We start from the raw sequence: 57,671 nt of genomic DNA on the forward strand, positions 1-57,671 counted from the left end.
CTGAATTATCGATAATTTTGTCAGCTTGAGAGCTTTCTGGGCCCCAGTCCATAATGACTTTGGGAATATCATTATACGCTTCCAGCATTTCTAAAAGTTCGGCGGTCAGATCGGAGCACATGACTAACATCCCATCGACCCGTTTCTCAGCCAGCATCCGGATATAGTCACGTTGTTTTTCATATAAACCACCGGTATTACACAAGATGAGCGTGTAGCCTTGTCGGTAACAATAGCTTTCAACACCGTCAATCACTTCAGAGAAAAAGGGGTTGGTAGACTGCGTCACTAACATCCCGATTGTACGCGTTGAGTTGCATTTCAGACTCCGGGCTACGGCACTTGGTGCATAGTTCAGTGTCTTCACGGCTTCCATGACTTTTTCCTGAGTCGTTTCTGCCACAAATCGAGTTTTATTAATTACATGTGAAACAGTTGTTGTTGAAACTCCCGCCAAGCGGGCAACGTCTTTTATCGTAGCCATAGGTATTGTCCTGTCGCTTATGCTGAAGATCCAGCAATCCGGAGCAAATTACAATTGAAAGTTGAGTTATGAAGATTTTATCTACTGATATAATCGGATAACCCGTACTGAAATTACATTGCGAGGTTATCCGGCAATAAGGACAAAAACCGCTAAATTTAGCGGTTTTTGTCTGGTATAGAATATGCTTTAACCGCGAATTCTAGACTGCCGGTTCCGTAATAGCAATCAAAATGAGGAACTCGGCTGTTTGTTCCGAGCCTGAATCGGACTAACATAGGGAGATAGCATCATATTACAGCTCTTGTTTCACCGGTTCAGAGACGGTCGCTTCCTGATTGGCGACCCAGTTTTTCAAATAGTGCCAAAATTTTCCCAATGTTTCATGCCAATATTTCTCCGTCTGCTCAAGATAAATCGCTTTAGGGGCATATTTTATCCACGGTTGCGCTATATTTTTATAAGACAGGTAGTTGGTCGGTGCCGGGATTGGATTGAGTCCGGCAGATTGAAATTCATGCAATGCGCGATCCATATGACTGGCAGATGTGACGAGTACTAATTTTCTCGGTCCGACAAAACTTGCGGCTAACTGGGCTTCTTCCCAAGTATCTTTCGCACTTTCCAGTAGCACGATATCTGATTTTGCCACACCGAGTGATAAGGCAACTCTTGCCAACATTCGGGCATGACTGAATAGGGTACCGCCGGCATATCCGGAAAGAATCAGGCGAGCCCCCGGGTACATCCGCATAATCCGGATACCTTCTGTGAGTCGCATCAGTGCTGAGCGACTAAGCTGAGATGTCGGTGGGAGCTGATCATCGACGACATGACCACTGCCGAGAACCATGATGTAGTCGATGCTACCTTCAACGGGTAAAAAGGCCGAATACTTGCGTTCCAGTGGTGCGAGAAGGCGATCAGAAACAGGTTGAAATGATGCCAGAAACAGCAATGTGTAAGAGAACAGAACAATCAGGCAACCGGTTTTCCTTTTGGTTGAAAACATAATCATCATCAAGCCGATAAAACCGATGATGAGCAGGGCGGGAAGGGGCATCATTAATGCAGATATGATTTTTTTAAGCTCAAACATATAAGAAATAGTCCGAAAAAACAGCAATTGAGATTAAAAACGAATAATCCTCTTTATTCCTGCCATTCCTATGACAGAATAGCAGCACGATTCGTTATCATAACTCAAGCTACTGTGACTGAAGATCGCAATTTCGACGATATTGCCCACAAATTTGCAAAAAATATATATGGCTCTGACAAAGGTATGATCCGTCAGATCATTGTGTGGGAAGATATTCAAACTATTTTAACATCATTTTCTCCGGAACAGTTCCCACTTTCGGTGCTGGATGCCGGTGGCGGGTTGGCACAGCTATCGCAACGGCTCGCGATGCAGGGACATCAGGTGACGTTATGTGATCTTTCTTCTGAAATGTTGCAGTTGGCGCAGACCGATATTGAAAAAAATGGTCTGCTTGCGCAGTATCGCTTTGTCCATGCGGCAGTGCAGGATATGCAACAATATATCGCCGATCCGGTTGACTTATTGATGTTTCATGCCGTGATGGAGTGGTTGGCTGACCCGAAGGATGCGCTGGAAAAATTACTGGCTCAGGTCCGGAGCGGTGGCGTTGCGTCTATCATGTTTTACAATCATCACGGATTGGTGCTGAAAAATGTCATATGCGGAAATATTCCCCATGTGTTGGATGGTATGCCATATCGCAAACGATTTAAGTTGCAGCCGCAAAAAGGCCTGAATCCAGAGGCGGTCTATCAATGGATAGAAGCTTGTGGATTCAGTATTGAGGGTAAAAGCGGTATTCGTTCATTCAGTGATTACATTGGTAATCGCCAGAATATGGGGGAATACAGTGAAGAAGATGTACTGGCGCTTGAAAGGCAATTATGTCGGCAAGAGCCCTATTTATCTCTGGGCCGTTATATTCATGTATGGGCCAGAAAAAAGTAAAAATGATGGAAACAATGATAGACGAATTGGCGCAACAAGCCGAAGTACAACCAATCGATGAATTGGTTGGATGGGTCAGGCAGCATGACTTGTCTCTCAACCTGGATACTGAGCGGCTCGCTTTTTTGATTGCGATTGCCGTATTGAGTCGGGATCGATTTGATGACGAACTCGGTGAAGGGGAATTACATGATGCATTTGCAATCGTTACTCGATTCTTTGATGAGACCGGGGAAGCGTCCGCTTTTCGGGCCAATAACGCGATCAATGATTTGGTTCACCAACGGCTTATCCGGCGTTTTACCAGTGAAGTGACCGATGGTGCGAGTATCTATCGGTTATCACCATTGGCGATTGGCATCACTGATTATTATCTGCGTCATCGTGAATTTTCTAAACTGAAACTATCGATTCAATTGTCGATTGTTGCTGATGAAATGGCCAAGGCCAAAGATGCTGCTGAAAAAGGTGGCACTGTATCTCACTGGCAAAAGAATGTTTATGGGGTTTTGAAATATTCCGTGGGTGAGATTTTTGATCAAATCGATCTCAACCAGCGGGTAATGGATGAGCAGCAACAAGAAATTAAAGAACAGATTGCCCAGTTGTTGAACAAAGACTGGCGTGATGCGATTCAGAACTGTGAATCACTCTTGTCAGAGACATCATCAACGTTGAAAGAGTTACAAGACACGCTTCAGGCTGCCGGTGATGAAATGCAGACGCAGATTCTTGATATTCAGGAATGTGTTTATGGTGAATCCGAGCTGGATTTTATTGAGGAAATATTATTTCAGCTACAAATTAAACTAGACCGAATTATTAGTTGGGGCCAACAGGCCATTGACTTATGGATCGGTTATGACCGTCATGTCCATAAATTTATCCGAACCGCAATTGACATGGACCAAAACCGTGCGTTTAGTCAGCGTTTGCGTCAATCAATGAATGACTACTTCGCGGCACCTTGGTTCCTGACCTTTGCCGATGCGGAGCGCTTTATGGACATGCGGGATGAAGCCTTGGTTCTCCGGGACGATGAAGTCACAGGGCAGGTTCCCGAAGATGTTGAATATGAAGAATTTCAACAGGTCAACGATGTGTTGGCAGAACAGATTGGTGAAATGCTCACCGTGCATAAAGATCAAGGTACACCGATTGATCTTGGCATCATTTTAAAGAATTACCTCACAGAACATCCAAGAACGCATCATTTTGATTTAGCCAGAATTGTGGTCGATCAGGCAGTTCGGCTGGGATATTCAGCGTCTGATTATCAGGCGATTCAGCCAGATTGGCAGGCAATCAATGAATTTGGTGCAAAGGTACAAGCAAATGTCATCGACAGATATGAATGAATATATGCCAGAGAAACTGGTCAAAGCACTTTCCAATCCGCTATTTCCGGCATTGGATAGTTTATTACGTGCCGGCAGGCATGTTTCCGGTGAAGATATGGATAATCACACATTTTTGTCCGATTTTGAGCCTGAGCTGGCCCAGTTCTATCAGCGTTATAATACCGAGCTGGTTCGGGCCCCTGAAGGTTTCTTTTATTTAAGGCCGCGTTCCACATCATTGCTCAATCGGAGCGTGTTATCTGAACTCGACATGTTGGTTGGCAAGGTGCTTTGCTTTTTGTATCTCAGCCCTGAGAGACTGGCCCATGAAGGGATTTTTACCCATCAGGAATTATATGAAGAGTTGCTTACGCTGGTCGATGAGAAAAAGTTGATGCGCTTGGTGACTTTCCGGGCCGGCGGGTCGGATCTGGATCGGGAAAAGCTGTTTGAAAAAGTCAGGACGTCGTTACGAAGACTGCGCCGAATGGGAATGCTAGTCGTTCTGGGAGAGAGTGAAAAGTTTCGGATTACCGAAGCAGTGTTCCGCTTTGGTGCAGATGTCCGTGTCGGTGATGACATGCAAGAAGCGCAATTGAGATTGATTCGTGATGGTGAAGCGGTTGTCCCTAGCCGGGATAGTCATGAAGTGGTGGAAGATACCGATGAGGAGACAGCAGAAATCTCATCAGGAGCATTAACAGGATTTGAAGGTGAAGCATGATTGAAAGAGGTAAATATCAATCGCTGACCATGATCAACTGGAACGGTTTTTTTGCCCGTACGTTTGATATTGATAATTTGGTCACCACACTTTCCGGTGGGAATGGTGCAGGGAAATCAACCACGATGGCGGCCTTCATTACCGCGCTGATCCCTGATCAAAGTCTGCTGCATTTTCGTAATACCACCGAAGCGGGCAGTTCCCAGTCGTCGAGAGATAAGGGGTTACACGGCAAACTTCAACCCGGTACTTGTTATGCAGCGTTAGACGTTGTCAACTCCCGTAAGCAGAGAGTGTTGTTCGCTGTCCGGCTACAACAGGTTGCCGGTCGGGATAAAAAAGTCGATATTAAGCCGTTTCTGGTTCAGGGTCTGCCCAGCCATGTTCGCCCCACTGATATTTTGATTGAAACTCTTTCAGATCAACAGGCACGGGTTCGGACCGTCAATGAAGTCAAAGATGCTGTTGCAGGCTTGGAAGGGACGCAGTTCAAAACATTTAGCTCAGTGGTGGATTACCATACCCAGATGTTTGAATTTGGGGTCATACCGAAAAAAATGCGTTCGAGTAGTGACCGCTCCAAATTTTATCGTTTGATTGAAGCCTCTTTGTACGGCGGTATTTCCAGTGCGATAACGCGTTCGCTGCGGGATTATCTGTTGCCGCAGAATGGCGGGGTGAAAAAAGCGTTTCAGGATATGGAAGCAGCACTGCGTGAAAACCGGATGACGCTTGAAGCGATTAAAACCACGCAAGCGGATCGGGATCTGTTCAAACATCTGATTACCGAATCGACCAACTATGTTGCGTCTGATTACATGCGTCATGCCAATGAGCGGCGCAGCAAAGTCGAACAGGCACTGTCATTCCGCCAGACACTGTTTGGGGCTCAGCAAACCTTAGTGACGCAAAGCGAGCTGCTGACTCGCGTTAAAGATGAACTCGATGAACTGACGGAGCAGGAATCCGCACTGGAGCAAGATCACCAGAGTGCATCTGATTACCTACAACTGGTGCATAACGCATTACGTCAGAAAGAAAAAATCGAGCGCTATCGGGAAGATCTGGAAGAGCTGAATGAGCGGCTGGAAGAACAACTGATGGTGGTTGAAGAGGCTCAGGAACAGACGTATGAAGCTGAGCAGCATGCCACGATTCTAGAAGATGAAGTCGATAGTCTGAAGTCGCAACTGGCCGATTATCAGCAAGCACTGGATGTGCAGCAAACCCGAGCTCTTCAATACCAGCAAGCCGTTCAGGCTCTCGAAAAAGCGAAAGCTGCGCTGGATGATGACAGTCTCACGGCTGAAAATGCATCGCAGAAAATTCAGACCTTGAATCAATCACAGCACGAGATGACCGAGCGAGTTTTGCAACTGAAACATCGTCTGGATATGTCAGCCGCTGTCGCCACTCAGTTTGAACAGGCATTTCAGTTAGTCCAATCTGTGCTCGGTGATGTGGCGCGTCATACCGCCTATGAACACGGTGTAACCCTGATTGAGAAATCACGACAATGCAAACAACTGATTGCGCAGGAAAAACAGTGGTACACCCGTCAGAGTGAAGTTTCCCGTCAGTTGGAGCGCCAGAATAATATTGCGGCACTGGCCGATGCCTACCATCAGGAACATCAGGAAACGCTTGATGATGAATCGACGATCAATGAAGCGCGTGAGAAACATCAAGAAGTCCTGGATGTTGTCGAAGAAGAACTGATTGCACTTCGAGAATCACGTAGTGATTTGCGCCGGAATCAGGAAGATGTTCGGGCGCAAATTCAGCGATTAGAGAAGATTGCCCCACAGTGGATTGTCGCGCGTAATGCATTGGATGATCTGCGTGAACAGAGCGGTGAAGCGCTGGAAAACTCACAAGCTGTGTTTTCTCATATGCAGCACACGCTGGAACGGGAAAAACAGCAGACATCAGAGAAAGAAAAATTAGCATTACAGCGTCACAATCTTGATCAAGACATTGAACGTCTGGCTTCTCCCGGCGGAGCCAATGATGCACGGTTAAAATCGCTGGCTGATACATTAGGCGGCATGCTGTTATCTGAAATTTATGATGATATTACGCTGGAAGACGCCCCTTATTTCAGTGCGATGTACGGGCCGGCCAGACATGCCATTGTTGTCTCTGATTTGTCAGAAATTCAGGCGCGCTTGGCGGAGTTGGATGATTGTCCGGAAGATGTCTATATCATTGAAGGCGATGTTGATGCGTTTGATGACAGTTCGTTTGATGCCGATGAACTTGAAGGTGCGGTGTGTGTCCGTCTGAATGATCGTCAGATCCGCTACTCTCGTTTCCCGGAGATTCCTTTATTCGGCCGGGCAGCAAGAGAGCAGCGACTGGAGCAACTGAGGGCGCAGCGAGACGATATTGTTGAGTTGTATGCCAAAGCTTCATTTGATGCGCAAAAGCTGCAACGTCTGTATCAGGCATATCAGATGTTTGTGGCGTCTCATATGACGACAGCGTTTGAAGCGGATCCGGAACAGGCACTGCAGACGTGTCGTGAGCAGTTGAATCAGTTTGGTCGCTCACTGACTGAACTGAGCCATCAGGAACAGCAGCTACAAACCCGGCAACAACAGAGTAAAAACGCGTTATCTCTGCTTGAGAAGGTTGCGCCTTTTGTTCATCTGTTGGCCGATGATACATTGCAGGATCAAGCCAGTGAGATTGAAGACAGCCTTGCGGAGCTGGATGAGGCCAAACGGTTTTTAACGCAACATGGTCCGGCAATCGAACAATTGAGTCGCTGTATCAATGCTCTCGAAAACGATCCGGAACAGTTTGACGCGCTGGAAAGTGAGTATCACGACGCTGACCAACAGTTGCAGCAAGTGAAAACCCAGATTTTTGCCATTTCGGATTTGATCGAGCGCCGTCATCATTTGCGTTATTCCGATGCGGTGGCGTTAGTCAACCAGAGTGATGTATTGAGTGAGCAGTTGAAAGAGAAATTACAGCTTGCGGAATCACAGCGCGGTGAAGCCAGAGAAGTCTTGAAGTCGCGTCAGGGGCAGGCCAGTCAGTATCACCAAGTTCTGGCATCTCTCAAGAGTGCACATCAGTCAAAACTCGAAACCGTGCAGGAGTTTGAGCAAGAGTTACAAGAGTTGGGCGTGCATACCGATACGAGTGCTTTGGAACGCGCAGAACACCGTAAAAATGAGCTGTACGAGCGTTTGCATGTTTCCCGGCAACGGCAGAGTGAGCTGGAGAGAACCCGGACATCGACTGAAATGGAGATGACCGCGTTGAGCCGGCAACTGAAGAAGGTTGAGAAAGAGTATCGTGATCTCAGAACGTTTATCGTCAACGCCAAAGCCGGATGGTGCTCGGTATTGAGATTAGCTCGAGCGCATGATGTTGAGCGACGTTTACATAAACGCGAGCTGGCCTACCTGTCGGCAGGAGAGCTTCGTTCGATGTCAGATAAGGCATTAGGCTCTCTACGGCTGGCCGTTGCCGATAATGATACGCTGAGGGACGCTTTACGTCAGTCTGAGGATAATGCCAGACCGGAGCGTAAAGTCCTGTTTTATATTGAAGTGTATCAGCATCTACGTGAACGGATTCGTCAGGATATCATTCGTACCGATGATCCGGTTGAAGCAATTGAAGAAATGGAAGTTGAGCTTGCCCGCTTGACGGAAGAGCTGACCCAGCGAGAATCACGTTTGGCAATCAGTTCTGAGTCGGTCGCGAGTATTATTCTCAAGACCATTCAGCGCGAGCAGAACCGAATCCGGATGCTCAACCAAGGTTTGTCCAATATTCATTTTGGTCAGGTGAGTGGGGTTCGTTTGAATGTCAAAGTGCGTGAAAGTCATGAAATGTTACTGACCGGCTTGTCAGAACAACAGGCACAGCATCAAGACTTGTTCAACAGCCCGCGCTATACCTTCTCTGAATCAATGGCGAAACTATTCCAGCGGGTCAATCCACATATTGATATGGGACAGCGTTCACCTCAGGTATTAGGGGAAGAATTACTCGACTACCGGAATTATCTGGAACTGAATGTTGAAGTCAACCGGGGTGCCGATGGATGGTTACAGGCCGAATCTGGTGCGCTCTCGACCGGGGAAGCGATCGGGACCGGCCAGTCGATTCTGTTGATGGTCGTGCAGAGCTGGGAGGAAGAATCTCGTCGTCTGCGCAGTAAAGATATCGTTCCGTGTCGTCTTTTGTTCCTCGATGAAGCAGCACGTCTCGATGCCAAGTCGATTTCAACACTATTTGAGTTGTGTGATCGATTAGATATGCAATTGTTGATCGCAGCACCGGAAAATATCAGCCCGGAAAAAGGTACCACCTATAAATTAGTGCGTAAGATTCACAAAAATCATGAACACGTTCATGTGGTTGGTCTGCGGGGGTTCGGCCACAATCAAACGTCTGAATCCGAAGACCTGACGGCGGAAGCTTCCTAAGGTTAGCCGGATTGATTGCCGGTTGAATCATAAAAAAACCACCTGAAAAACAGGTGGTTTTTTGTTATGTATTATTCAGTTGTTCACAAGAGTTGGGCGGTGAATACCGCCCTTATGTCCGGGTGGAGGAGGATACTCATTTAATCAATAGAGACGAAGAGTTTATCAGCTTGTTTTTCCACGGTAGCCTCCCCGCGAACCTGTGCCCTCGGAACATCTTTGACAACGATGTCGCTATCATGCCAGCCATATTGATACAGATAAGGCTTGATATAGTGCAGTCTCAGGTTAGAGAGATTCTTAAATGCATCGGAACCGGTGAGTTTGTAGAAATAAGCACTGGTCTTGGTTTCATCCACACTGATAATAATTTGTTTGAACTGCTGCGGTTGTTGCAGATAATCGTGGGAATCATGCTCGGTTATCATTTCCGCAAAGAGAATGCGTTTCTCGTTGTAGCCATAGTTATATTGATGCATCTGCCACGCAAACGGGATAAACAGGGTCACCAACAGCAGGGCGCGCCACCAGAACCGGGGAGCTAACAACACCAGCATCGCCATTCCCAATGGAAGGGTGATACCAGAGCGTAGCGGTACTTTCACGCCCAGCGGAATGACACTGGCGTAAATGGAGAAGACTACCAGCAATGCGACGAGGGTGTATTTCAGATGATTTTTTAATGCCCAGCCGAGCGTCACTGCAACCGGGATATAGAACAGAGGACTTAATTCTGCCAGATAGCGGGCATTGCGTTCAAAGTTCCCCGCACTCTTGGCGATATTGGCAATAATCCCACTGATATCCGTCGATGGGGTTGATTTCCGCCATGAGACAAATTCAATAAACTGACCCGTTCCGTTCTGGATCAGGGTATAAGCGTAAACACTCAAATTCGCGACGGCATATCCGAGCACATAACCGGCAATCCAGAAACAGAGAAATTGCAGCAGGTTCCGGAAATTTTCTTCGTTCAACTGGCGGATAAAGAGCAAAGGCATCAGAAAATAGAATGCAGGGTAGGTCGCAAACAATAGGATACCGGACGTGAGTAAGATCACCGGGCGTGAATAGCGATCTTTCATGCAACTGAACAATGCCAGCATCAATGTACCGGGAATCAATGTCATCGGCCATTTGAACAACATGGTAAAATAAGGAACATTGATCACCAGTAGTGCGAAGCAGCAAGCCAGCCAGCGATCTTTTCTTACGCCCATCGCCACCTGATAACCAAAAATAAAGATAAATACATTGCATAGGGTGCCGGCGACAACAGCAGGAGTCAGCCGCAATAGGTCGAATAAAGCAAAATTAACCCAGCGCCCTTCAGAGACAAATTTAGACACATAATCGTCCATATAAGGTAAAGCATCATGTGCCACATTTTCCAACATGGATTCGTGTAAATTGAATAGTGTCCATATCAGAGTAAACGCCAGAATACCCCATTTGAGCAGGGAAACGGTATCGAATGGATTGTATAGCATCGAGGGGGATGAAACATGATTATTGATCATTTGTCCTCCGAGAAGAAAACACGGTGCGATAACCCAGATAGTTGATGGTCATCGAAACACCGATAGCGATAACCTGTGCAAAATAAACGAACATCGCGAGATGTTCGACCAACAGATACAACACGCCGCTACTACAGGCGAGTGACGATAGATTGACCAGACAAAACGGCAGCAACTGACCGCGCCGGGTGGAGCTTTTGAAGACAAAGCCTCGGTTGAGGATAAAACTGATCAGCATCCCGATCATATAAGACAGGATGGATGCCACGAGATAATAACCGAGAAGCTGATACAGAATGACGAATAGAATATAGCTCGTCCCGGTATTGATCATACCCACCAGCGCAAAACGGAGGGTTTGTTTGAGTTCGGGACGAATTCGGTTATCTGGCCACGGAATGTTTCTTGGTAGATTCAAGCGCTCTTCCTTTTTTCAGAATATAAAGCGGACGACCTTTCGATTCATTGTAGATCCGGGCGATATATTCACCGAGTATGCCAATTGAGATCAACTGTACGCCACCAACAAACAAAATAGCGACGAATAGCGAAGTCCAGCCGGAAACCCAGTGGTCGGTCATCAGACGAACATAAATCGAGTACATAAGCATCGCAAAGGCAACACCGGAACACAGGAATCCCATCATGATGGATAATTTCAGTGGTTTTACGGAAAACGACAGGATGCCATCTAATGCGAATTTAAGCATTTTACTCAGAGGATATTTAGATTCTCCGGCAAAGCGAGGTGAACGTTCATAAAGAATTGAAGTTTGGTTGAAGCCTATCCAGCTTACCATACCGCGAATAAAGCGCGCTTTTTCCGGCATGGCAGTCAGTTGATCAACCACTTGTCTGTCCATCAGCCGAAAATCTCCGGTATCTAATGGGATTGGGACTTCTGATAAGCGGTTGAGCATCCGGTAGAACAGTTTGGCTGAAGCAAGTTTAAAAGCTGATTCTCCTTCTCGATGATCCCGTGTACCATAGACCACATCATAACCATCTTCCCATTTGGCGATCATTTGCTCAATGAGCTTCGGTGGATCCTGCAAATCGGCATCAATCAATACCACGGCATCCCCGGTGCTGGCATCCAGTCCGGCCGTTACGGCTTGCTGATGACCAAAATTCCGGGAAAGAGAGAGCACGATAACCTGATGATGTCGACGGCTGTGTGCCAGTAGCTGTTGTTCAGTGTCATCCGAACTACCATCATTGACAAAAATTAACTCAAAACGGTAGCCGGGAATTGCATTCGTGACGGAAATTAGCTCTTTGACCGTAAAATCAATCACTTCACTTTCATTGAAACAAGGAACGATCACGGATATTTTCTTTTTCATATTCATAGTCTGCCACTTAGCTCCATCATGGATAACGACATAAATTCAGACTAGCAATCGAATGTAAGAATCATGACAAAACGAGGTGAAAAGATCAGCAACCTTGGGAGATAGTCGTAGTATGCCCCCCTGATACTATCTCTGGTGAGTTGCCTGTGCAGATAGGAATAGGATTGGGGGGCGGTGGTGTTCCGGGGTTATTGTGTTAAATGCTGTGATGTTGCTGCAAAATGATACATGGCATATTCAACACGCTCTTGGGGCGTTAACGGTAATTCAGGTGAACCCATATGTTCAATATGTCTGAGTCTGGGTAACAAACCCGCCCCATTGGCGATCTGGATGGCAAGACCGGGGCGAGCATTGAGTTCCAGTACCATCGGGCCTTTATTTTTATCCAGCACCATGTCGGTTCCGATATAGCCTAAGCCAGTCATTTCCCATGCTTGTGCAGCAAGTTCAAGCAGGCGTTGCCAGTGAGGTACTTCCAGCTCAATTAATGCTCGACCGGTATCCGGATGATGTGTCACAGGTTGTCCGAACTGCACCGCTCGTACCGCCTGACCGGTTGCAATATCAATTCCAACGCCAACAGCTCCCTGGTGTAAGTTTGCTTTTCCGTCCGATGCCCGGGTGGAAAGGCGCATCATGCACATCACTGGATAGCCTTTGAAAACAATGACCCGAACATCCGGTACGCCTTCGTAGCTGAAGCCGTCGAAACAGTCATCAAACTGAATCAGGTTTTCGATGACTGCCACATCATTTTTACCACCCAGAGAAAAGAGTCCGGCAAGCGCATTACTGACATGTCTTTCCACATCTTCAGCACTTAATGTGGCACCGGATGGTTTGACATACACACCGTTTTGATGGGAAGTCACCACCAAAATTCCTTTTCCGCCACTGCCGCGAGCGGGCTTAATGACAAAACTTGGCCATTGCTGAACCAGTTGATGAATTTGTTTGACTTCATACTGGTTCCGAATCACACCGATGAGCTGGGGGACGGTACATCCGGCTTTTTCGGCGAGGATTTTCGTCTGAAGCTTGTCATCAACTAAGGGATATTTAGAGCGATCATTGTAACGACCAATATAGCTATGGTTGCGTTTATTCATCCCCAGAATCCCCTTATGCCTTAAGCGAAAAGGGGAGGTATATTTTTCGAAAATCATAGTTCATCTACCAGAGGCTTAAAACGCTTTAATTCACTGACACGATAACCGGTATAAGTTCCCAGCAATAGAATGAGCGCCAACACAATCAACTGTAATCCGATAAAATTAAACGTGAGATGCTGAACATATGGATTCGTCATCCCCAGATAAACAAGAATTGCTGTAAACAGCGACCCTCCGCCTTGCAGAAAGACCTCTTTCGCACCGTCTTCTTCCCAGAGAATCGACATCCGCTCAATGGTCCATGAGAGAATAATCATGGGGAAGAAAGTAATGGTGAGCCCTTCAGTAATCCCAAGTCGGAAAGAGAGGACTGTAAAGAGCGAAATCATCAGAATAACAGCGATGATCACTGCTGATATTCGGGCCACAAGTAACAGATTCAGTTTGGACAGGTAACTTCGGATAAATAGCCCTGTACCAACAATCAATAGAAAACCGATGATACCCGTGAGCAGTTGCGTCTGGACAAACGCCACTGCGATAAGAACCGGCATGAATGTCCCGGATGTCTTGAGTCCGATAATGACGCGGAGAAACACCACGATCAGGGCACCGATAGGAATTAACATGATGGTTTTAAACATCGCTTGTTCTTCCAACGGTAGGCTATGAATCGATAGATTGAGCAATCCGTCCGCATTGACTTTACTGTTGGTGGCTTCCTGTGGCGAAACCTCGTGGGAAATCATGCTGAACTGTACCCGGCTATTTTTACCGCCGACAACATCAAGCAAGGAAACATTGGATTCGTCCCACACCAACAAATTCGGATGGTTCGCCTGTTTACCGGTGTCCGGATTAAAGACAATCCAACGTTCTCCGTCCCAGACTTCATTCATTGGCTCGATACTTTGACGACGACGACCGTCTTCCAGTTCCAGTACCCCGACAAGCTTATTGGGAATACCTGAGTATGAAAGCATCTTCTGAGTCGCTTCATATTTGGTCATCTGGTTCAGCAGGAGTTGTGCGTTCTGACTTTCCTCGTCATTCAGCGCTTTGATGAGCTCTCTGGTAAACGTAACATCATCGGCTGAACGTTCACTTGCCTGCGTAATCAGGGAGACCGCAGCGGCTTCTTCCGGGCTATCGAATGTTGGGCGATCAACCGGACCATGCGGTGGCTCAGGACGTGATTTGGCCTCAGGGTCGACAAGGAATTGTGTTTTATAATAGATAGTTTGTGGGCCACTGGCTCGGCGAATGGACCATTCGGCACGTCTGTTTCCCGGGGTCGATTCAAGATAAGAGACCCCATACCCCGGTGAGGAGGCGGATTCACTAATCAGCGTGAATCCGTCTTGTGTGTATGGCGCAGCAAGGGAAACTTTGGCCTCTTTACCCAGCGCATTAAACTGAATACGTGCTTCAATTTCCCAGACTTGTCTCGTCTCACCGGGGGTCCAGGGAACACCATAAACCTGATGGCGAAAAACGCTTAAATAAATGCCGATCGCAATCAGCAGTACGATAGAGATATAAAATGGAATTCGGGAGGTCATGATCAATACTCACCAGATAATTATTTGGCCGTGGATTGAACGAATTTTTTACTCACATCCACTAGCGCGATATCGCGGAGAAATTCACGTCCCAATAAGATTGGGTGTGACATTTGGGAGCGATCGGCAAGAGTAAATTCTGTCCGTTCACGAATATTCCCGACACTTATCCACAATTCAACAACAGCTCGTCGTTCGGTTTCCGACGTTGAGGCTTGTCGAATTTTGACATAGCGTAATACGGGTGCTTCGATCCAGTTGTCTTTGGCTTCTTTTTTAGCGGCTTTATCGCTGGCATTTTTTCTGTCTGCTGCTTTGTCCGCATCCTGTTCATTCCGGCCCGATAAATGGAATCGAACCCAGTCTTTCCCATTTCTTTCAAATTCTTCAATATCTGTAGCGTCCAGAGACGACGTTGCAGCCCCTGTATCTACCCGGGCATCGAATTTTTGTTTGATCGATTCGATACTGATTCGTTCAACCTGCCCGAGGATGACCTTATTCGCCGGCGCCGGATCAGATGAAACGAGATGTTGCAGTGATTGGGTCGGGTTAATCTCCTGCAGTGATGAATGCTGATAGTGATTCTGATTGAGTTTATGTATTTGCTGTTTTAAGGAAGAAACTTCATTTTCCAGACTATCGATGTAATCGACTTGATTACTCGACTGCAATTCTAGATTGGTCAGGCGCTGATTAATGTTGCTTTCTGTCCCATGAATTGCTGCGATTGTCTCTTGATGTAAGTTTCTTTCCTCTGTTGTGACGCATCCCGCTAGTGTGGATATTGCGGCCACAAGTGCAAGTCGTTTAAACATGAGTAACCTAATTCTTTAGTTGTTATGATTGATATAAAGCATTCAGTGGTGATTTCCACGGTCTAGCGTACTCTGATTTTTTATATTGCGCGTTAGATGTATGTCAATTATGGTTTACGGGCAACCAGAATCGCTCTTCTCGGTGCCGGATAGCCTTCAACTGTTTGCTTCGGATCCGCCGGGTCTAAATAGTCGGGCAATGAGTTATGTGTCATCCATGTGGTTGTTCGTTGCTCTTCTGTCGATGTTTCGTTTTCATCGGCAATGACAACATCAATAAATCCACATTTCTCCAGCCACACTTTTAATGCAAGTGCCGAAGGAAAGAAGTACACATTTCGCATTTGCGCGTAGCGATCCTTCGGAACCAACACCGCGCTTTCATCGCCTTCAATAACCAGCGTTTCCAGAATCAGTTCTCCGCCCGCAACAAGTTGATCTTTTAGCTGTAACAAATGGTCTAACGGTGAACGACGATGGTACAGAACACCCATACTAAATACCGTATCAAATGCTTCTAGTTTGGGAAGTGCCTCGATACCTAATGGTAATAAATGAGCCCTCTGATCATTTCCCATTAACCGGCGTATTGCTTCGAACTGAATCAAAAACAAGTGAGATGGGTCAACGCCGATACAAAGACGAGCACCTTCTCCCAGCATCCGCCACATATGGTAGCCATTACCACAGCCGACATCGAGTACATTTCGGTTTTTCAACGGAGAAATATGCGGTAAAACACGGTCCCATTTCCAATCTGAACGCCATTCAGTATCAATATGGATGCCATGAATGTGATAAGGCCCTTTTCGCCACGGATGAAATGTTTTCAGCAGGTTTTCCAGCTTTTTCTGTTCTCCCGCTGCTAAGGGGATTTGATTCCGGATGGCAACTTCAGTATGCAGTTCAACCTGATCCGGAGTGAATGTCGGGAGTTTATTCAATGACCTCAGCCAGCGCTCAAAATCTCCGTGCGAATCGTTTTGCCAATCCGTCAGTTGCTGAGGTAAAACATTCAGCCATGGCTGGAGGCGTTGATCTTGCGCGATGAGCTGATAAAAATTAGCAAAGTTAAACATTGAATCGAGTATCCTGCGAACGAAAAATAAAACTGGGAATAACCTCAGCAGAGTAAGGCGTTGTTTCGCCTGATGTTGGGCGAAACATGCTTATCCACTTTATATGAGCCGTCAACATCATTTGATAGCAAACATCGAACCGAAGTTAAAACACTGAAACCAAACGTCAAAACTACTGAAACCAATTCGGGCAAAACGATTTTTGTGCGTTTCAATGGTATCCGGTTGGAGGACGTTTTCAATGGCGCTGCGTTTCTGACTGATTTCCAGCTCACTGTAGCCGTTGGCCCGTTTGAATTCGTGATGTAAGTCGATGAGTAGATCATTGGTTGTTGTGTCCGCAAAGCGGTATTTTTCAGACAGAATCAGAATACCGCCCGGGCGTAATCCACGGTAGATATTTTCCAACAACTGGCTGCGATCATCCGGAGACAGAAACTGGAGGGTAAAATTCAGCACTACAATGGAGGCATTGGTGATCTCAATATCCCGGATATCTGCTTCAATCACCTTGACCGGTGTATCGGAGCGATAGGCTTCAATATGCATTCGACAACGTTCAACCATCGCGGATGAATTATCGACCGCGATAATGTGACAACCTTCGTGATGAATATGGCGACGCATCGAAAGGGTTGCCGCCCCCAGAGAACAGCCGAGATCATAAATATTGGTATTTGGCTTGGCAAAGCGTTCTGCCAGCATCCCGATGGTCGAAATAATATTATTGTAACCGGGAACGGAACGCTGAATCATATCAGGAAAGACCTCAACAACCCGCTCATCGAATGTAAAGTCTCCGATCTGTTGAATCGGTGCTGAATAGATGGTGTCTTTATGACTCATGTAAGCCTCGTGATATCTCTATGACAAACCGCCAATCAAGGGACGGAACCAAGAAAAGGGGCGTATTTTATGCAATAACCGTGTGATTGTCATCATGGGTAGATTAGAACATGCTGATCTGGTGATCGGCAGCGGCTCCGGGAAAAGGAGCAAGATCAGGTAGTTCGATCTGCTGTTGTAGCTGCTGATAAAGATGTTGCGCCAATTCGGGAGCCTGCTGGTTATCCGGAGTATGAATCATCAGATAGGGTTGTTTCCCTTGAGCGACCCACGTCGGGAGTTTCTGTATCCAAGGCGCGAAAAAGGCATCATTTTCCGCAATCTCCGGGTGGCCGATAAAACGAATCATCGGTCGATTCGCTGTAGCAATCGCATGAACGGGAACCTGGGGTTTTTTCTTTTGCGCATCGATGATCGCATCGCTGTCCGGCTGCGCGGCAAATACAGGGCGACTATCCATAATAATGCGATCCGCCTGAGTTTCGATCAGCCATTGATTGAATTGTTTTTCTTCGGGGCCTTTATGAAAAAAGGCCGGATGACGGACTTCGACGGCCAAGGGATAATCAGCCGGAAAGTAACGGCAGAAACGTTTCAACGCAGGAAGATGTGCCGGACTGAAAGCCGCAGGGAGCTGAATTGTCCACAGACCAACCCGCTCGTGAAGGGGCGCCATTAATTGCATGAAATGGTTCAGTAAATCTTCACAACCATTCAGCATCAACTCATGGGTGATTTGTTTGGGTAATTTAAAGGTAAACCTAAAGTCCGGGCCAGTCGCTGCTTTCCAATTGGCAACCGTAGTGGGGGAAGGGGATGCATAGAATGTTGTATTCCCTTCGACAGTGTGAAAAACTTGCGCGTATTTTTCGAGCCTCTCGGAAACGGAAGTTCCTCGCCCATATAGGGTTTGCTGCCATTGTGGGTGTGACCAGAGCGTCAGTCCGAGTCGAATAGGAAGTGTGTTTGTCATTTTTTCAATTTAAATTGTGTCAAATGCGCGATATCGTTTTGAAGAAGCCAGTCTTTTAGCGCTATAATCAGCGCTTATTTCTTTACACCGTCATGCACGGTGAGCACTGCGACTGAGTCATGAGCGCAGCGATGAACTTCAGGGTTACCGAGTCATCGAATACAGCGTGAACCAATGTAACGTGATCATCAAATATTGAATCGGTATTGTATGTCGGAATCACGTGGTTGAACAGTCGCACGGTTATTTAGGATATTTTGTTGTTGTCCGCTGGTTTGGAAATTCAAGCGGGCAGTGAAGATTTGAATCAGTTATTGGAAATTGGGAAACTCATTATGCGTAGCCATTATTGTGGTCACCTAAACAAGTCCCTTGTCGGGCAGAATGTAGAACTTTGTGGTTGGGTGAATCGTCGTCGGGATCTGGGCGGACTGATCTTTATTGATATGCGGGATCGTGAAGGACTGGTTCAGGTTGTGGTCGACCCTGATATGGCAGATGTCTTTGAGGTTGCGAACCAACTGCGTAGTGAGTTTTGTATTCGTTTGACCGGTGAAGTCAGAGCGCGTCCGGATTCTCAGATTAATCGCGATATGGCGACCGGAGAAGTTGAAATCCTTGCCACTGAGCTGGAAATTATCAACCGCTCTGACGTGTTGCCATTGGACTTTAATCAGAAAAACTCTGAAGAGCAGCGTTTGAAATATCGCTATCTGGACTTACGTCGTCCGGAAATGAGTGATCGCATCAAATTACGTGCGCGTGCGTCAAGCTTTGTGCGCCGTTTCCTCGATGGGCAAGGGTTCCTCGATATTGAAACACCGGTTTTGACCAAAGCAACACCTGAAGGGGCGCGGGATTATCTTGTACCGAGTCGGGTTCATAAAGGCAAGTTCTATGCATTGCCTCAGTCACCCCAGTTGTTTAAGCAATTGCTGATGATGTCCGGTTTTGACCGTTATTATCAGATTGTGAAGTGCTTCCGTGATGAAGACTTACGGGCCGATCGTCAGCCCGAATTTACGCAGATCGATATTGAAACGTCATTTATGACGGCTGACGAAGTCCGTGCTGTGACCGAAAAAATGGTTCGCGAAATGTGGCAAGAGCTGCTTGATGTCGATTTGGGCGCATTTCCGGTGATGAAATATAGTGAAGCAATGCGTCGTTTCGGCAGTGATAAGCCTGACCTGCGTAATCCGCTGGAACTGGTCGATGTTGCTGATTTAGTCAAAGATGTTGAGTTTAAAGTCTTCGCTGGCCCTGCCAATGATGCCAAAGGCCGGGTTGCCGTGATTCGTGTTCCCGGTGGTGCAAGTCTGACGCGTAAACAGATTGACGGATACGGTGAGTTTGTATCGATCTACGGTGCGAAAGGATTAGCATGGTTGAAAGTCAACGATCGTGACGCTGGTCTGGAGGGGATTCAGTCACCGGTGGCTAAATTCTTGTCTGAGTCGGTGATTGAAGCGATTCTGGAACGAACGCAGGCGCAAAGCGGCGATATCATTCTCTTTGGTGCCGATAAAGCCAACGTTGTGTCAGAAGCGTTGGGTGCGCTGCGGTTAAAACTGGGGACTGACTTGTCACTGACTGATGAGTCTGCCTGGGCGCCACTTTGGGTGGTTGATTTCCCAATGTTTGAAGAAGATGACGAAGGTCAGCTTCATGCGATGCACCATCCGTTCACTTCACCATTAGGTGTCACAGCCGATGAGCTGAGAGCTAATCCGGCAAATGTGAATTCAAATGCTTATGACATAGTCTTGAATGGCTATGAAGTCGGTGGTGGTTCGGTTCGTATCCATGATTCTGCGATGCAAACTGCTGTGTTTGATATTTTAGGTATCGAAGAAGATGAACAACGCCGGAAATTCGGCTTCCTGCTGGATGCTCTGAAATTCGGTACACCGCCTCATGCCGGTTTAGCTTTCGGTTTTGACCGTCTGGTGATGTTGCTTTGCGGCACAGAAAATATCCGCGACGTGATTGCATTTCCGAAGACAACCGCGGCAGCTTGCCCGATGACTGAAGCGCCAAGCGAGGCAAATCCCGCAGCACTTGAAGAGCTGGCGATTGCTGTGCGTGCCAAATTTGAAAATGTTTGATTAAGCGAAATGATGTAACAAAGGTGGCTGATTGCCACCTTTTTCGTATTTGGTATTGAGAAAAGAAATAAGTTGTACAGGCAATTTGGTTCATATTGAGATTGCCCGATTATGAACACAGGTAAATACTTTGGCCCAGATGTATTTTTATTACTCTGCAATGAATGCAGGGAAATCGACCACACTCCTTCAATCTTCTTTTAACTATCGGGAGCGGGGTATGAATCCCGTGATTTATACCGCAGCGATTGATGATCGATTCGGGGTCGGTAAAGTCAGCTCCCGAATCGGGTTAGAAGAAGAGGCTTATCTTTTTGGTGAGACTTCCAATCTGTTTGAGGAAATCGACCAATTACATCAGCAGATGAAAGTAGACTGTATTTTGGTTGACGAATGCCAGTTTTTGTCGAAAGAGCAGGTGTATCAGTTGACGGATGTGGTGGATCGACTTGGTATCCCGGTGCTGTGCTATGGATTGCGATCTGATTTTAAAGGTGAGCTTTTCCCGGGAAGTCAGTATCTGTTAGCTTGGGCAGATAAGCTGGTTGAGCTGAAAACCATTTGCCATTGTGGTAAAAAAGCCAACATGGTGGTACGTGTCGATGCACAAGGACGACCGATTGCCGAAGGGGCTCAGGTTGATATCGGTGGCAATGACCGTTATGTATCGGTATGTAGGAAACACTATAAAGAGGCGTTGGGGCGTCTGTGATTGGCCCCTTTTTGTTTACAAATAACGAATTATTATAAATAACAGATAATTATAGGTAACGAAGTGCATCCAGCGTGTGTTGATAATGGAATTGATAACCGCAACGGCAAAGTTTATCGCTGCTGACTTGTTTATCTTCTTGCGCGACAATCGGTGGCAGATTCGCTTCTGATGATACGGTGTCTAGTGCCGCTTGATAAAACTCCGCTTTGCTGACGGTTTCCGGGGTTGTGACATTAAAAATCCCCGAGAGCCCATTCTCAAGAATATAACGGATACTGCCAATGGCATCATCAAGATGCAGCATATTGGCCGGTGCCAGCGAGCTGACTTGTTTGAGTTTAGGGACAAAGCGAGCAGGATGGCGTTTAGGGCCGATTAATCCGCTAAAGCGCAGGATGGCATAATCTAACCCGCTATCGATCACATGCTGTTCGGCCGTGAGTAAAACCCGGGCTGATTCACTGAAATCAGCATTTTCCCGCGCGAGTGTCAGGCTCGCATCTTGTTCTGTCATGATACCGGGATGGTTGGGATAAACACCCGTCGTACTGATCATCACTAACTTTTTCACCTGCGCGATTTTGCATTGTTCAGTCAGATAGCCCCAATAATGCGCATATTCATCCTGTTTATTCTGCCTGAATCCGGGAGGAAAGCAGCCAATCACAACTTCTGCATTCTGGGCTGCAAGCGTTTCAGATAAAGGATTTTCGGACTGTTCGAAATGAAAGCAGAAACTGCGAATGCCCTCAAGTTTCAGGGCATCAGCGCCAGCTGGTGTGGTTTTACTGGCGAAAACACGGCAAAAATCAGATAAATGATGTGTCAGTGGTAAACCAAGCCAGCCGGCACCAATGATTGTGATATGTTTCGTCATGTTGGGTATTTATTCCGATTCTTGAGCCAGAACTCGAAGAATGCGGTCGGCATCCTGAGCGATTTCAATGCCTTCATCGGTTAAATAACCACCGTCCGGATGGGTACATAGATTTTTCCGATAGAGGGCTTCAACAGCATCTTGTACTTTCTTTTCAGCAGTTTTGTGGACTTTGATACCAGTATCACGACTATTCAGATCAAACTGAAGCAGTAAATTGAGCTCATTGAGTTGCTGCGCAGTAAATTTCATAGTGCTTTCACCTATTCACAAATGGATGGCATTACCATAGAAATAACCGCTGTATATCGCAACAGTTGAATGTTGAAATTGTTATGTCAGGAGGAGAATCTGACAGATTTTATTCGGCCAATTGGCGAGATTTGCATCGTTTGAGTGTAAAATAGGCAAATAATTCAAAAAGCCAAAAATTTTGTTGACTGGATTGGGTGAATCCGTAGAATGCGAACCCGTATCAGAGATGGTGATTTTATCTTTTCGATATGTTCAGGTCGGCGCGTTGGCAGAGTGGCTATGCAGCGGATTGCAAATCCGTGGACCTCGGTTCGACTCCGGGACGCGCCTCCATTCTCTTCTGAGATTTCAATGCGACACTAGCTCAGTTGGTAGAGCGCAACCTTGCCAAGGTTGAGGTCACGGGTTCGAACCCCGTGTGTCGCTCCAGATTTTCTTTCCTCAATATCACTTTCTGATAAGAACATATTATGGTCGTCAGTTTGTCTTTATATTCTTTATTCACGTTGCGATTTTCTCATTCTCGTTCAATCACATTGCGTCAATCAGAATGTGAACTTGAGCCTATATTGTGATGATAAACAACGAAATGGGCTAGACGTAAACGCCTCTTCATAGTATTTTGAACACTGTTTTTTATTTTGGTGTGATGAAAATTTATGGCATTCGATATTGTTTCCAGTGGTATCTATTTACCTAAAAATCGTTGGTCTTCGGAGCAAATGGACGCTTTTCTGGCGCTGCCAGTCGGGACGTCCAAAAAAAGATTTGGTGTTGAGTATCGGCATGTTGCCGGAGAGACGGAAAGCGCGATCGAAATGGGGCGTAGGGCGGTCGAAGATTGCTTAAGCCAGACAGAATTAAACCTCTCTGATATCGACTTGGTGATTTATGCCAGCGGAACGCATCATCAGTCATTACCTTATGATGCTTCCGCATTGCTGGCTGCTCTTGATGCACCATTCGGTGTCGAAAGTTTTGATTTAAACAGCACCTGTTTGTCATTTTTAACGGCACTGGATTTATCTCACAGCCTTTTTTTAGCCAAGCGTTATCAGCGTATTCTGATCGTTACCAGTGAGGTGGCAACAGGTGTGACGCTAAACCGCTCTTTTCCACCGCAGAAAGAAACGGTCACATTGTTTGCTGACGGTGCTGCAGCATTTTTACTTGCAGCCAATGAGCAGAGTCCCGGACTCATCGCTCGCCGCTTTGAAACCCATCATTCAGGATATCAGTATTGTCAGATTCCGGGGGGTGGCAGTTTTCTCAATCCTCACCGAATATCTCACGATGAAAATCTCAATGTTTGTCGCTTTTTTATGGATGGTAAAAATTTATTTCGCAAGGTGGCTCAGATATTACCGGAGTTTTTGAAGCATGGGCTGGCTCAGGCTCAAGTGAATCAAAACGATATTGACTATTTGCTGCCTCATCAGGCGAGCTTCCGGGCATTAGAAAAAATGCCCAAAATCACCGGATTTTCAGCCTCACAGGTCATCAACCGTTTTTCAACGTTGGGCAATCAGGTCGCCGCTTCCATTCCGATTAATCTCCACCTGCTGAGAAATGAACCGGATACGAAGGGCAAACGTGTGTTACTGATTGGTTCTGCTGCCGGGCTATCACTTGGCATGGGTTTGATTTGTCTATGAAAATTCTCATTACCGGCGGCAGCGGCATGTTGGGTAGCGCGCTGATACGGTTATTTCATCAGCAACACCAACTCCGTTTTATCGCCAGAAATGCGGATATTGCACGTCAGCTTGAACGTGACTATACCGCCGTTGCGTATGTACTGGATTTAAATGACCGGACAGCATTGATCGATGCTTGTAAGGGTGTGGATGCTATTATTCACTGTGCGGCACTATCCAGCCCTTGGGGAACTTACGCGCAGTTTTTTCAAGCGAATGTGGCGGCTACCCAGAATCTGGTTGAAGCGGCCCGCATTCAGAATGTGCCGCATTTGGTGCATATCTCCACTACCAGTGTCTACTTTGACTATGCTGACCGATGGGCTATCACCGAGACTGATGCACTGGCGCGTCAATGGTGTAATGACTATGCAAAAACTAAATATCTCGCGGAACGTGTTGTCGCGAATAGTCCGATCAAAAGCATTATTTTACGTCCGCGGGGGATTTTTGGTCCCAATGACCGAGCGATTGTCCCGCGTGTCATGAGTAGCGTATTCCGCGGACAACTGTTGCTCCCATCGGCACGTAATCCGGTGGTCGATTTAACCTGTGTCGATAACGTTGCCCATGCTGCCATGCTGGCTTGTACGCAAATTGAAAACCTGTCACACGGGGAGGTTTTCAATATCAGTAATGGCGAACCAATGCCGGTTGAAACACTGTTACAACAGTTATTGACGGCACTGAATCATCCGGTGACCATCCGACGGCTTCCTTATCCTGTTTTGCGCCCACTCTTGACACTGAATGAATGGATTCGGCAGCGGCTTCCGGCCCATCCTGAACCGCGTTTGACTTGCTACAGCGCCGGACTTCTCCATCACCATCAGACGTTGGATATCACCAAAGCCAGAGAAATATTAGGTTATCAGCCACATGTCACAATTAAACAAGGAATCGAGCAATATGTCAGATGGTTTGCAACTCAAAATCTTTGAAGGTGGCTATTGTGTTCATCCGGGATTTGTCGTCAAACCCGGCAGCGGTCTCAAACCAAGAGCTTTCCCTGCGGCTGTCGCTTTGATCAAACATCCTAAGCAGGGCTATGTGCTATTTGATACCGGCTATCACCAACATTTCTTTAATGCCACACGCACCTTTCCGGAAAGGTTTTATGCATGGACAACCCCGTGTCATTTGCAGCATGGGGAAGATATTACCGCGCAGTTGGGCCGTGTCGGGATTGAGATATCACAGGTTGGTCATCTGGTGTTATCTCATTTCCATGCCGATCATATTGCTGCGGTGAGTGAATTTGGTCAGGCAAAGATTCATTGTTCAAAAATGGGTTTTGATGCCATCAAGTATAGAGGTCGTTTCAGTGGGGTCAGAAGGGGTTATTTACGTCAACTGATTCCGGATGATATTCACCAACAGTTGCATTTTCATGATCAATTTGATCTCCCGATCGACGCTCTGTTACCGCAGTTACACGGCGTTGAACTGTATTGTAAAGACCTGTTTGATGATGGCTCGCTTTATTTGGTTAGCCTGCCCGGACATGCTGCCGGGCAGATAGGAATGTTAGTCAGATTGCAGGCGCAATGGATATTTTTGTTAGCGGATGCCTGTTGGTTGATCGAGAGCCTCAGTGAAAATCTGGATCAGCACTGGCTGGCAAATATTATCTGTGAGGACACCAAAGCTTATCGCCAGACATTGGCGCAACTGAGGTTATGCTATCGACTCGGCAAGGCGGAAATTCAGTTTGTGCCTTCTCACTGTCTGACCAGTATTCGCTCACTCTGCGAACAAGGGTGGATACAATGATGACTTTGTTACGCCAGTTTGCATTTGCGCGTTACCACCGATTTGCTTCTCGTGCTCAGGTGCTGTCTTGGCAAGGTAAACAATTAGAACAGCATCTCAAGTGGGTCTGTGAACATTCACCTTTTTATCAGTCGTTACGTCATCAGCCGCTTGAAGCATTTCCGATCATGAATAAATCGCTGATGATGGCTAATCTGGATACGATCAACACCCGAGGGCTGAAAACCGATCAATTAATGTCTGTTGCGCTCAAAGCGGAACAATCCCGACGGTTTGAACAATCAGTGGTTAATGGTGTGACCGTCGGATTATCCTCGGGAACCTCCGGACAGCGAGGGCTTTTTCTGGCCGATCATCACGAGAAACAGCTTTGGGCCGGTAATATTCTGGGCAAGCTTTTACCTAATTTATGGCAAAAACATCGTATTGCTTTGGCGCTCCGGGCGAACAGCCCGTTATATAAAATTGTTGCCAGAGGGCCGATTCAATTCTTTTACGCCGATTTAAATCAACCTTATGACGTTTGGATTCGGGCGTTGGATCACTTTCAGCCGACCTTATTGATTGGTAGTGCGCAGGCGCTACAGTTTTGTGCCATGTACAGCGGTACATTCGGTGAACGGAAGATGTCTCCTGCACGAATCATATCCGGGGCAGAAGTACTAACACCGGTAGACCGGGCTCTGATAGAACAGACCTTCGCCGGTGAACTGCACGAAGTCTATCAGTGTACGGAAGGATTTCTCGCCTGTACGGATACGCAAGGGCAGATGCGCTGGAATCAGGATATCGTGCATATTGAGAAACATTGGTTAAATCCGGAAAAGACCCATTACAGTCCAATCATTACCGATTTCCGCCGTCGAACCCAGCCGATCATCCGTTATCAGCTAGATGATGTGATTGCAGCGAAACAAGACGAAGCGCCATTTGAACCGCTTGGCGCCATTGCCGGGCGCTGTGGTGATTGTCTGGTGTTAGAGCAGGGCGGGGCACAAACCGTAGTATTGCCGGATCTTATCTATCGCGCGGTAACACTTGCGATAGAAGAACGCGTGGATTATCGCATTACTCAAACCGGAGCCAGTCACTTAAAAATTGAAGTGGCTCCTCAGTTTCATGGTGTGATTCGGGAGGCGTTATTTGGGTTATTTCAGCGATTGGGGCGGGTATCTGTTACGTGTGAATATGCACCGCCACCCGACTGGCACCCGATGAATAAACAGCGACGTGTGGTGAATCTATGCAAGTTTTGATTACCGGAGCCCGTGCGCCGGTGGCGCTTGAATGGGCGACTCTTTTTTGCCGTCAGGGACATCGGGTGATCATGACCGATGCGTTAAAACAGCCGCTGGGATCATTTCTGAAACAGATTGAAGGTTATGTTCAAACCAGCTCTCCGCGCTTTTCCTTTGCAGATTATCAGACGCAAATCCTCGATATTATTGATCGGTTTGACATTGATATGGTCGTGCCGACCTGCGAAGAAGTGTTTTTTCTTGCGGACATTGCCAAGCAAAGGCCCGAGGTTGACTGGCTGATGCCGGATGCTGCGTTACTATTCACGCTACACAACAAATATACGGTGTTTGAGGCTCTATCCGGCTTGCCCCAAGTTTCTCTGCCGTCGACCCGGTTGATCATGGATCGTTGTGATGTGGTCTGTGGGCAGGAGACGGTGTTGAAGCCGGTTTATTCCCGTTTTGGCGCGCAAGTGATCAGTGATGTGACTCCTCAGGCGATTGCAAAGCTCAACATCACGGCTGATATGCCTTGGGTACAACAACAGAAAATTGAAGGGCAGCCGATCTGCAACTATGCCTTATTTGAACACGGACAGATGCGGGTTCATCAGGCCTATCGGCCGAAACTCTGCGTGAATCAGTCTGCGGCCAGTGCATTTCAGCCGATAGACGACCCCGCGATTACAGAATTCATGGGTGCATTTGGCCAAAGGTTTAATTACCACGGTCAGGTTTCGTTTGACTTTATTCGTGATCAGCAGGGGTTATATGTGATTGAGTGTAACCCGCGGGCCACGAGTGGATTGCATTTGGTTGCGCCATTTTGTCAGTCGGCTGAGCCTCATTTTGTCTTCGCTCAACCAGAACTGGCATCGCTGTATCATCTCGGGGCCATGATATTTCTGGCAGGTGGCGTCTCATCGTTATTCAGTTATCGACGGTGGCAGGGGTATTTTTCCGGTAAAAATATTATGCAGCGTTACCAACAAGATCTGCCCCCCTTAGCGCCGTTATTGAGTTTTTCAGAACTCTACCGACAAGCAAGAAAACAGCGGATTTCCCTCAGTCAGGCATCAACTTATAATATCGAGTGGAATGGACAGATTTATCATGCCTGACATGTCAGTATGAGACCTGTGGTGGTGGTTTTGCGTATTTTATTCTGTATTCGGGAGAGTGCCTGTTCACTGTGGGTAAAGCATAAATCTGTTTAAGAAAGTCACCAAAAATGCGGCAATAGACCGATTTTTAGCCATACAGTTCATCATGTTGTATTTTCTTGTTGACGAAAATTTTGAATCCAGTAAAGTACGTTTCGTTCCTCAGCGGTGATTGCCTTTCAGGAATCATTCAAGTGAGGTAATGCTTTGATATGCTCCGCCCTGGTGGTGGAATTGGTAGACACAAGGGATTTAAAATCCCTCGGCGTTCGCGCTGTGCCGGTTCAAGTCCGGCCCGGGGCACCATCAAAGAAATGCGACATTAGCTCAGTTGGTAGAGCGCAACCTTGCCAAGGTTGAGGTCACGAGTTCGAACCTCGTATGTCGCTCCAGTCTGTATTCTCATTTCTTACATATTGTTTTCTTCCCGTTCAGCTCATTATCTCAATCCCATCTTGGTACAAGTGATTATCTTCTATCGTATTTTTGTGATTCAATCTTGATTCTTGTCATTATATTCTATCCGGCCAAGTACTAATCCCATCCGATTCTTCCTGTGTGATGCTTCAATGGAATCATGACCGTAAATTTGTGTCATCAAATCCTGTTGAATTATTGTTCAATAACCACATGAAAAACGATTACAATTTGGCTTTGCAAGCGGCTTTGGGTACTATGTATAGCTATTTTTATTAGACCTAAGAATTGTTCGGGAAACCGAAAGAACCTTTGTGGGAACTGCCAAGCAAGGCAGATGAGGAAACGATGCAACATCTACAAGAGATTATTGCCAGTGCAAGTGCGGCAATTCAGGCTGCTGACACGCTGAATGCATTGGATGAAGTTCGTGTTCAGTATCTGGGTAAAAAGGGTGAGCTGACTGCTCAGTTGCAAAATCTGGGTAAATTACCACCAGAAGAGCGTCGAACGGCCGGTCAGGAAATTAATGCTGCCAAGAATACGGTTCAGCAAGCTATTTTTGCCAGAAAAGAAGCGCTGCAGCGTGCAGAATTAGAACAAAAACTGACTGCCGAAACCATCGATGTAACCCTGCCGGGACATCGGATTGAAAATGGCGGTATTCATCCGATCACTCGGACTATCGAACGCATTGAAAGCTTCTTTGGTGAACTTGGATTTACCGTTGAGTCCGGCCCGGAAATTGAAGATGACTTCCACAACTTTGATGCACTGAATATTGCAGAAGATCATCCGGCCAGAACCGATCACGATACTTTTTTCTTTAATCCTAAATTAATGCTCCGAACTCATACGTCTGGTGTACAGATCAGAACGATGGAAGCCAGCCAACCCCCGCTACGCTTTATTGCACCCGGCCGTGTTTATCGGAACGATTATGATCAGACACATACACCGATGTTCCATCAGGTGGAAGGAATGCTGATTGATGAGAATGTAAACTTTGCGCATTTGAAAGGCATCTTGCATGACTTTTTGTGTAACTTTTTTGAAGAAGAGTTGGAAATTCGTTTTCGTCCCTCTTACTTCCCGTTTACTGAGCCGTCGGCAGAAGTTGATGTGAAACGGAAAAACGGAAAATGGCTTGAAATATTAGGGTGTGGCATGGTTCACCCGAATGTCTTGCGTAGTGTTGGTATTGACCCTGAAAAATATTCCGGATTTGCTTTCGGGATCGGAATCGAGCGTCTGACGATGCTGCGTTACGGAGTCAATGATCTGCGGGCATTTTTCGAAAATGATCTGCGTTTCCTCAAACAGTTCAAGTAATTCAGGGGTGAAATTAGAATGAAATTCAGCGAATCATGGCTGCGCGAGTGGGTGAATCCTTCTGTTACGACAGACGAACTGGCGCATCAAATTACAATGGCAGGTCTTGAAGTTGATGATGTGACTGCTGTTGCCGGGACATTCACCGGTGTCAAAGTTGGCCATGTGGTCGAATGTGGTCAACACCCTGATGCAGATAAACTCCGTGTGACGAAAGTTGACGTCGGTGAAGAGGCTCTGCTCGATATTGTTTGTGGTGCACCAAACTGTCGTCAAGGTTTGAAAGTCGCTGTCGCAACGGTCGGTGCTGTTTTACCGGGTGATTTTAAAATCAAGAAAGCGAAACTGCGCGGGCAACCTTCTCACGGTATGTTGTGCTCATTTTCAGAACTCGGTATCGATGTTGAATCAGACGGCATTATGGAACTTGCTGCCAACGCACCGATCGGTATGGATTTTCGTACGTTCCTTCAATTAGATGATGTCACTATCGATGTGGATTTAACGTCCAATCGTGCCGATTGTTTCAGTTTACGAGGTTTGGCTCGTGAAGTCGGTGCTTTGAACCGAATGGACGTTTCTTCTCCTGATCTTCAAGTTGTCGCGCCTTCAATCGATGCGCAGATTGCAATTGATGTGAAAGCGCCGAATGCATGTCCTCGCTATTTGGGCCGCATTGTGAAAAATGTCGATCTTAATGCCAAAACACCATTATGGATGCAGGAAAAGCTGCGTCGCAGCGGATTGCGTTCGATTGACCCGATTGTTGATGTGACCAATTATGTCATGTTAGAGCAAGGCCAGCCGATGCACGCTTTTGATTTGACTAAGATTGAAGGTGGTATAGTTGTACGGATGGCAGAGCAGAATGAAAAACTGACGCTGTTAGACGGTGCTGAAGTCTCCCTGAACAATGATACATTGGTTATTGCTGATCATCAGAAAGCCCTTGCGATCGCTGGTGTATTCGGTGGTGAAGAGTCTGGCGTTAATGAACAGACTCAAGATATTTTACTGGAATGCGCCTTTTTTACACCGGATAGTATTCGTGGGCGTGCGAGAAGTTATGGCTTGCATACGGATTCTTCGATGCGTTATGAACGCGGTGTTGATTATGCTTTACAAACCAATGCGATGGAGCGAGCAACTGCGTTACTACTCAGTATCTGTGGTGGCGAAGCCGCACCAATTGTGGTCGTTGAATCTGAATCACATCTGCCACAACCAAATCAAGTGACACTTCGCCGTGAAAAGCTTGATCGTCTATTAGGGCATGTTATCTCTGATGAAGATGTGGTTGAAATTCTGACTCGTTTGGGGATGGATGTAACCACGATTGAAAGCGGTTGGCATGCTGTCGCACCGACATGGCGTTTCGATATTGCGATTGAACAGGATCTGATTGAAGAAATTGGCCGTCTGTACGGTTATGACAATATTCCGCTTCAAGCACCACAAGCTGCGTTGACTATGAACCGGCACAAAGAAGCTGATTTGCCACTGAAGCGCGTTCGGGATCTGTTAGTTGATCGTGGTTATTATGAAGCGATTACCTATAGTTTCGTTGAACCGGAACAACAAAAACTGATTGTCCCTGATGTCGAGCCACTGGTACTACCCAATCCGATTTCAGTGGATATGTCGGCGATGCGATTAGGCTTAATTCAAGGGCTGTTAAATACAGTGGCTCATAATCAGAAGCGTCAGCAACCCCGTGTACGTTTATTTGAGCAGGGGTTACGCTTTATTCCTGATCAAAACGCTGATCAAGGCATCCGTCAAGAAGCGATGCTTGCCGGTGTGATTGCTGGCACTCAGACAGAAGAACACTGGAATATGGAGAGTCGGACAGTTGATTTCTTCGATGCCAAAGGTGATGTGGAAGCGATTCTGGAGCTGACCGCAAATTCAAGCGCTTATTCATTCGCTGCAACTCAACATCCGGCACTGCACCCGGGGCAGGCTGCGGCAATCTACTATGAAGGACGGCAGATCGGTGTGATTGGCGCTGTGCACCCTGAAGTTGAACGTAAGTTTGGCTTAAATGGCAGAACTATTGTGTTTGAGATTGAATGGAGTGGGTTGAACCAACGATTGATTCCAGAAATTGCATCTGTTTCAAAATTCCCGGCGAACCGTCGTGACATCGCTTTAGTGGTTGACCAAACGGTGACATCTGGTGAAGTGGTTGCAGCTTGTGCAAATGCCGGCGGGCAACTTCTGAAAGAAGCAAAACTCTTTGATGTTTATGTCGGCAAAGGGGTTGAAGATGGCAAGAAGAGTCTGGCGATTGCGTTGACACTGCAATCTGCAGAACGGACACTCGAAGAAGCTGAAATTTCTGCGGTAGTGAGTGAAATTGTTGCTGCGGTTTATAAGCAATATGGTGCATTACTGCGCGATTAATCTTTGTTATCACTATATAAACAGGCTGGTGAATGTATCACACCAGCCTGTTTTTTTATGGGAAAGAGAAATTATTCAGATACGATGAGTTCACATATTTGAAATTTTGATATGAATTTGACACTATTATGATAATAATCAATCAGTTATATTGTATAGTTTTCGTAGAATACGCTATTTTTTCTCGATTGAATCATCAATTTTTGCTGATTTAAATGTGACATGCTCCCACAATAGTTGCGAATAGCATGTTTCTTTTGCGAGCGATTTAATAAAAAAGTTGGCGTAAATCAGAAGGTTGGCATACACTATTTACAATAAAGCCGATATGTTGTTGATTGGCTGAGTAAAAATGCTTTGGTGCTGTCACATCGACAGTAAGGTTCAATATAGCTTTGAGGGAAGTTTTATGGCGCTCACAAAGGCCGATTTGGCTGAAAACCTGTTTGAAAAGCTTGAGTTTAGTAAACGGGATGCCAAGGAAACGGTTGAAGCATTTTTTGAGGAAATCCGTAAATCTCTGGAAAATGGCGAACAGGTCAAGTTGTCTGGTTTTGGTAATTTTGACCTGAGAGACAAGAACGAGCGTCCGGGGCGGAATCCGAAAACCGGAGAGGATATTCCGATTACCGCGAGACGTGTTGTGACATTCCGTCCAGGACAAAAATTGAAAGCTCGTGTCGAAAATATCGATCCGAATGAAAGGTAGAATACTCTGAAAGGGTGTTAATCTGCCGCTTTCATAAGAGTGAATCTATTTTTCGATCTCTAGTTTTTTGCCACTGATAAACAGTTCTGCTTCAGCACTGGTCAGTGGCTGTTGTTTTTATATTAGAGAAGCTTTCATGGATAAAGAATTTTGGCATAGGAAGTGGGCTTCCAATCGTATCGGTTTTCATTTGACAGATGTGAACCCATTGCTGGTGGAATACTGGCCTGCATTGTCACCACAGAAAGAGGAGCAAGTTTTCGTCCCTTTGTGTGGTAAAAGCGAAGATCTCGTTTGGTTAGCATCAGAACATGACAAAGTCATGGGTGTTGAACTCAGTGAGATTGCTGTGAGATCGTTTTTCTCTGAACATTTTTATACACCGTTAGTTACACAGATCGATTCATTTCATCACTGTTATGAGTTTGATGAACTCCAAATTTATCAGGGTGATGTTTTTACCGCACCACTTGATGGTGTTGAACTGATCTATGATCGGGCTGCATTGGTGTCGATGATGCCATCCCAGAGAGATGCATATGTACAACGACTACGTGAACTATTAAAGCCCGGCGGGCGGATGCTTTTAATCACGGTTGACTATGAGCAGACTGAACTTGCCGGACCACCGTTTAGTGTTGATAGTCACCAGATCCAGCAATTGTTTCAGGGCATGAAAACGACATTGCTCTGTCGTAAAGATGCGGATGCGGAACATCCGAAAATTGCGCAACAAGAGCTGAGTCGATTTGCCGATGAAGTGTGGTTGATTGAAGCTTAGTTGTTTCGTTATGCAACCGAAAAGATATCAGGCCGGAACGTAAACCACATTCCGGGCTGTTTTTTGTTCTGTTGCTATTTTATTGGGATAGTCTTACGTGGCTGGTGTAACTATCGCGATTCAGAACATCTTTTTATCGGGGGATTAGCTCTAATAATGCAGGACGATATGACTCGCACATGCCAGTGCCGCTTCTTTCGCCTGTTGGGTATCATCTCCTGTCGCGAGTGTTACGCCAAGTCTTCTTCTGCCGTCAATATCGGGTTTCGCAAACAGACGAACCTGTGTATTGGGAACCATCAACGCATTCGCCAGTCCATCAAAACGGACATTATCTGATGTGCCTTGACCGAGCAAAGCGACCGATGCTGCAGGTTGATACGATACAATCTGTTGAATCGGCAAACCGGTAAATGCACGGACATGTAAGGCGAATTCGGATAAGTTCTGCGAGATTAAAGTGACTAGCCCCGTATCGTGAGGGCGAGGGGAAACTTCGTTAAAAATGACTTGATCACCTTTGATGAATAACTCGACGCCAAAGATACCATGCCCACCGAGTGCCGTGACAATTTTCCCCGCAACTGCTTGTGCATTTTCCCGGGCAGTATCAGACATCGCCTGGGGTTGCCAAGACTCACGATAGTCACCATCTTCCTGCCGATGACCGATTGGCGCACAGAAATGGATACCATCTACCGCACTGACGGTGAGTTGGGTGATTTCATAATCAAAGTCAATAAAGCCTTCGACAATCACTCTCCCGGCACCGGAGCGACCACCTTCCTGAGCGTAGTGCCAGGCTTTATCAATATCTTGTTCTGATTTGAGAACGCTTTGTCCTTTACCAGAAGAGCTCATGACGGGTTTGACGACACAGGGAAGCCCGATTTCAGTAATTGCTTGGCGGAAATCATGATAGTTATCCGCAAAGCGGTAGGGAGAGGTCTCGAGAGATAATGTTTCGGCAGCCAGACGACGAATCCCTTCACGGTTCATTGTCAGTTGAGTTGCTTTAGCCGACGGTACGATATGAACCCCTTCACTCTCTAGTTCGACAAGTGTCGCCGTGGCAATCGCTTCGACTTCAGGGACCACATAATCTGGTTTTTCGAGTTCAATCACTTGACGCAGCGCATCACCATCCAACATATTGAAGACATGACAACGATGCGCAACTTGCATGGCCGGTGCATTGGCATATCGATCACAAGCGATAACTTCCAACCCTAGCCGCTGACACTCAATTGCGACTTCTTTTCCTAACTCTCCGGAGCCAAGTAACAGAACCCGCGTTGCACTTTCTCTTGTCGCTGTCCCTAACATTATCTGATTACCTCTTCTCATTTTGAAAACTGCGGCAATCATACTGAAAAAAGCCGAAAAAGCAAACGTTTGCTTTTTCGGCTTTTCATATGAGAAATTTATTTTTATAATTAATAATCAAATAGTTATGTCGTTTTTACACTAGATTTCAAGTTGTTCCAGCTGGATATGTGGTGCGATTTTTTGTAGTACCGAACGGGTTGTATCCAGATGGCTCACCACTGCATTTTTTGTTTCAGCAAGCACCACGCGCTTAATATCGTCAAATGAATAGCCATTCATTCTGAGCAGTATTACTGCAACTTGCAGTGGCGGAAGACTCGGATTGAAGGCTGCATTTTCGGCATAAGAGCCCAGATAAATATGCTGATTGATGAGTTCAATAGCAACACCGCCGGGCGCATGGCTATAGGGCGCATAACTTTTGTTCAGTGCGTTAAGCGCCTGTTGTTGCAGTGGATCCGTATGATCAGCATGGATTTGATGGGGTTGTGGATCCATGAATCGAGTCTTCATCCCCATTGTTACGGGCCCAAAAGAGTCCGGAAGGTAATCGAGCAGCTTTTTAGTTGCCTGACTGGGGAGGGTAATTCGCAGCCCCTCGACACCGGAGAGTTCATTCATAAACTGACGACAGTGGCCACATGGCGGTGTATCAACAATAATGTCGCTGAGTTTGCTTTCACCACACATCCATGCATGAGCAATGGCGGCCTGTTCTGCATGTATGGTTTGTCCGAGTGATACACCGGAAAATTCAATATTGGCGCCCAAATACAGCGCACCGGATTCACCGCGAACGATTGCACCAACTTGAAAGTCGGAAACGGGTGTATAAGCATAAATCGCAGCCAATGGGAGCAAATGCTGGGCAAGGGTGATGGCATCGAACCCAGTGGTATGCATTAAATGCTCAACTTGTTGTGAGGTGAAAGTGGCCGAGAATTTCGGATTGATGACAATCTCTTCGAGCGGTTTGGCCAGTGTTTCAGGCAATTGACTGAGAACAGTGAATCGGTCTTGGGTCATATGTTCATCTCTTTCATCACATCAGGCATTTTATACTAACGCAGTTTGGTGAATTTGTTGTGACCAAAATCCTATTATTATGATAAATGTAATTTTTATTTCATTGATTATGTGACAAACATCAAAAATAAAAGCAACAATAATTCATTAAATCGTCAGCAATGGACTGAGCCATAGCACCAATGTGTAAGCCAGTGGTGCCAGTACAGAAGTGATAATACCACAGAGTACTAGCGCAAGTGAGCTAAATGCCGCATCCCGGGGATCATTTTCGACGCAGCTGGCAGTGCCTAGTGCGTGGGAGATGCTGCCCATAGTTAACCCTTTTGCGATTGGATGAGTGATATGGAGCAAACGATAAATCGGATAGGCGAAAATCGCACCGAATAGCCCGACAATCAGTACCAGAATCGCAGCAATTGATGGCTCACCGCCGAGTTTACTGGTGATTTCCATCGCGATTGGCGTGGTGACCGATTTGGCCAGCAGCGCTGCGATGAGCGGTGTGTCTGCATGAAATAACACCGCAATTAATGCCGTGCTCAGCATTGACATGACACTCCCAAAGACACTGGCAAATAGGATAATTCGCCATTTGGCACGAATTTGCGGCAATTGCTCATAGAGTGGATAGGCAAGGGCGACAACTGCGGGTTGGAGTAAAAAATTCACCCACTGATTATCTGCTGCGTAGGTTTCATAAGGGACATTAAAATAGAGCAGAATGCCGATAATAATGATGACACAAATGAGTAGTGGGTTGGCTAAAGGAGTTCGACATTTTTGACATAACCAGCGAACGGCAAAGAAAATAACAATGGTAATCAAAAGCCACATGCGTGATATTCCTCAGTGATGTTCTTTTTTCAGCATACGATCGAGTAACAAACCCATACAGACCAACACAATGATGGTTCCACCGATAGCACTGGCAAATATTGGCAGTGCATTCTCAATCAGCGTGTCGAAATGAGTCATCAGACCGACACTGATCGGCACAAAAAGAAAAACCATATAACGGATAAACAGTGACGCCCCCGGTTTTACCCATGAGACTGGCAGCAGTCCGCTGGCTAGTGCGATAAATAGGATCAGCATCCCCAGAACACTTCCGGGAATAGATAGGTGTAACCAAACCTGAATGAGTGTACCGAGCCATAGGGAAGCCATAATTGCTCCCAAAGAAACCACAAATTTAAGTAGTGAGATGAACATATCGATTTCCGAAATTGAGTGACGATTTATCCTTGGTTCATGCAAGTCATATTCATGTGTCGAGATTGCATGAAGCTGATATTCAGCAAATCAGCCCGCTATGATGTCAGGTTGAGTACATAATGGTAGATTGATTTCAGTATCTGCATTTTGTGGGGATCCTGCTCATGCTCATGAGCCAAATTTTCCAGACGAAGAATATAATTATCCAGATGCTGGGAGAAATAATCCTGACAATGTGATTGCCATTGTTGTTGTTCATGCATGGTGAGAGTTTCGGGATAGTTTCTGGCTCGGTAACGAAACAACAGAGGTTTGATTCGTGCGTCTTGAAAAGAGATCGATAAATCTGATAAAGCCTCAGGCGGTGTTTGGCGGATAATCTCCATCGCAGCTTTGTCAGCAGGATTGAAAAAGTCACGGTATAACATCGTATCGACGTCACTATCCGTTGGATACTCTTGCTCTTCACTAAATACTTGTACTAGTTTCTCTCTGATATCCTGAGATTGTTTCATGAGTGACAAATGAGACAAACACTGGTCTCTATCGATGCCGATTGCATGCGCATTTTCTGCCGTCAGAGTCTTCGCTGGGGCGAGAATCGGACATTTATTAAGATGGACCAGCTTCACCGGAATCGGTAACTCATCTTCTTGTAAATCTTCATGTTTTGTATAAAGACGCGCTCGGATCTCATCAGCATTCAGATCAAACAACGGTTGGGGATTTTTCGCCAAATCAACCATGATGACTGCATTTTTGTTATGCGGATGCCAAGCCAGTGGCACAACCCAACTGGTATATTGGCATTGGCTGCCGAGCATACCGGAAACGTGCATCAGTGGCGTCATACTGACAATATCGATGAGCGCATTCAGTTTGCGTTTGTGGCGCATGGAGTAGAAGTAATCGAATAATTTCGGCTGGGCATTTTTGATCACTTTTGCCAATTCAATGGTTGCATAGACATCGGCCATCGCATCGTGGGCATTGGTATGTTCGATACCATTGGCAACGGAAAGATGCTCGAGCTTAAAGCTGGTATTGCCGTCTTCATTTTCAGGCCATACAACCCCTTCCGGGCGTAATGCATGACAGGCTCGCGCGACGTCGAGCAGATCCCAACGCGAATTGCCGTTTTGCCAGCTCCATGCATAAGGATCAATAAAATTGCGATAACAGGTATAACGGGTCACTTCATCGTCAAAACGAATGTTGTTATAGCCCAGACAAGTTGTATTGGGATGAGACAATTCCTGATGGATACGATCAATAAACTCGGGCTCCGACAAACCTTTGCTATTCGCTTGCTGTGGCGTAATACCAGTGATGAGTGCCGCTTCCGGTGCAGGCAGATAATCGACCGGCGGTTTACAAAAGATGACCAGTGGTTCACCGATGATATTGAAGTCCGTATCAGTTCTGACTCCGGCAAACTGACAGGGACGATCTTTCGCGGGGCTTGTGCCCCATGTTTCATAATCGAAAAAGAAGAATGTCGGTTGTTCGTTGTTTTTCATATGCTTTATGTGTTGATTAAATCAGCTAAATCAACCAATTGAATGAATACGACAGACCGTTGGAGCAACGGCAGAATGGGCTTCACAACTGGTAGAGATGATCATCTCGTTGGCAGTGATTCTATTTCAATAAGTATCCGGTAATCAGTCATCGAAAAGCAAGACAATTCATCAATGTATGTTGACGTTGATTGTCATTGCCGATAAAGCGAATACTATCATTTTGGCGTTGAAGAGAAAACAGAATGTCTTAGAGTGTCATGATAATTTGTTTACCGTAGCGCTGTGATTGTGCATATAAAACCTTTTGTTATCAAATGAGTTGTTCGCATTGTCCTCTTGAAAACAGATCAATAGTTGTATTTAATTTTTGTAAATATTGGTTCTTATTGCAATGAAGTGGCATCGGAATGACGACACGTTGGACTCTGTTGTTCCTGATGAAATTGAATCATATGAGATCGAAAATATTTCAAATATGCGACCATTTGGTTTTGAGATAAGGAAACAACATGAGACCGGAAACACTATTGGCAAAATTCAATCTGAAAGGGATGAATTATCAAGCGATACATCAGGGCGGGCGAAGTAAATTCAGTGTTGAAGAACAGCTTGCGATGGTTGGGGTGAGCTGGAAGTCATCACCAATTGGCTTTCTTGTTCTATTTGTCGAAACTCAAGACTGCCGTCATTCTCGTCAGGCCTTGGAAAAAGAGATCCAGTCGGAGATTGCCACGCTGACCCAAAACTGGCGCGGTCAGCGTAGTGAATCTGCATTCGCTGCAATGGTTGATGCGACAATTGAAGAGGCAACCCATCCTCAGGGAACGATCTGTTCATCTTGCGGAGGCTCCGGTTTTTACAAAACGTCACACCGGCAAATGAGAAAATGTACTCATTGTGAAGAGGGACGAGTATTGTGGCGTCCAGAATCCCGTTATGTTGCGATGTGTTCTCGTGGTTTTATTTGTTCGTATCCGATATTTAAACGATACAATGCGATCTTGGAAGAACTCAGTCAATGGCTTGCAGCAAAACGTAATGCAGCAATGTTGACGCTCATGGAGCGAATAGAGCGAGAAGAAGAAACTTATGCTTTGATGAATTAAAGTTAGTATTATAAGAAATAGTATTCCCTAATATATCCATTTTAATCGCCAATTATTTATAATATAAGACAATATCATTTTTATATGATGTCGATGTTTAAATTTATCCTGATTTTGAATTTTTTATAATTCATAGTTTAGCTTATCTATTCAATAAATAGTTCGCAAAGTGATGAACGCAGACATTGAAATATATTTTTGAATGGCGCATGATATCCACACTGCAAAGCTCTGCCTGACTGGCGGGGCTTTTTTATTTTGAACTGTGATTGGTTTTGGTATTCAATAAATAGTTCGCAAAGTGATGAACACAGATATTGAAATATATTTTTGAATGGCGCATGATATCCACACTGCAAAGCTCTGCCTGATTGGTGGAGCTTTTTTATTTCCTTTTTATTATTGATGATTTTTATTTTATTTGAATCGTTCGGTACAAATAGTTAAACACTTATTCATCCTGTGCTCTTGTTCGGCTATGAGATATAAAACACAACGAAATATGTGATACCCATTATCACATAGGAGATATATTTTGAACTCAGAAATATTACAGCTTGAATCACCTAGTCAGCTTTATGAACGGATTGAAGCTTCTCTCATACAATTATTGGGAAACGATATCGTCGTGAAAAATTATGATGAATATCGCACGATGACAATCGAATCTCTGACACTCCTGATTGAATTTCGCTATGGAAGAGCAGGGAGCCGAAGTGAGCGAGGACAATATTGTCATGGCTTCCATATTCGGATTCATTGTCTCTTACCGCGTTCAGCTGAGCGAGCTTTTCTCCGGATCTTGGATAGCATTGCTATGATTGAACGCTTTATCGATAGAAACTGTTGGGGTGTTGATATCCGCCAAATAGACATGCCTGAATTTTTACGTACAGAACCAAGCGGACTTCAGTATCAGCTGGATCAGGTGATTGGTCGAGTCGTCAGTTGGCGACAGAATTTGTACCTTGGTGAGTCTCTCATTCAACCAGATGAAGTTCGGGAAGGGATTGCCTGGGCTGTGAATCCGGAACACTTGGATGATGCGGATGAATATCAGCCGTTGGAGGTCAAGTATGCGTCAGGCAATTGAGTTACTCGTCCGAGAAATGCTGACCCCTTATTTGGAACGAATCGAGATGCTTTCCAGTGAACTGGAAGATTTACGACGTCGCAACCGCAGTTTGATTCGATTAGGGCGGGTTGAGGCCATCCATGAAAATGGCTGGTTGATAAAAGTGCAGCACGGTGATTTAACGACCCCGTTTATTCGCTGGTTCGCTTCCTCTGCCGGGGAGACCAGAGACTATCGCTGCCCGTCGGTTGGTGAACAAGCTTTGCTTCTCAACTATGGCGCCGGTGATAACGGTAGCCAGACAGTCGCTCTGACAGGATTATTCAGTGATAACTTCCCGTCTCCGAGTGGCGATCCCAATGAAATCTTGCGGGTTTATCCGGATGGCAGCCGTACCTCCTATCATGCAAAAAATCATGTGTTGACCGTCGATATTAAAGGGGATGTTCATATCAATGTCGAAAAAAGTGCGCAGATTGTCGCTGGTGATGTGGCAACCGTGAATGCCAAAAGTATTGCTTTGAACGGTGGGTCAGCTTGCGTCACGACGGCACACATTTGTCATTTTACCGGCAAGCCACATGCCGATGGTTCCAGTACAGTCACAGCGGGGAAATAATATGGCTATCAATGCAGATATTCTAGAAGGGGAGATCATCAATAAATTAGAGCATGCAGGCTTTAGGACCGATGTCAAACATGCTTATGCCCAAGTCATGGTGAAAGCGATTGCTCAAGCCGTTGTTGAACATATCCAAGGCCAAGCGGAAGTGAACGTCACAGGCGGTTCGTCGGCCGGAGTCTATAAGGTGAACTAATGATTGGTATTGATCGGATGACCGGCAGACAAATTGAAGGTTATGAACAGTTAGTCAGTCGGATTACTCAAGTCATGACCACCCCGTTAGGAGGCCGCGTGAAACGCTCGGGTTTCGGTAGCCGAGTACGGGAAAATTTAGCGGCGAATATGACTGACAGTATGTTAGTTCGTACCCAGTCTGCTGCACTTGAGGCGTTTTATAACCCAGAAAACGGACTGTCTGATTTTATCCCGGACAGTTGTATTGCAACACGTCACGCGACTGGCCTAAGCCTTTTCTTTTCAGGCAATTGGAAAGGGCGGACAGTTAAGTTTGAGGTACCCCTGAATGTTTCCACATCAGAATCCATTACCTAAACCAGAAATCATCAAGACCCCATCGTTTGAAGTTCTGCTCCAACAAGTAAAGCGCGATATTTTGGCATACTTTGCACAGCACTCTCCAGATGATGCAACTGCGGTGAATGAAACACTCGGCAATGAAGCTGAATTACTGACTAAATTTGTCGAAGCATTTACGGTTATTTTACAAAACCATATTCGGCAATTGAATGGTCAAGCACAACAGATGTTTGGCATGTATGCGACGGATAACGACATGATCGACTTAATTGTGAGCCAGTTAGGTGTGACTCGTCAGATTATTGATCCCGGAGATCCCGGTGCATTTCCTCCGATTCCACCAGTTATGGAGAGTAATGATTCACTACTCTCCCGATATTATCTGGCGGCTTATGCCTTAGCGAGTACCGGCACACGATCAGGATACCGTTTTCATGCCATGACTTTAGGGGGCCGGCCTGAAGTTCAGATCAACAGTCATGAGAAAAATCGAGTTGTCGTGACCTATGAGTATCAGGCGCATGACATGGCTGGCTTGACGAAAGATGCACAAGCCCGGCAAGTATCTCCCGGTGTCGTCGATTGTTTTATTCTGACACATGAAGGCAGTGGTCTGCCAACTCCGTCGTTGATTGAGGCGACTCAGTCTTATCTGGAGCGGGATGACATCGCTCAGGAAACCGATTTGATTACCGTAAAAGCGCCTGATATTCGCCCATGGCAGTGTGAAGCGAAGCTTTATATCCGCCCCGGTCCCGATGCCGATGTTGTGCGGACAGCCGCAGAAAAAGCAGTGAAAGCTTATGCCCTGAAACAACATCGACTTGGTGCCAGCATCGAGTCATCCATGCTCTACAGTGTGCTACTGGAGTCAACCGGAGCACACCGCGGAGACGTTATTCAACCTGAGCAGCCATTGCGTTGTGCTTACAGTGAGGCGCCTTATCTTGAGTCAGTCAAAATTACCGTTGACACTGAAAACATATAGTGTCCTCCCGGACAACCGGAGTCCGCTCGAACGTTCAATGGAGTTGTCATTTAGTCAGCAAATTTATGGCATTGATAATCCATACCCCCATCTACTGGATGCCCAAAAAACAGCAATAGAAATCGTTCCTTATCTCGCTGCTGAATTTCAACTGGCGGTGTGGGATACAGCCGATACAGAGTCCGTTAAACGCAACCTTGCCGGACATGCATGGCAGGTGCGGAAAATGAGCGGTACCCGTGCCGGACTCAAGTTAGCACTGGAGTCATTTGATTTTCAAAGTCAAATCAAACCATGGTATCAGCAAGAGCCACAAGGTCAGCCATACAGCTTAGAGATCGTGGCTTGGGAAAATGGTAACAAGCCAGTCAACGTTACCAATGTCAAAAAGCTACTCGCTTATATTGAAGATACCCAGTCAGAACGGGATCGAATCGAGCTTTCTTTGATGTTTGGGGTTGAAACGAGCATGGGTATCACCGGTGCAATCGCTCCGGTGATTAATACACAGGAAACCTCGGGTAATGCGCAATTATGGCCAATGCCAGAGGCTTACGTTGCTCTTTCTGTCTGTGGTGCGACCGTGCCCGGGATGAATATTAATGCTGTTGAGGCAAGTGCTGTTATTCCAGTCATTGCTGGATATAGTCAAATCAAGGTGACGGGTTATGCAGCGCATTACAACCTCACCGTTTTAACCATTAGTGCGAGAGCTACGTTATGAGTGAAGACACAATTAAGTTAGTGATCACCCGCAAAGGCCTGGAGGAATGTATCAGCGCCAAAGCAAAGGGAATCCAATTATCATTAAAGTGGGTATCAGCCGGTGATCGGGCCTATACCCCGAATCCTGACCAGACGGCTTTGCAGAATGAATTGCAGCGGGTTGAATTTGGTGAATATAAAGACATGGGTCTTGGTCAGATTCAAGCCATTGCTAAGTTTAGCGGTGAGCAGGAATACCCGATTCGAGAGTTAGGGTTCTGGCTTGGGTCAGGGACACTGTTAGGGGTGATCTCTGCCCCTGATACAACATTGAACTACAAAACTAAAAATGGCCATTGTATTCAGCCGTTTACACTGGACTTGAGTGTTCTTCCAAGTGATACGGTTACAGTGGTGGTCGGTATGGAGAATTTCAATATCCTTATCGATGATGAATTTGCTCAGATGGCGAAAGCTCAGATAGATACCATGCACCGGCAAATCCTCCAAGAGTTTCGGATATTGGCGTTGGAAAACAAATAACAAAAGGCGGCCTTATCAGGCGTTTTTTATCCTCAAATAGAATTAAGGAGTTGTTTATGCTCGCGCAAGAACTTGCAGCATTAACGGAATCAGTAAATGCAGTGACAGAAGCCGTCACAGGAAAAATAGGGCAGATTGACCAGCGGGTAGCGTTGGCTGAAGCAGAGTTCAAGCAGTTTTTAACAGACGCTGATGAACGTTACACAACACGGGAAGGTACATTTGTTGATGTTTCTGGAGAGGAAGATAAATTCTATCCGGTTTACATTCCAGCGGCACAACGCAGTATCACCGAACTACAAATTAGTCGAAGTTTGCACGATGACCGTGAAGGGGCTGGCGGACTCACTGCTCGATACTTATTACAGAATAACGGTTGGGGTGTGTTATCTGATGTCTTACTGGTAGATATATTTGGACATAAATTTAATGAAATGACGCCTGATGCAGTTAAAACAGATGGGTTTATTGCTGATTTTATCAATGGTAGTGCTTATGTGCTGGGGGCGATATTTTGGTTACGTGGGGGGCACCGTTATTTAATTTCATCGACCAAAAAAGAATTTCAGCAAGTGATTACGCATAATGAACTTATTACAACAAATGTTTTTGACCATCATAATATTCGGATTTTCAAGTCTGGATTCGACATTGATATCGGCGAATCTCATATCGTGACTGAAGTGAAGACGTCGCGTAATCTGGAGCATGTGCCGACGTTGGAATATATCCGAGGACAATGATTCATCTCAGCCCACTTCGCAACTCACAATGATGAATACCTTCATTCAGCAGCCATTCAGACTGCTGTCATTGGAACAATAACCCGTTAGGTAACAAATATGAGCACAGAAACCACAGCAGAAATGCTGAATAGCGTGAACCGATTGACTGAAACAGTCATTCATAAGATTGCTGAAATCGATACAGCCGTAGTTAAGGCAACGACAGAGGTAAAAGAAACAATTACAAATCAGACGAGAGTGAATGTTTATGTTGATGCTGAACATGGAGATGACAGTCATGATGGCATCTCCGCTCCGTATAAGACCCTTAAAGCGGCATTAACGCGATCAATGCCATATGGGTCTTATTTAAATGTTCGACTATTATCAAACGTTGAGATTACGTCACAAATATGGTTCAGTGGGCGTCATATCATTATGGATTTACGAGGATACACACTGAACTTCCCGTCGGTTAATATATTTGATGGTTCTGGTGTATTGGTCGGGACAGGTTTAGCGCCATTGAGAGGGGCTCGAGACGCCACCCTTGTGATTCATAATGGTGCAATCACGACAGGGGACGCAATCTCCAACAATCTGGGTGATCAATGGTTCTTTCACCGTAATCGTGTAATGATCCAGATGGGGGGCATCGCTATTAACCCAGGTCTTTATACGGTGACGCTCAACCGATTGAACATCACTCTTGGTCAACGTATTGTCGGACTGAGTGGTGGCAGTGATGGTGCCAATCTTTATCGTGGACAGGGAATGATTCAGTCAACCATGTTTGAAACAACGATTGATGTCACAGCGACAAATGCATCGATGTTCGGATATGGGGTGAATATTCGCAACGACACATTTATTGATAATGCAGGTAATACGATTACAGGAACAGCAGCATGAGTAAGATGATAAAAAACTGGATCTATAACGGTGTTCACTTGATGAACTTCCCCGTGTCAAATACGGATGACAACGGTCAGAGAATGAATAAATCGTTATCCTCCGAGTTTCTGACCACTGCCTATCAGCAAGAGCGTTGGTCAGAAGTTCGCGCTGAGCGTGATATGCTCATTGCGGCAACGGACAGCATTTATATGCGTCACAGCCGAGAACTACGGACCGGAAAAATTGTCGATGATGCCGATAACCGGACAACACTGTCATCAAGCGATTTAACCAAACTGGATAGTTATGTTCAGACGCTTGCTGATATTCCGCAGCAATTCAGCGATCCCGATGCTGTGGTCTGGCCGCCATTCCCTGAATTCTGACCGATAACATTCATTCGAACACAAAGCGCCGCGAAAGCGGTTTTTTTGTCCCTGAATTACCCCGGCGTTTAGCCGGTTTTTTTATGTCCGGAGTTTTTATGGCGCAACACAAACTCAAAGTTGCACCTCAATCCTATGAGGTGCTTGCACCGTACCAATGCCCGAATCAGCGGCACTGGTATCAGAAAGGCGACATCGTCGATTTGCTTCCTTGTGAAGCTGAATTTTTAAAACTGGGCGGTAAGGTCAAAATTAAGACCTCACTGCCTACTCAACAGAAGGAGAAGGCGAATGCCTGAAATTGCATCATTTGTGCATAACGGTATCAGTGTTATCAATCATCCCGCACCACCCCCGATGGGGCCGCTGGGAAGCATCGTTTTGGGCGTCGTCGGGACTGCACCAGATGCTGATACATCACTGACCAAAAATACGCCGATTCGTATTGCGAATATGGCTGATACCGCAAAGCTTGATACTACCGGGGAAGAAAAAGGGACTTTGTGGCGCACTTGTTATGAAACTTTCCGTTTGGTTTCCGTTCCGATTTACGTGGTGATTGTTGAGGAAGGCACAGAGCAGTCAGATACGGTCAACAATGTGATTGGTCAGGTTGACGCAACAACGGGTCAACGAACCGGTATTCAAGCCTTGGCTGATTGTATGGAAACGCCAACTCATATCAGCGCGCCGGGATTTAACACCAAGCCGGTAGCCGATGCTCTGGCCGCAATGGGAAAACGCTTATTTGCCATCCCTGTCGGTGACGGCCCGAATACCAATGATAAAGATGCAGTTGCCTATTCACAAAATCTTGGTGGTGAAGGCACAGGATATGAATCTTTCTATCTGGTTGATCCACAGGTTTCTGTTTACAGTCAGGCAGCAAAAGGCAATGTGTCGTTCTCCGGTGCAGCGGTTGCGCTCTCCTGTTTTGCTCGCGTCAAAGCATGGGAAAGCCCGGCGAAGGGCGGTATGGGCGCATTGATCAGCGGCACAGCCCGTACAATTGACTATAACATTATGGATAAATCCACCAATGGTGATTTGTTAAATCGTCACGGTGTTTCCTATTTTGCGCGGACATCATTAGGGGGATTCTCTCTGATTGGTAACCGCTGTGTGATGGGGCGCTTTGTCTCTCAGGTCGGTCTGGAGTATGCCATTGTCCGTAAGTTGGCGAAGACGGCTCAGAGCGCGATGGCCAGAAATATGAGTAAGTCTTTTATGGAGCAAGAAATCAACAAACTGAATGTTTGGCTGAAATCACTGCAAGCGGATGAAACCGTGATGGGCGCTGAAGTCTACCTCCATCCGACACTCAATAACGTTGAAAACTACCGTAATGGCGAATGGCATATTGCGATCAAATACTACGGCTACGCGCCAAACGAACATATGGTGTACCACCTGATTGAGGACACCGGTATTGTTGAATCATTTCTTGAGGAGGTCCTTTAATGGCAGGTCAACGTTCACGAATTACTCGTTATGCCATGATTAACTCTCATCCGTTAATCAAAGAGCTAGACGAGTTTACGCCACCAGAAATCAAAAAGGCTATGCAGGAAACCCGTGGCGGTTCTTTCATTCCGGGCGAGATTATGGTCGGGCTTGAAAAAATGAATAGTAAGTGGAAAGTCAAAGGGGCCGATCAAGCGCTTTTATCTGCTTATGGATTAGCGACCGGAACATTGTGTCAGGTTGATATCAAAGAGTCCCATCAGGATGAAGACGGTAACAATTTTGCCATTATTTATAGTTTAACCGGTGAAATAACGTCGGTGACCGAATCAGCCAGTAAAATGGGGGAATTGCCGGATCACGACATGGAAATGGCAGTCAGCGCGTACAAGAAAACCGAAGATGGCAAAGTGATTTATGACATTGATCGTCATGCCCAAATACTCAATCTGGGTAATGGTGACCTGATGGAAGCCCATCGCCGTAATATCGGTATGGCGTAAGTTCAGTCATTTATTTTTCTGGTATCGCTACAAATCAGGCCCCTTGCGGGGCCTTTTTTATACGTAACGTTGATGAGGGAGGAGTTACCCCTATGTTGCACACACATAACCTAGTCTGGCCGATTGAAGATGATAAAGGTCAACCACTAAATCAGGTAAACATTCACACGATCACTGTCGGGCAACAGCGAGAACTGACCCGTCACCATCAACACGATGACAATCAATTGCTTTGGGAATGTATTTGTCTGAGTACCGGACTGACATCCTCTGAATTGAAGAGGTTGGTCACTCCGGATTTCAACTCGATTCGAGAGCAAGTTCTGGAATTGATGCAATCCAATGCGGCCACATTACTGGACGGTGAGTTTGACCTTAATGAACCGACATTACTGCTCCCGATTCAGGGTGATGATGGTCAGGAAAAAACAGGTTATAAACTTCGTCCGCCGACGGTTGCGACTACAGAACTGATGGAGACTCATCAGGATGAGTGGGAAAGAACACTCTTTATCAGTGCCAGCTGTTGTGGGTTTACCCATCAAGAACTAACCCGTTTGAGTCTGCCGGACTGGAATCAGCTTCAGGAGCGCCTGATCGATTTTTTGCAACAACCGGCGGACTTCTTTCGCCAAGAGATGTTGAAGTCCTGACAGACGTGATCCCGCTGGCCTACCACGTATCCCCAAAGGAGATCATGGAGTGGCGTATTGATGATGCTTTGCGCCGTTACTATTTAGCTGCGGCAAAACTGGGGATAGAGAAGAGATAAGTCATGGCTGATTCGACAATAACAACCCAAGTGACGGTGATTCCCCGTCAGAAAACAATGGAACTCCATGTTGATAAATTACCGTCGGTCGGGGAAGTGAAGGCGGAGATAATGCGTGCTGCCACACCGATCTTGAAAACGGTCAAACAAGCAATTACCTATGAACGTTCATTTGCTGATGTTAAAAAATCAGTGCATTTTGCCAATGACCAAGAAGCCAGTCAGTATCAGGGCCAAATGCGGGACTTGGCTAGTCAACTGGGAATAAAACAGGCAGATGTTACCCAGATTGTCAGTGATGGGGCCCAATCTGGCATTGGAAAAGATCAACTGTTGTTATTTGCTGAGTCAGTCTCAAAAGTGGCTGTCGTATGGAATGTATCGGCAAAAGAAGCGACAGAGACACTGGCCCGTTGGCGCACTTCGATGCAGCTTTCTCAGCAGCAAGCTGTCGGTTTGGCAAATGCAACGAATGCCTTGAGTCATAGCATGGGCGTTAAGGCAAAATCGGTCGCTGCAGTTGTGTCTGAACAGGGAGATACCGGTATCAATGCCGGTTTGAATGTTCAGCAAACAGCGGCATTATCCGCCAGCCTGCTGGCTGGTGGCGCCAGTGAAAAACAGGCCGGTGAGGCTATCCACAGTATTCTTGGGACACTCACCGCTGGAAAAGCTGACAAAGTGCAACAGCAAGCCGCGATGAAGACGCTGGATATTGATCCCGCTGATTTGGCTCACCGAATGCAAGCGGATGCTCAGGGAACATTGATTGATGTTTTCCAGCGTTTAAAAAATGTTTCGGCAGAAAAACGCCAAGGGGTTGTTTCTGACCTGTTTGGTGATAAATCTACAGCCGCGATTTTAAAGCTCGTCGATAATTTAGAGCAGAATAATAAAGGTTTTATTGCCGCATCGAAGCTCACGGCTGAGAAGAGCAACTATTCGAATAGTATCGGCAGTGACTACAAGACGGTGTCCAATACCTCTGCTTATAAGTTGGCGCAACTCAGTGCGCGTTTCGAACAGATAAGCATCACGCTGGGTGAGGGGTTATTACCGGTTGTGGAGACGATGCTGCCACCGTTGCTCAGTGTGGTCGATAGTATGAGTGCATTTGCCCAAACGAATCCTAAACTTGCCACGGGTTTATTGGCTGTGACAGCGGCTGCGATTCCGTTACTCAAAGTCGGAGCGACGGCTGTCAATTTTTTCCGCGCGATAAAGGGCGGGGGTAAAGATCGTCTCACCCCCGAGCGTAATTTGTTTGCCGGTGGATTGGACCGAACTCGCCAAGCAGCCCGGCGGGCCACGCGTCAGCTAGCCCGATTGAATCGGGAGTTGAATGCGCTAGGATCGCAACAGGGCGGTGATTCCGGATATGGTGATGATCGTAAATCACGCCGCAAGCGTAAAAAACGGCCTCTGAAGCGTTCACGGTTCCGGCGTCGTTTGGCCGGCAGCTTCCGTCGTAAATCTGCGCGATTCGGTCAGCTGTTTACTCGCTTTCCCCGTGTTGTCGGCAATGTATTTAAGGGTGCAAAACTAAAGTCGGGTATTTCAAGTTTGATGCCTAAAGCCGGTGCTGTATTTAAAGGTCTTGGGAGGAAGTTATTCCGCCCCCTGGATATGGCTCTCAACGGGGTCGAGCTGGTTTCTGCGATCGCCAAGGGCAATCCTAAAAAGATAGCAGGGAAGGCCGGTGATCTGCTCGGGGGAATGGGCGGTGCGGCTTCCGGTGCGATGGCCGGGGCTGCAATTGGCTCTGTGGTTCCCATTCTTGGTACGGCTGTCGGTGGCCTCATTGGTTCTGTCGTGGGCGGGTTAGGTGGCAGTGAAGTAGGGCGTTGGCTTGGCGATACGGTCGGTTCACTGTTTGGTGCGAGTGATGAGAGCAACGACAAACAGGATCCGTCCCAGCCAAATTCTTCGAAACCGCATTCTTCGAAGAAACACTCTTCGAAGCAAGATCCGCTCAAAAAACAGCGCGGTATTTCGCTGAAATCACTCGGTGGTTTCGCGATGAAAGGGGCGTCTTTTCTATCTCTTGGCAGCATGTTTGGCGGAATGTTGAGCGATCAGGTCGTCTCTTGGTTTGGTGAAGATAAAACTGATAAAGCAGCGCCTGCAACGGTTGCTGAGCAGAGTAAACAGCTCGAAAAATCTACCCAACAACAAATTAACTTTGCCCCCGTTATTCATATCACTCCGTCCGGTAATCCGACCTACGATCAAGGGCTTAGTCAGCAGCTATTAGAGCGGATGAAAGCTGAGCTGAGCCCGATCCTGATGGGGAATAATGATGTCGCAACACGGGCAGATGCCAGTCTTTTAGACAGGAGCAATACATGAGACAAATGATGTCATTAGGTGATTTTGTGTTCTCATTGAGTGAACAGACACCGTATGAAGGTTTACAGCGCACCAGCGATGGGGGATGGGTTTCTGTCCCCCGTTATGGTCAGAAACCGATCAGTCAGAATATGGGCCAGAATTTGGAAAAAATCAGCATCAATGGCACCTGGTTTCGTGGTGAAGGCATGGACAATATGAAGGCGCTGAGACAGTTACAAGCGCAGCGAAAACCTTTAGTTCTGTCAGACGGATACGGGCAAAGCATGGGGAGATGGGTCATCAAACAACTGCAAGAAAAACAAGACCGCATCATTGATGATGGGACTGCCTTTGTGGTGGGTTTTTCCATTGAATTAGAGGAATATGCAGAATGAGAACCGTGCTTAGTCGTGACGGAGACTTAGTGCCGCAATTATTATGGCTATCATTGGGGCGGGATGATGATGAAGCGGAAGAAGCGCTTTATATGATCAATCCCGGTTTGGCGCTTTATGGGCCTGTGCTGCCGGCAGGTGTCGAAATCAAGTTACCGATACTCTCCGAGCCAGTACCAACAAGGGTGACGAACATATGGGATTAGGGATTATGCCTCAAGTCCGAATTAGTGGGCCCGGGGAGCAAATTATCAATTCACGGTTGATCTCATGGGAACGGATTGATGTTTCTGCGGCCCAGTCGGATCAGATTACATTACATATTGATACGGCTGGGCAGACCGGACTCCCTAAAGAAGGCGCCGAATTGATATTTTCTGAAGGATATGATGATCGGTTTGTGCATAAGGGGAAGTATGTGATTACGCGTATTTCGCCAAAATTATTTCCACCGACAGTCACCATTGTGGCGACCGCTGCCCCGTTTCAAATTCAGGATAAAACCGGATTTAAGGAGCGCCACACACGGACGTTTACTGCAATATCGCTGGCTGAGATCTTCCGTCAACTTGTGACATCACATGGTTTTAGTCCGCGAGTGGCCTCTAAATTTGAAACGGTGTGGTTTAAACATATCGATCAGATGAACGAAACGGATAGCGCCTTCTTAGTTCGCTTGGCAAAGCGTCATGATGCAATTGCTAAACCCGTCGATGGATTATACGTTCTGGCGGAAAAGGGACAGACTAAAACCATCACGGGGCAAGATGTACCCTCAGTGACTGTCGATGTCTCCGGTAATAATGATCCATCGGATTTCAGAAAATTTATCAATTGTCAGCTTGAATTAGCGAGCCGGAGAAATTTTTTTGGCGTCAAAGCCAAATGGATTGAGAGCTATACCGGACTTGAATATGAAGTCTCTTCAGGAGAAGCCCCTTTTGTGATATTGCAACAGGTCTATGAAGATTCATCCGCGGCTCAGCAGGCATGTGATGAGGAACTGCAGAAAATCAAGCGTGAAAAAGACTGTATTAGGATCGATTTGCCCGGTGACCCGTATTTAGTCGCAGAAGGGATTCTTGAACTCAATAAATCGTTTCCTCCGGAAATGGTGGGTCGGTGGTCGATTGATCAAGTGACGGCTCGCGGGGATAGTTCCGGTGGTTACCGTTGCTCTGTGACTGCGACGCGACCAGCAAGAAAAGACTAAATAACCATTTTCTTATTCCCATCCGTTAGCTCGAGTGTTCATATTCCTGTGCGTCTGTCACATCTTCCGTTCATTAAAACAGTAACATAGCCGAAACCTTAGATTCCGGTTAGACTTGGACTCATTGAGGTATGATGAAAATTTGCTGCTGTTGAGTTGTATAAGAGGATAAGAAATGTTGGATACAAATCTGAGTGATGTGATTCAAAACCGAATTGACCAGAAAACCAAACCGCTCGGTGCTTTAGGTAAATTAGAGACTGTGGCACATCAATTAGCATTGATCCAGAGTCAGGGATTGGCTCAGCCTGTTGCGCAAATCCGGATTCATCAACCGACCGTGCTGGTGTTTGCCGGTGATCACGGCATTGCTGATGAAGGGGTGAGCATCGCACCCAGTGCAGTCACTCAGCAGATGGTTCTCAATTTTCTTGCCGGAGGCGCCGGAGTGAACTGCTTTTGTCGCGCCAATCAGGTCGCGCTTAAGGTCATTGATACGGGTATTTTGATCCCCGTTGAATCTGAATCGGAGCAACTGATTGTCCAACGTCTCGGAGAGCGGACGGGTAACTTGGCAAAAGAACCCGCTATGACGATGGCGCAGGTGGAACAAGGGATTGAGTTAGGGCGGAAAGTGGCTTTAGAGACGATTCACAATGGATCGAACTTGATCATGTTCGGTGAAATGGGGATCGGCAATACCAGCAGTGCAGCGGCAATTTTGGCAGCACTATCTGATGGCGACGTTGAATCTTGTGTCGGTCTGGGAACTGGTATTTCACAGGAACAGTATCGGAAAAAAGTGGCGTTGGTTACAGCCGGTGTGCATCGGGCCAAAGGACAAGCGCCAAAAGCGGTCCTTGCTGAAGTCGGTGGATTTGAAATTGTTCAGATGGTTGGGGCTTTTTTAGCTGCCGCAGAGCAACAGATACCCATTCTCGTCGATGGTTTTATTGTCACCGTTGCGGCTTTGGTCGCGACGCAACTGCAACCAATGTGTCGGGAACTGATGATTTTTGCCCATCACTCTCAAGAATCGGGGCATCAACGCGCGTTGAAAATATTAGGCGCCAACCCGCTGCTGGATCTTGATTTACGCTTGGGGGAGGGGACGGGAGCGGTCCTTGCTGTGCCGCTCGTTCGTGCTGCGGCTGAATTTTATAATACCATGGCCAGTTTTGCGGAAGCCGGGGTCGAGGTGACATGTTAAGTCGGGTCATGTATCAGGTTGAACTGCTTCTGTTGTCATTGAGCTTTTTTACTCGGATTCCTGTACCCGCATCTGTGCCTTATTCGACTGAACGGATGAATCAGTCCGGCCGATATTTCTCGTTGGTTGGCGTGCTGCTCGGATTGATTTGCTATGGCGTTTACAGCCTCTGTGCGTTGGTACTGCCGGAACACCTTAGTATTCTCTTGATGATGGTGTGCAGTTTGTTATTGACGGGCGCGTTTCACGAAGATGGTTTGACCGATATGGCTGATGGGATTGGCGGAGGGATGACTACGGAGCGCCGTCTGGCAATTATGAAAGATAGCCGAATTGGGACTTATGGTGCTTCAGCATTAATCATGGCGTTAGTCGTCAAATATAGTGTGCTCTCTTCTCTGGCAATGCATATATCTATGTTGCAAATTCTGTTGGTGGGGTATGGACTAAGCCGTGCAGTCGCTGCTTCCCTTATCTATGACATGCCTTATGTATCGGATACCCAGACCAGTAAAAGTAAGCCGTTGGCCAGCCGTCAGACAACTTGGGAGTTAGGAGTCTTACTGTTTTTCGGTATAATTCCGTGTGTTGGATTGGATTTATCTATACTGTTGATCATTGGATGTGTCTGCTGCTTACTACGATTTGCTTTAAAACAGTGGTTACTTCGCCGCATCGGTGGTTTTACCGGTGATTGTCTGGGGGGCGTTCAGCAGATCACTGAATTGACGATCTATCTGATACTGTCAGCGACAATGATTCCTCAGGTAACGCTTCTTTAAAAGAAGAAAGCTCGGAGCAATAAAGCTCAACTGGTGTGATCGTGATATGGATAGGATGATGTCAGATCAGTAAATGGTGATTGTCTGATGCGATGTAAAAAGCATTGGCGTCACATTGTGAATAATCACGCAATGCTTTTCTGCAACTTAATGATAAAATTGCGCTTTGTCGAATCACTGGGCACTGCGGTTAGGCAGGCCTATTGCTGTTCTATCGGTTGAAGGAGTAACACATGAGCAATTCACTTTTTCGTCAATCATTTCTGATTGATAGTTTATATAGTGATGGTGCTCTTTTATCGAGTGAATATACAACGGATGATGGGGTGTTGTTAAAACTGCATGGCCCGGGAATTCTGGAAGTTATTCCACCACAAATGGATGAACGGACACAGCATATCGTCGTTTCGTGTGCGATTCACGGTAAAGATGCAGGGCCGGTTGAATTAGTCAATCGGATCGTTTCTGATATCGACAGCGGATTCCAGCCAGTTCGAGAGCATTGTCTGTTCATTATTGCCCATTTAGAAGCACTCAAACATCATACGCGGTTTTTTGATGAGAATCTGGAACGTTTATTTGATGATAAACCGAGGGAGTCTTCACAAGAATTGGTGATCGCGGATAATTTGAAAATCCTCCTCAAGTCATTCTGGAAAGACACACTCAGTGATAAACGCTGGCATTTTGACTTACATAGTACATTAAACCCTTCCCTCTATCATTCGTTCGCAATCAGCCCAAAAGTTCGTCATCCTGTCCGGCCGAAAGAACTGATTCATTTTGCCGAATTAGCCCACCTTGACGCACTGGTTTTGGCTAATGCTCCCTCTAGCTCTTTCAGTTGGTATACCGCAGATTGTTATTCGGCACGTTCTTTGGAGATTGAACTGGGTCAGTCGTCCCGGTTAGGGCAAAGTCCATTAGAGGGCTTTAATGCATTTGATATTACGCTCCGTGATTTGTGTGCCCGAGAAGTGAATGAGCACCTGCCAAGAAAAATGAAATTTTATCGGGTGAGTCGGACCATTGTTCGTCTCAATGATGATTTTGATTTCATTTTTGCAGATGACGTTGAAAACTTTACTGCTTTCATGCACGGAGAAGTGTTCGGGCATGATGGTGATAAGCCGTTGATGGCAAAAAACGAAGAAGAGGCGATTCTGTTTCCCGACAAACATGTTCCAATCGGCGAGCCTGCGCTATTGATGGTCTGTCCGGTGACCGTAAGGTATGAGCAGGATCAACTGGTTTATGACTAGTTGATACGATGGTGTTTGCCACCCTCGGATATGATTCAAAGCAGAGGTCTGCCGGATCTGAGCAATCATGGGTATGACCTCTTTCTATTTCGCGGGTGAAACGTTAAGGTGAGCCCATCTGATCTCTCTAATTTGATATTCATGAATTTTACTCAACTTCTTTTTGAAAAAAGGAAGCGTTGGTATCGTGCAATGATCACGATGAGTGCGCTGCTACTGGTTTCTAGTGCTGTTTACGTTTTTGCCGGTGAGGTTTTTATTGCACCGTGGCGTGAGATGACAGGGTTTGAGCAGCAATTGATTTTGGAACTACGCTTGCCTCGCTTGCTTGCTGCAATGGTGATTGGGGCATGTCTAGCCGTGTCAGGGACAACCTTACAAGTGTTACTGGGAAATGTTCTGGCTGAGCCGGGAATTATCGGTGTCTCCGGTGGTGCAAGTGTGGCGATGGTGATCATTCTGTTTTTCTTCCCGTTTGCAGCCACACCATTGGTTTTTATGTTCGGTGCAATTATCGGTGCCATGGTTTTCACGGCAGTCTTGGTCGGGATAGCCCGACATATGAAATTGACGACGATTCGACTATTGCTGGTCGGTGTCGCGCTGGGAATTCTGGCCCGGTCAGTGGTGACTTGGGCATTTTATTTTAGTACGGATTTGAGTTTAAGACAGTTAATGTACTGGTTAATGGGGAGTATTGGGGGGATTGATTGGTCCTATCATTTGCTTTCATTGTTGATATTGCCAGTTTTGATATGGCTGATCGGACAAGGACGTGTACTGGATCGATTGATGATGGGGGAGATGCACGCTAAGCAGCTCGGGATTGATGTTCATCGTGTGCGCTGGAAGTTGGTTGTTGCTGTAGCGGTTCTGGTGGGCGCATCGGTGGCTTTAGGTGGCATTATCGGCTTTGTCGGATTGGTTGTACCGCACTTGTTACGTTTGGCTTTCGGGACCGAGAATCGTTATCTCTTACCGCTTTCAGCCGTCGCAGGAGCACTGTTGCTGGTCTTTGCTGATTTAATTTCTCGGACGGCACTCGATGCCGCTGAGCTACCTTTGGGGGTTGTGACGACAACGATCGGTGCGCCAGTATTTATATGGATGTTATTGAAAAATCATGATTCACGTTAAAGATCTCTGTGTCGATACGCGCTTGCTTCCTTTGGGTTTTGATTGTGCCCAAGGTGAATTGGTCCATATTGTCGGCCCGAATGGGAGTGGTAAAAGCACATTATTGGCTGCTTTGGCTGGCATGATCTCTCATCAAGGTAGCGTACAGCTTGGGGACACTGAATTGACACATCTTACTTTGCCTG

General features: G+C 46.3%; 57 protein-coding genes and 4 tRNA genes (2 of these 61 cut by a window edge). 43 read left to right on the plus strand and 18 right to left on the minus strand.

Annotated elements, in window-relative coordinates; translation table 11 throughout:
• Both purR and elyC read right to left on the minus strand, forming a co-directional pair.
• Positions 1-484: the beginning of an HTH-type transcriptional repressor PurR gene (gene purR, locus AC55NX_RS05840; RefSeq protein WP_496994889.1), read on the minus strand. It extends 527 nt beyond the left edge of the window; only the first 484 of its 1,011 coding nucleotides appear in the window; the start codon lies at positions 482-484; the stop codon falls past the left edge of the window.
• Positions 485-779: 295 nt separating this feature from the next.
• Positions 780-1,610, minus strand: coding sequence for an envelope biogenesis factor ElyC (gene elyC, locus AC55NX_RS05845; RefSeq protein ID WP_496994890.1), 831 nt, complete (start codon positions 1,608-1,610; stop codon positions 780-782).
• Between the two features lie 87 nt (positions 1,611-1,697).
• Between elyC and cmoM the strand changes: the two genes are divergently transcribed.
• From cmoM to mukB, 4 genes are read left to right on the plus strand one after another with little or no spacing between them, the layout of a single operon-like run.
• Positions 1,698-2,477: a tRNA uridine 5-oxyacetic acid(34) methyltransferase CmoM gene (gene cmoM / locus AC55NX_RS05850; protein ID WP_496994891.1), complete on the plus strand. Its 780-nt coding sequence runs from the start codon at positions 1,698-1,700 to the stop codon at positions 2,475-2,477.
• A 14-nt stretch (positions 2,478-2,491) separates the two neighbouring features.
• Positions 2,492-3,835, plus strand: a complete 1,344-nt coding sequence (mukF, locus tag AC55NX_RS05855) for a chromosome partition protein MukF (RefSeq protein ID WP_496994892.1) — start codon at positions 2,492-2,494, stop codon at positions 3,833-3,835.
• Entirely contained in the window at positions 3,813-4,541 is a 729-nt protein-coding gene (gene mukE / locus AC55NX_RS05860) for a chromosome partition protein MukE (RefSeq protein ID WP_496994893.1), read from the plus strand. Before mukF ends, mukE begins: the two co-directional genes overlap by 23 nt.
• Complete coding sequence (mukB, locus tag AC55NX_RS05865; RefSeq protein WP_496994894.1) at positions 4,538-8,992, plus strand: chromosome partition protein MukB; 4,455 nt, start codon at positions 4,538-4,540, stop codon at positions 8,990-8,992. Before mukE ends, mukB begins: the two co-directional genes overlap by 4 nt.
• 140 nt (positions 8,993-9,132) lie before the next feature.
• Here mukB and AC55NX_RS05870 read toward each other — a convergent pair whose 3' ends face one another.
• The 9 genes from AC55NX_RS05870 to AC55NX_RS05910 form a co-directional block, all read right to left on the minus strand.
• Complete coding sequence (locus AC55NX_RS05870; protein ID WP_496994895.1) at positions 9,133-10,512, minus strand: GtrA family protein; 1,380 nt, start codon at positions 10,510-10,512, stop codon at positions 9,133-9,135.
• On the minus strand, positions 10,502-10,930 hold the full coding sequence (locus AC55NX_RS05875) for a GtrA family protein (protein ID WP_496994896.1): 429 nt from the start codon (positions 10,928-10,930) through the stop codon (positions 10,502-10,504). Before AC55NX_RS05875 ends, AC55NX_RS05870 begins: the two co-directional genes overlap by 11 nt.
• On the minus strand, positions 10,896-11,858 hold the full coding sequence (locus tag AC55NX_RS05880) for a glycosyltransferase family 2 protein (protein ID WP_496994897.1): 963 nt from the start codon (positions 11,856-11,858) through the stop codon (positions 10,896-10,898). The genes AC55NX_RS05875 and AC55NX_RS05880 overlap by 35 nt, the downstream gene beginning before the upstream one ends.
• 197 nt (positions 11,859-12,055) lie before the next feature.
• Positions 12,056-13,036 (minus strand): alpha-L-glutamate ligase-like protein, encoded by a 981-nt coding sequence (locus tag AC55NX_RS05885; RefSeq protein WP_496994898.1) that lies wholly within the window; start codon positions 13,034-13,036, stop codon positions 12,056-12,058.
• Complete coding sequence (locus AC55NX_RS05890) at positions 13,033-14,544, minus strand: inactive transglutaminase family protein (RefSeq protein WP_496994899.1); 1,512 nt, start codon at positions 14,542-14,544, stop codon at positions 13,033-13,035. Before AC55NX_RS05890 ends, AC55NX_RS05885 begins: the two co-directional genes overlap by 4 nt.
• 20 nt (positions 14,545-14,564) lie before the next feature.
• Positions 14,565-15,362, minus strand: coding sequence for an ATP-dependent zinc protease family protein (locus AC55NX_RS05895; RefSeq protein WP_496994900.1), 798 nt, complete (start codon positions 15,360-15,362; stop codon positions 14,565-14,567).
• Positions 15,363-15,469: 107 nt separating this feature from the next.
• A complete protein-coding gene (gene cmoB / locus AC55NX_RS05900; RefSeq protein WP_059120958.1) occupies positions 15,470-16,441 on the minus strand; it encodes a tRNA 5-methoxyuridine(34)/uridine 5-oxyacetic acid(34) synthase CmoB in 972 nt (323 codons plus the stop codon).
• Between the two features lie 117 nt (positions 16,442-16,558).
• A complete protein-coding gene (cmoA, locus tag AC55NX_RS05905) occupies positions 16,559-17,287 on the minus strand; it encodes a carboxy-S-adenosyl-L-methionine synthase CmoA (RefSeq protein WP_077335880.1) in 729 nt (242 codons plus the stop codon).
• Positions 17,288-17,390: 103 nt separating this feature from the next.
• Positions 17,391-18,260 (minus strand): DUF72 domain-containing protein, encoded by an 870-nt coding sequence (locus tag AC55NX_RS05910; protein ID WP_496994901.1) that lies wholly within the window; start codon positions 18,258-18,260, stop codon positions 17,391-17,393.
• Positions 18,261-18,595: 335 nt separating this feature from the next.
• Here AC55NX_RS05910 and aspS point away from each other — a divergent pair, with 335 nt between their 5' ends.
• A complete protein-coding gene (gene aspS / locus AC55NX_RS05915; RefSeq protein WP_496994902.1) occupies positions 18,596-20,368 on the plus strand; it encodes an aspartate--tRNA ligase in 1,773 nt (590 codons plus the stop codon).
• Positions 20,369-20,498: 130 nt separating this feature from the next.
• Positions 20,499-21,080, plus strand: coding sequence for a thymidine kinase (locus AC55NX_RS05920; RefSeq protein WP_496994903.1), 582 nt, complete (start codon positions 20,499-20,501; stop codon positions 21,078-21,080).
• A 49-nt stretch (positions 21,081-21,129) separates the two neighbouring features.
• Here AC55NX_RS05920 and AC55NX_RS05925 read toward each other — a convergent pair whose 3' ends face one another.
• On the minus strand, positions 21,130-21,960 hold the full coding sequence (locus AC55NX_RS05925) for an NAD(P)H-binding protein (protein ID WP_496994904.1): 831 nt from the start codon (positions 21,958-21,960) through the stop codon (positions 21,130-21,132).
• A 9-nt stretch (positions 21,961-21,969) separates the two neighbouring features.
• Positions 21,970-22,212 (minus strand): TIGR02647 family protein, encoded by a 243-nt coding sequence (locus AC55NX_RS05930; RefSeq protein ID WP_059120953.1) that lies wholly within the window; start codon positions 22,210-22,212, stop codon positions 21,970-21,972.
• 262 nt (positions 22,213-22,474) lie between these two features.
• On the opposite strand from AC55NX_RS05930, the gene AC55NX_RS05935 reads away from it, so the two are divergent.
• The 13 genes from AC55NX_RS05935 (at position 22,475) to AC55NX_RS05995 (ending at position 33,734) form a co-directional block, all read left to right on the plus strand.
• Positions 22,475-22,548, plus strand: a tRNA-Cys gene (locus AC55NX_RS05935).
• Between the two features lie 20 nt (positions 22,549-22,568).
• A tRNA-Gly gene (locus AC55NX_RS05940) sits at positions 22,569-22,644 on the plus strand.
• 230 nt (positions 22,645-22,874) lie between these two features.
• A complete protein-coding gene (locus AC55NX_RS05945; protein WP_496994905.1) occupies positions 22,875-23,870 on the plus strand; it encodes a ketoacyl-ACP synthase III in 996 nt (331 codons plus the stop codon).
• The gene (locus AC55NX_RS05950) at positions 23,867-24,853 is read left to right on the plus strand and encodes an NAD-dependent epimerase/dehydratase family protein (protein WP_496994906.1); all 987 of its coding nucleotides are present in this window, start codon (positions 23,867-23,869) and stop codon (positions 24,851-24,853) included. The genes AC55NX_RS05945 and AC55NX_RS05950 overlap by 4 nt, the downstream gene beginning before the upstream one ends.
• Positions 24,822-25,685, plus strand: a complete 864-nt coding sequence (locus AC55NX_RS05955; RefSeq protein ID WP_496994907.1) for an MBL fold metallo-hydrolase — start codon at positions 24,822-24,824, stop codon at positions 25,683-25,685. The genes AC55NX_RS05950 and AC55NX_RS05955 overlap by 32 nt, the downstream gene beginning before the upstream one ends.
• The gene (locus tag AC55NX_RS05960) at positions 25,682-26,941 is read left to right on the plus strand and encodes a F390 synthetase-related protein (RefSeq protein ID WP_496994908.1); all 1,260 of its coding nucleotides are present in this window, start codon (positions 25,682-25,684) and stop codon (positions 26,939-26,941) included. The genes AC55NX_RS05955 and AC55NX_RS05960 overlap by 4 nt, the downstream gene beginning before the upstream one ends.
• Positions 26,929-28,047 carry an ATP-grasp domain-containing protein gene (locus AC55NX_RS05965; RefSeq protein ID WP_496994909.1) on the plus strand — a complete coding sequence of 373 codons (1,119 nt, stop codon included), beginning with the start codon at positions 26,929-26,931 and terminating at the stop codon, positions 28,045-28,047. The genes AC55NX_RS05960 and AC55NX_RS05965 overlap by 13 nt, the downstream gene beginning before the upstream one ends.
• A gap of 261 nt (positions 28,048-28,308) precedes the next feature.
• Positions 28,309-28,395 (plus strand) — tRNA-Leu (locus AC55NX_RS05970).
• Positions 28,396-28,405: 10 nt separating this feature from the next.
• Positions 28,406-28,481, plus strand: a tRNA-Gly gene (locus AC55NX_RS05975).
• 373 nt (positions 28,482-28,854) lie between these two features.
• Positions 28,855-29,838 carry a phenylalanine--tRNA ligase subunit alpha gene (gene pheS / locus AC55NX_RS05980; protein WP_496994910.1) on the plus strand — a complete coding sequence of 328 codons (984 nt, stop codon included), beginning with the start codon at positions 28,855-28,857 and terminating at the stop codon, positions 29,836-29,838.
• An 18-nt stretch (positions 29,839-29,856) separates the two neighbouring features.
• On the plus strand, positions 29,857-32,244 hold the full coding sequence (pheT, locus tag AC55NX_RS05985) for a phenylalanine--tRNA ligase subunit beta (RefSeq protein ID WP_496994911.1): 2,388 nt from the start codon (positions 29,857-29,859) through the stop codon (positions 32,242-32,244).
• Positions 32,245-32,653: 409 nt separating this feature from the next.
• Positions 32,654-32,953: an integration host factor subunit alpha gene (locus AC55NX_RS05990; protein WP_496994912.1), complete on the plus strand. Its 300-nt coding sequence runs from the start codon at positions 32,654-32,656 to the stop codon at positions 32,951-32,953.
• 136 nt (positions 32,954-33,089) lie between these two features.
• Positions 33,090-33,734 (plus strand): thiopurine S-methyltransferase, encoded by a 645-nt coding sequence (locus AC55NX_RS05995; protein ID WP_496994913.1) that lies wholly within the window; start codon positions 33,090-33,092, stop codon positions 33,732-33,734.
• 150 nt (positions 33,735-33,884) lie between these two features.
• Here AC55NX_RS05995 and purT read toward each other — a convergent pair whose 3' ends face one another.
• From purT to sbcB, 5 genes are all read right to left on the minus strand, one after another.
• Entirely contained in the window at positions 33,885-35,060 is a 1,176-nt protein-coding gene (purT, locus tag AC55NX_RS06000; RefSeq protein ID WP_496994914.1) for a formate-dependent phosphoribosylglycinamide formyltransferase, read from the minus strand.
• Positions 35,061-35,201: 141 nt separating this feature from the next.
• A complete protein-coding gene (gene cdd / locus AC55NX_RS06005; RefSeq protein ID WP_496994915.1) occupies positions 35,202-36,089 on the minus strand; it encodes a cytidine deaminase in 888 nt (295 codons plus the stop codon).
• 147 nt (positions 36,090-36,236) lie between these two features.
• Positions 36,237-36,926: a CidB/LrgB family autolysis modulator gene (locus AC55NX_RS06010; protein WP_496994916.1), complete on the minus strand. Its 690-nt coding sequence runs from the start codon at positions 36,924-36,926 to the stop codon at positions 36,237-36,239.
• A 12-nt stretch (positions 36,927-36,938) separates the two neighbouring features.
• Positions 36,939-37,304 (minus strand): CidA/LrgA family protein, encoded by a 366-nt coding sequence (locus AC55NX_RS06015; protein WP_496994917.1) that lies wholly within the window; start codon positions 37,302-37,304, stop codon positions 36,939-36,941.
• A 98-nt stretch (positions 37,305-37,402) separates the two neighbouring features.
• Positions 37,403-38,827 (minus strand): exodeoxyribonuclease I, encoded by a 1,425-nt coding sequence (gene sbcB, locus AC55NX_RS06020; RefSeq protein WP_496994918.1) that lies wholly within the window; start codon positions 38,825-38,827, stop codon positions 37,403-37,405.
• A gap of 512 nt (positions 38,828-39,339) precedes the next feature.
• On the opposite strand from sbcB, the gene AC55NX_RS06025 reads away from it, so the two are divergent.
• The 24 genes from AC55NX_RS06025 to btuD form a co-directional block, all read left to right on the plus strand.
• Entirely contained in the window at positions 39,340-39,936 is a 597-nt protein-coding gene (locus AC55NX_RS06025; RefSeq protein ID WP_496994919.1) for a transposase, read from the plus strand.
• 535 nt (positions 39,937-40,471) lie between these two features.
• Entirely contained in the window at positions 40,472-41,029 is a 558-nt protein-coding gene (locus tag AC55NX_RS06030; protein WP_496994920.1) for a hypothetical protein, read from the plus strand.
• Positions 41,013-41,630, plus strand: a complete 618-nt coding sequence (locus AC55NX_RS06035; RefSeq protein WP_496994921.1) for a phage baseplate assembly protein V — start codon at positions 41,013-41,015, stop codon at positions 41,628-41,630. The genes AC55NX_RS06030 and AC55NX_RS06035 overlap by 17 nt, the downstream gene beginning before the upstream one ends.
• A 1-nt stretch (position 41,631) precedes the next feature.
• Positions 41,632-41,829, plus strand: coding sequence for a hypothetical protein (locus AC55NX_RS06040; RefSeq protein WP_496994922.1), 198 nt, complete (start codon positions 41,632-41,634; stop codon positions 41,827-41,829).
• Positions 41,829-42,188, plus strand: a complete 360-nt coding sequence (locus tag AC55NX_RS06045) for a phage baseplate protein (RefSeq protein WP_496994923.1) — start codon at positions 41,829-41,831, stop codon at positions 42,186-42,188. Before AC55NX_RS06040 ends, AC55NX_RS06045 begins: the two co-directional genes overlap by 1 nt.
• Complete coding sequence (locus AC55NX_RS06050) at positions 42,160-43,161, plus strand: baseplate J/gp47 family protein (protein WP_496994924.1); 1,002 nt, start codon at positions 42,160-42,162, stop codon at positions 43,159-43,161. The genes AC55NX_RS06045 and AC55NX_RS06050 overlap by 29 nt, the downstream gene beginning before the upstream one ends.
• A complete protein-coding gene (locus tag AC55NX_RS06055; protein ID WP_496994925.1) occupies positions 43,121-43,885 on the plus strand; it encodes a phage tail protein I in 765 nt (254 codons plus the stop codon). Before AC55NX_RS06050 ends, AC55NX_RS06055 begins: the two co-directional genes overlap by 41 nt.
• The gene (locus AC55NX_RS06060; protein ID WP_496994926.1) at positions 43,882-44,409 is read left to right on the plus strand and encodes a phage tail protein; all 528 of its coding nucleotides are present in this window, start codon (positions 43,882-43,884) and stop codon (positions 44,407-44,409) included. The genes AC55NX_RS06055 and AC55NX_RS06060 overlap by 4 nt, the downstream gene beginning before the upstream one ends.
• A 56-nt stretch (positions 44,410-44,465) precedes the next feature.
• Positions 44,466-45,152, plus strand: coding sequence for a hypothetical protein (locus AC55NX_RS06065; RefSeq protein WP_496994927.1), 687 nt, complete (start codon positions 44,466-44,468; stop codon positions 45,150-45,152).
• A 99-nt stretch (positions 45,153-45,251) separates the two neighbouring features.
• Positions 45,252-46,046, plus strand: coding sequence for a hypothetical protein (locus tag AC55NX_RS06070; protein ID WP_496994928.1), 795 nt, complete (start codon positions 45,252-45,254; stop codon positions 46,044-46,046).
• Complete coding sequence (locus tag AC55NX_RS06075) at positions 46,043-46,417, plus strand: phage tail assembly chaperone (RefSeq protein WP_496994929.1); 375 nt, start codon at positions 46,043-46,045, stop codon at positions 46,415-46,417. Before AC55NX_RS06070 ends, AC55NX_RS06075 begins: the two co-directional genes overlap by 4 nt.
• A gap of 98 nt (positions 46,418-46,515) precedes the next feature.
• Complete coding sequence (locus tag AC55NX_RS06080; RefSeq protein WP_496994930.1) at positions 46,516-46,716, plus strand: hypothetical protein; 201 nt, start codon at positions 46,516-46,518, stop codon at positions 46,714-46,716.
• Positions 46,709-47,878, plus strand: coding sequence for a phage tail sheath protein (locus tag AC55NX_RS06085; RefSeq protein WP_496994931.1), 1,170 nt, complete (start codon positions 46,709-46,711; stop codon positions 47,876-47,878). Before AC55NX_RS06080 ends, AC55NX_RS06085 begins: the two co-directional genes overlap by 8 nt.
• On the plus strand, positions 47,878-48,384 hold the full coding sequence (locus AC55NX_RS06090; RefSeq protein ID WP_496994932.1) for a phage major tail tube protein: 507 nt from the start codon (positions 47,878-47,880) through the stop codon (positions 48,382-48,384). Before AC55NX_RS06085 ends, AC55NX_RS06090 begins: the two co-directional genes overlap by 1 nt.
• Before the next feature lie 92 nt (positions 48,385-48,476).
• Complete coding sequence (locus AC55NX_RS06095; protein ID WP_496994933.1) at positions 48,477-49,037, plus strand: phage tail assembly protein; 561 nt, start codon at positions 48,477-48,479, stop codon at positions 49,035-49,037.
• Positions 49,038-49,159: 122 nt separating this feature from the next.
• Positions 49,160-51,505: a phage tail tape measure protein gene (locus AC55NX_RS06100; protein ID WP_496994934.1), complete on the plus strand. Its 2,346-nt coding sequence runs from the start codon at positions 49,160-49,162 to the stop codon at positions 51,503-51,505.
• Positions 51,502-51,882: a phage tail protein gene (locus AC55NX_RS06105; RefSeq protein ID WP_496994935.1), complete on the plus strand. Its 381-nt coding sequence runs from the start codon at positions 51,502-51,504 to the stop codon at positions 51,880-51,882. The genes AC55NX_RS06100 and AC55NX_RS06105 overlap by 4 nt, the downstream gene beginning before the upstream one ends.
• Positions 51,879-52,088, plus strand: a complete 210-nt coding sequence (locus AC55NX_RS06110) for a tail protein X (protein WP_496994936.1) — start codon at positions 51,879-51,881, stop codon at positions 52,086-52,088. Before AC55NX_RS06105 ends, AC55NX_RS06110 begins: the two co-directional genes overlap by 4 nt.
• A complete protein-coding gene (locus AC55NX_RS06115; RefSeq protein WP_496994937.1) occupies positions 52,079-53,095 on the plus strand; it encodes a phage late control D family protein in 1,017 nt (338 codons plus the stop codon). Before AC55NX_RS06110 ends, AC55NX_RS06115 begins: the two co-directional genes overlap by 10 nt.
• A 175-nt stretch (positions 53,096-53,270) precedes the next feature.
• Positions 53,271-54,305: a nicotinate-nucleotide--dimethylbenzimidazole phosphoribosyltransferase gene (cobT, locus tag AC55NX_RS06120; RefSeq protein WP_496994938.1), complete on the plus strand. Its 1,035-nt coding sequence runs from the start codon at positions 53,271-53,273 to the stop codon at positions 54,303-54,305.
• Positions 54,299-55,087: an adenosylcobinamide-GDP ribazoletransferase gene (locus AC55NX_RS06125; RefSeq protein ID WP_496994939.1), complete on the plus strand. Its 789-nt coding sequence runs from the start codon at positions 54,299-54,301 to the stop codon at positions 55,085-55,087. Before cobT ends, AC55NX_RS06125 begins: the two co-directional genes overlap by 7 nt.
• A gap of 233 nt (positions 55,088-55,320) precedes the next feature.
• Positions 55,321-56,349: a succinylglutamate desuccinylase gene (locus tag AC55NX_RS06130; protein ID WP_496994940.1), complete on the plus strand. Its 1,029-nt coding sequence runs from the start codon at positions 55,321-55,323 to the stop codon at positions 56,347-56,349.
• Between the two features lie 141 nt (positions 56,350-56,490).
• Positions 56,491-57,486 (plus strand): vitamin B12 ABC transporter permease BtuC, encoded by a 996-nt coding sequence (gene btuC / locus AC55NX_RS06135; protein WP_496994941.1) that lies wholly within the window; start codon positions 56,491-56,493, stop codon positions 57,484-57,486.
• On the plus strand, positions 57,473-57,671 hold the start of the coding sequence (gene btuD, locus AC55NX_RS06140; protein WP_496994942.1) for a vitamin B12 ABC transporter ATP-binding protein BtuD. It continues 557 nt past the right edge of the window; only the first 199 of its 756 coding nucleotides appear in the window; its start codon is at positions 57,473-57,475; its stop codon lies beyond the right edge, outside the window. Before btuC ends, btuD begins: the two co-directional genes overlap by 14 nt.

The sequence above is a fragment of the Vibrio rubrogenes genome (genome assembly GCF_059641415.1).

What these genes read in the sequence shown, in the direction of transcription:
- mukF (WP_496994892.1), top strand. Translation starts at nt 2,492, where the DNA reads ATGATAGACGAATTGGCGCAACAAGCCGAAGTACAACCAATCGATGAA.
- mukE (WP_496994893.1), top strand. Translation starts at nt 3,813, where the DNA reads ATGTCATCGACAGATATGAATGAATATATGCCAGAGAAACTGGTCAAA.
- mukB (WP_496994894.1), top strand. Translation starts at nt 4,538, where the DNA reads ATGATTGAAAGAGGTAAATATCAATCGCTGACCATGATCAACTGGAAC.
- AC55NX_RS05870 (WP_496994895.1), bottom strand. Translation starts at nt 10,512, where the DNA reads ATGATCAATAATCATGTTTCATCCCCCTCGATGCTATACAATCCATTC.
- AC55NX_RS05880 (WP_496994897.1), bottom strand. Translation starts at nt 11,858, where the DNA reads ATGAAAAAGAAAATATCCGTGATCGTTCCTTGTTTCAATGAAAGTGAA.
- AC55NX_RS05885 (WP_496994898.1), bottom strand. Translation starts at nt 13,036, where the DNA reads ATGATTTTCGAAAAATATACCTCCCCTTTTCGCTTAAGGCATAAGGGG.
- AC55NX_RS05890 (WP_496994899.1), bottom strand. Translation starts at nt 14,544, where the DNA reads ATGACCTCCCGAATTCCATTTTATATCTCTATCGTACTGCTGATTGCG.
- AC55NX_RS05895 (WP_496994900.1), bottom strand. Translation starts at nt 15,362, where the DNA reads ATGTTTAAACGACTTGCACTTGTGGCCGCAATATCCACACTAGCGGGA.
- cmoB (WP_059120958.1), bottom strand. Translation starts at nt 16,441, where the DNA reads ATGTTTAACTTTGCTAATTTTTATCAGCTCATCGCGCAAGATCAACGC.
- cmoA (WP_077335880.1), bottom strand. Translation starts at nt 17,287, where the DNA reads ATGAGTCATAAAGACACCATCTATTCAGCACCGATTCAACAGATCGGA.
- AC55NX_RS05910 (WP_496994901.1), bottom strand. Translation starts at nt 18,260, where the DNA reads ATGACAAACACACTTCCTATTCGACTCGGACTGACGCTCTGGTCACAC.
- aspS (WP_496994902.1), top strand. Translation starts at nt 18,596, where the DNA reads ATGCGTAGCCATTATTGTGGTCACCTAAACAAGTCCCTTGTCGGGCAG.
- AC55NX_RS05925 (WP_496994904.1), bottom strand. Translation starts at nt 21,960, where the DNA reads ATGACGAAACATATCACAATCATTGGTGCCGGCTGGCTTGGTTTACCA.
- AC55NX_RS05930 (WP_059120953.1), bottom strand. Translation starts at nt 22,212, where the DNA reads ATGAAATTTACTGCGCAGCAACTCAATGAGCTCAATTTACTGCTTCAG.
- AC55NX_RS05945 (WP_496994905.1), top strand. Translation starts at nt 22,875, where the DNA reads ATGGCATTCGATATTGTTTCCAGTGGTATCTATTTACCTAAAAATCGT.
- AC55NX_RS05950 (WP_496994906.1), top strand. Translation starts at nt 23,867, where the DNA reads ATGAAAATTCTCATTACCGGCGGCAGCGGCATGTTGGGTAGCGCGCTG.
- AC55NX_RS05955 (WP_496994907.1), top strand. Translation starts at nt 24,822, where the DNA reads ATGTCAGATGGTTTGCAACTCAAAATCTTTGAAGGTGGCTATTGTGTT.
- AC55NX_RS05960 (WP_496994908.1), top strand. Translation starts at nt 25,682, where the DNA reads ATGATGACTTTGTTACGCCAGTTTGCATTTGCGCGTTACCACCGATTT.
- AC55NX_RS05965 (WP_496994909.1), top strand. Translation starts at nt 26,929, where the DNA reads ATGCAAGTTTTGATTACCGGAGCCCGTGCGCCGGTGGCGCTTGAATGG.
- pheS (WP_496994910.1), top strand. Translation starts at nt 28,855, where the DNA reads ATGCAACATCTACAAGAGATTATTGCCAGTGCAAGTGCGGCAATTCAG.
- pheT (WP_496994911.1), top strand. Translation starts at nt 29,857, where the DNA reads ATGAAATTCAGCGAATCATGGCTGCGCGAGTGGGTGAATCCTTCTGTT.
- AC55NX_RS05990 (WP_496994912.1), top strand. Translation starts at nt 32,654, where the DNA reads ATGGCGCTCACAAAGGCCGATTTGGCTGAAAACCTGTTTGAAAAGCTT.
- AC55NX_RS05995 (WP_496994913.1), top strand. Translation starts at nt 33,090, where the DNA reads ATGGATAAAGAATTTTGGCATAGGAAGTGGGCTTCCAATCGTATCGGT.
- purT (WP_496994914.1), bottom strand. Translation starts at nt 35,060, where the DNA reads ATGTTAGGGACAGCGACAAGAGAAAGTGCAACGCGGGTTCTGTTACTT.
- cdd (WP_496994915.1), bottom strand. Translation starts at nt 36,089, where the DNA reads ATGACCCAAGACCGATTCACTGTTCTCAGTCAATTGCCTGAAACACTG.
- AC55NX_RS06010 (WP_496994916.1), bottom strand. Translation starts at nt 36,926, where the DNA reads ATGTGGCTTTTGATTACCATTGTTATTTTCTTTGCCGTTCGCTGGTTA.
- AC55NX_RS06015 (WP_496994917.1), bottom strand. Translation starts at nt 37,304, where the DNA reads ATGTTCATCTCACTACTTAAATTTGTGGTTTCTTTGGGAGCAATTATG.
- sbcB (WP_496994918.1), bottom strand. Translation starts at nt 38,827, where the DNA reads ATGAAAAACAACGAACAACCGACATTCTTCTTTTTCGATTATGAAACA.
- AC55NX_RS06025 (WP_496994919.1), top strand. Translation starts at nt 39,340, where the DNA reads ATGAGACCGGAAACACTATTGGCAAAATTCAATCTGAAAGGGATGAAT.
- AC55NX_RS06035 (WP_496994921.1), top strand. Translation starts at nt 41,013, where the DNA reads ATGCGTCAGGCAATTGAGTTACTCGTCCGAGAAATGCTGACCCCTTAT.
- AC55NX_RS06040 (WP_496994922.1), top strand. Translation starts at nt 41,632, where the DNA reads ATGGCTATCAATGCAGATATTCTAGAAGGGGAGATCATCAATAAATTA.
- AC55NX_RS06045 (WP_496994923.1), top strand. Translation starts at nt 41,829, where the DNA reads ATGATTGGTATTGATCGGATGACCGGCAGACAAATTGAAGGTTATGAA.
- AC55NX_RS06050 (WP_496994924.1), top strand. Translation starts at nt 42,160, where the DNA reads ATGTTTCCACATCAGAATCCATTACCTAAACCAGAAATCATCAAGACC.
- AC55NX_RS06060 (WP_496994926.1), top strand. Translation starts at nt 43,882, where the DNA reads ATGAGTGAAGACACAATTAAGTTAGTGATCACCCGCAAAGGCCTGGAG.
- AC55NX_RS06065 (WP_496994927.1), top strand. Translation starts at nt 44,466, where the DNA reads ATGCTCGCGCAAGAACTTGCAGCATTAACGGAATCAGTAAATGCAGTG.
- AC55NX_RS06070 (WP_496994928.1), top strand. Translation starts at nt 45,252, where the DNA reads ATGAGCACAGAAACCACAGCAGAAATGCTGAATAGCGTGAACCGATTG.
- AC55NX_RS06075 (WP_496994929.1), top strand. Translation starts at nt 46,043, where the DNA reads ATGAGTAAGATGATAAAAAACTGGATCTATAACGGTGTTCACTTGATG.
- AC55NX_RS06080 (WP_496994930.1), top strand. Translation starts at nt 46,516, where the DNA reads ATGGCGCAACACAAACTCAAAGTTGCACCTCAATCCTATGAGGTGCTT.
- AC55NX_RS06085 (WP_496994931.1), top strand. Translation starts at nt 46,709, where the DNA reads ATGCCTGAAATTGCATCATTTGTGCATAACGGTATCAGTGTTATCAAT.
- AC55NX_RS06090 (WP_496994932.1), top strand. Translation starts at nt 47,878, where the DNA reads ATGGCAGGTCAACGTTCACGAATTACTCGTTATGCCATGATTAACTCT.
- AC55NX_RS06095 (WP_496994933.1), top strand. Translation starts at nt 48,477, where the DNA reads ATGTTGCACACACATAACCTAGTCTGGCCGATTGAAGATGATAAAGGT.
- AC55NX_RS06100 (WP_496994934.1), top strand. Translation starts at nt 49,160, where the DNA reads ATGGCTGATTCGACAATAACAACCCAAGTGACGGTGATTCCCCGTCAG.
- AC55NX_RS06105 (WP_496994935.1), top strand. Translation starts at nt 51,502, where the DNA reads ATGAGACAAATGATGTCATTAGGTGATTTTGTGTTCTCATTGAGTGAA.
- AC55NX_RS06110 (WP_496994936.1), top strand. Translation starts at nt 51,879, where the DNA reads ATGAGAACCGTGCTTAGTCGTGACGGAGACTTAGTGCCGCAATTATTA.
- AC55NX_RS06115 (WP_496994937.1), top strand. Translation starts at nt 52,079, where the DNA reads ATGGGATTAGGGATTATGCCTCAAGTCCGAATTAGTGGGCCCGGGGAG.
- cobT (WP_496994938.1), top strand. Translation starts at nt 53,271, where the DNA reads ATGTTGGATACAAATCTGAGTGATGTGATTCAAAACCGAATTGACCAG.
- AC55NX_RS06125 (WP_496994939.1), top strand. Translation starts at nt 54,299, where the DNA reads ATGTTAAGTCGGGTCATGTATCAGGTTGAACTGCTTCTGTTGTCATTG.
- AC55NX_RS06130 (WP_496994940.1), top strand. Translation starts at nt 55,321, where the DNA reads ATGAGCAATTCACTTTTTCGTCAATCATTTCTGATTGATAGTTTATAT.
- btuC (WP_496994941.1), top strand. Translation starts at nt 56,491, where the DNA reads ATGAATTTTACTCAACTTCTTTTTGAAAAAAGGAAGCGTTGGTATCGT.